Origin of the sequence: Paenibacillus violae (genome assembly GCF_032461945.1) — a bacterium.
GTDB lineage: Bacteria > Bacillota > Bacilli > Paenibacillales > NBRC-103111 > Paenibacillus_E > Paenibacillus_E violae.
In genome coordinates, this window is record NZ_JAWCUD010000004.1 from 57,672 (window position 1) to 115,342 (window position 57,671).

Consider the following 57,671-nt stretch of genomic DNA (forward strand, 5'->3'; position numbering starts at 1 on the left):
ATCCATTAACTGCGCGGCAAGCGCCAGCCCTTCCATCGAGGTCGAGCAAGCGCCGAAGATGCCAAGATACGGCATGCCCAGCGTGCGTGCCGCGAACGTATTGGAGATGATCTGATTCATAAGATCGCCTCCAATATAGAACTGAATTTGGCCGCCCGTAAGCCCGGCATTATCAAGGGCATGCTGCGCCGCTTCCTCAAGCAGCGCTTTCTCCGCTTTCTCCCACGTCTTCTGACCTACCGTCAGATCGCCATGCACGATGTCAAAGTCTTCCGCCAGTGGACCCTCGCCTTCATCAGGTCCAACTACAGTCCCTGTGGACAGAATGACCGGACGATTCTCGAAAACCCAGCTTTGATGCCCTTTCAGCATAGCATCAGCCCCCACCCATTATGATTAGATGCAAGAGTCCCACAACGAAAGCAGCCACGGTGCCAAAAACGATGACAGAGCCCGCTAATTTGAACATGTTCCCGCCTACACCAAGGACTAATCCCTCAGCCCGGTGTTCAATCGCAGCAGAGCAAAGGGAGTTTGCGAACCCTGTAACAGGAACTGCGCTTCCGGCGCCAGCCCACTGAGCAATTTTATCGTAGATGCCGAAGCTTGTTAAAATGACCGAAATGATAATCAGAACAGCCACGGTCGGGTTGCCCGCTGTTTTCTCTGTAAACCCGAACCAATTGATAAACATTTGCATAAAGCACTCGCCAATTAAGCAAATCGTGCCGCCAACTAAAAAAGCTCTAAGGCAATTTTTCAAAACAGGCCTCTTGGGTTCAATCCTTTTCGCTAATTCCTGATACTCCTGTTGGGTCATTGTTAGATTTTTCTTCTTATTGTTGGCCATACTTTCCCTCCTGCTTGATTAGGATCTTAACAGGGTATGAAGATCCTGAATGACTTTCGTCATCACCACGGAACTATCTTGATACATTTTTTTCGCATCAGGATGCTTTGTTGTTAAGGAATACAGCTCAAGATCCGCTTCACATTTCTTCAGTGTTGCAAGAAGCGCAGGTCTTTCGCTCGGCTGAGGCACTTTCAGCTTGTCATCATAGAGATCAACGGTTAATTCGCCGTTGGTATCTACATGGCCAAGAAACACATTTTCTTTCGTTACTCCTAGCTTATCCAGTTCCGTTTGCAGCCATCCCATTCCTTTCCCTGCTGCAGCCAGCGGCTCTTTTTGGATCACACCATCCATAATGACCGTCTGGGTAGGCTTTTCTGTTCCCAGCTTCATCCCCAGATGTTTGGGTGTCAGAGGCTGCGACTCGCTTTTGAGCAAAACACTCAGATCACCGCTGGATTCGAGCATCGCAAACTCCACATCCGCCACTCGGAAAACACTTTTCGTACGCAACTGCTCAAGAAGCTCGTCCCCTGTGTACCGCTCTTTTTTCAAATTTTCCTCAAGCACTTTCCCATCTTTGATGAGCACTGTGCCTTTCCCTTCAAACCACGTACGCAGCGTCTTGCTCTTGAGTGTTAGCAGCTCCAAGATAAAAGGCACAAGACACCATACCAATATGGCAATAACCCCATGCATAAAGTTGCTTTCTACATCCGTTGAAATGACACCGGCCAAGTCACCTAGTGTAATACCTATCACATATTCGAAGAACGTTAACTGAGATATTTGTTTCTTCCCAAGGATTCGTGTCAGTACAAACAGAATAACTAGCGCGCTGAACGCTCTAATAACGATATGTACCCAATCTGCCACGGGCCCGTTCCCCTCTCTTTCATAGTGCTCCAAACAAAGTCATTATGTGCAAAATAAGCGAGTGCTATCATTGAATTGTTTTGTATTTAATTGTCAATTATGAGAACGAAGAGAAAGGGAATATTAATGAGCGCAAACAAGTGAAATCCTTATGCTCTCTTTGGTTGCAACCCAAATTCTAATGAAGAGGTGTCTACCATGACTGTAGCTGCTCAAGTAAAAACAACACTAGCCTCCCTCAAAAGCGCGCAAGCCAGCCTAGAGACCTTTGCGTTGTCAACGCAGAATCAGGAAGCTAAACAACTGTATGAAACTGCCGCGATGGCTGCACAAGACATTGTGAATCAAGTTTCCTCCAGGGTGCAGCAATTGGAAAACGAAGAGCCGCAATACAAAGGTTTCTAGTCTGAACACAAAAAAAGCCGGTATTTACGAGAAACGCTCTCGTGTACCGGCTGTTTTTGCTTTTTAATACATCATGAGGAGAATTAGCGTAAGCAATACAAAAAGCACTAAAATAAGCAGTTTGAGATGATCTTCTTTTGGCATGTGAGCCGCCCCTTGTTTCAGATCGTTTCCGTTAAATCCTTATTATTGTGTCGGTTGGCCGGAAGCTTTCCTCAATTCATTCGCTAAACGGTGAAACTCATCTCTTGCTTGCGGGTCCTCCGTTGCCATGTATGCCGCAGATAAAAAGGCAATGATTTTATTGGCATCTTCAACACTTATCACAGCTTATTCCCTCCTAGAAGCACCACTTTATTTTCCGGTCCAATAATCGAAGGTCAGCACATTGTTTTTGAAAAAGGAATAAGGCAAATAACAGTAGCCTTGGTCCCCCCAACCTTTGCCCCAAGAGTTTCGTACGATCACTACACCTTGGCCTTTCTTCTTGCCGTCCCTATACCCAACAGCCAGCATGGCGTGCCCGCCTAGCAGCATTTCTTTTTTTCGGTCTGGATAGGGGACACGTCCTGTTCGGATAACCGCCAGGCTTTCAAAAGAGCTATATAGCCATATGCCGAAGACAACAGGCTGACCGTCAGCCAAAGCCGCTTTGATTCCCGCCAGATCGTGAATGCGATGATAGCTGCCAATTCGATAATTGCCTGCCGTTTGTTCAGCCTCTTTATCCGGTTTCTCTTTATATTTGGCAATTTGATACGGCCATTCGCTTTCTGGGCAAACACCGATTTTCTGAAGCACTTTCATCCCGTCGCGTACCGTTGCACCAGAGTCCCTATTTACCGTGCCTTCTATTTGCCTCTCATGCCAATAATGAAAAAGCCGGGATAATCGAGGCGCTGAATCGCTTTCTTGACGCAGCCAATATTCACGTAATCCGCTTACAATGGCATTCGACGTGCAAGATCCTAAATTCCCTTGATTGACAATTGGAGAAAGCTTGCTCCGCAGGTCGACTTTGCCGGGCAGCTGAGATTCACGGACATAGTTGACACTTCGGTAAAAATAGTCACGAAAGTCACGTTGGTCCCTTTTTACCGTTAACTTTCTTCTCATCTGTTTTCCTCCCCATTGCCCGTTTGTGGAATTGTACTCCAGTGTATTCACCCATGGGCAGGAGCGTGCAAAAAAGCACCCCCCCCTAGGCATGCGCGCGGCAAAAATTCGATTATTTTTTCATCGCTTTCTGATAGATGGCTCGAAATAGCTGTCACGGCGGTCAGATAAGACCCTGTAGTTCCGCTCATCGAGGAAATCTGTACGATATCCTCGAAATAGAGGACTCCAGTTCCCTAATGATCTTCCCTTGCGGAATTCTCCGCTAGCCTTTCTGTGTCTGGTGAATTGGAAGGTTGCAGAATGTTGAGTAGAGAAGTTAGATCGTGGAAGGTAGGTAAAGTAGCTTGATTTGCTCATCTGTTATTGCGCAAGAGCCTCCTCTGCATAGGTTAGGGGAACTGCAGGGCGCTATTTCTCGGAAAAGGCATGTTTCCCGGTTTAATGGGAACTGTGGTCCTCTATTCCGCCAATTTCAAACGAAATAGCTGTCACCTGGGTCAGATAAGGCCCTGTAGTTCCGCTCATCGAGCAAGTCTGTACGATATCCTCGAAATAGAGGACTCCAGTTCCCTTATGAACTGCCCTAGCGGAATTCTCCGCTAGTCATTCTGTGTCTGGTGAGGTGGAAGGTTGCAGAATGGAGAGTAGAACGGTTGGATCGTGGAAGGTAGGTAAAGTAGCTTGATTACGCAGGCTTTTTGTTGTGCAAAAGCCACCGCATGACTTAGCACGAATAACAATGCGTTATTTCCCAGAAAATAACGTGTCCCGCCCAAACGAAAAAACCAGGCAAACCACATCTGTTTCAGACGGATCCACCTGGTTCTATTAGAATCTTCCTCAACGCTTATCGAAGATAGCGGCAAAGCGGCAGTATTTGCTGCTCTCGAATACACGCAACGACTAGCTCGGCGATAGCGATTCCGCCTTTTTCTTGAAAATGCGTATTATCCTCTGCTCCTTTTGGGAAGTTAGGAAACTCCCCGGGCCAGGCCCACATGAACAAGGATTTGGTTTCCTCAGGACCGAGCGTTTCGAACAATTGCTTGCTAGCTTCAGCCAAATCAATGAGAGGAACATCCGCCTCTTCGGCCAGCTGCTTCATAGCTGTGATATACTCGCCGTGGGTGTCGACGATTTTGCCAGCTTCATCAAAAAATCTCCGCTGCACTGGCGTCACTAGAATTGGAACAGCGCCCCGCGTCCGAGCCTCCTGAATATAAATCAGTAGATGCTCTTTATAAGTGGTAAAAGGGGAAGTCGCCCGCTCCTCATCCAACTTTTGATCGTTATGCCCAAATTGAATCAATAAATAATCATTTGCATTCATCGTATCAAGAATCGGTGTAAACCGACCTTCATTCAGGAAGCTCTTGGAGCTGCGGCCAGACATCGCATGATTTGCTACAGCGGCATCTGCTTTGATGAAAAGCGGCAACATTTGCCCCCAGCCGGTGTATGGATACCCATCCTGCGGCTGATCGGTTACCGTAGAGTCGCCAACCAAATATAAGGTAGATGCTTGAGGCGCCGAAATGATCTCGAGTGCATTAATGCGCGGTGCAGCGCCTGAGAAGGCGAGCCTCAATTGTCCATCTGCTACATGGACGCTAAAGCTGCTAGCCACGAACTCCCCCGCCGCCGTGCGGCATTCCGATAGAAGCAGCCTTCCCTGCCCTACCTTTAAGCACGTAACTGTTGCGGTAATCAGATCCCCCATTAGTGTGTGAATCGTATAATTGCCATTCGGCAAATCGACAATAAACACAGCGCCCACGGGAATGCAAAAGTCTTGACGGAGCGCTTCCGGTCTCCCGCGATCCCTTACATACACCTCTGAGCCAACCCTAAAACCATAGCCCACATTACTCTCATCATAGAAAGAATCATGGCTAATTTTCGTGAAGCCTTCTTTCGCTGCGTTTTGTGCCGGGCCAAAATCAAATTTCAAATGGATACTCATCATTTTGTACCTCTACCAGTCCCTGCGGTTTAGTAACGAGGATAAGAAAATCAGTCCCAATCCTTGGCCCCAGCCTTGAATCCGTTTGTAGGGAACTCCTTTGTAGCCGTCAATATCCCGCATCACCGCTGTTCCGGCAGATACGCCCGTGATTGTACCATCATCTGTTATACGTGAAAGAATCCCCTTGATCGACTTGTTTGTATATTTATTGTATAACGGACCTGCACCGATGAGCGCGGCCGCGATACCTGCGGAACCGGATGTTTCCAAATACGCATCCTTATCCGTCAGAACGGTATGCCATAGCCCACTTTCATCCTGCAACCGAACGAGTGCGCTTAATTGATCACGCAGAGAGCCTTCAATAATCATAAAAGAGGGATGCGTCACATGCACGAGCCTCAGTGCGCGTGCCATCGTAATGGCAGCCCATGAGTTGCCGCGCGCCCAATAAATGCCTGACATGTGATTTTGCGCCAGATTGTCCCAGCCGTGGTAATACAAGTTCGTCGCAGCATCCTGCAGTACATTTTCATGGCCATGATACTGCTTCAAGCCGTCCTCGAAATAATCCTCACGATTCAGCATCGAACCGATCCGCACCAGGAAATAACCCGCCATGAACATCGTGTCCACCCATGCCTGCTCAGGGAAATTATACGTTTCCGAGTTCACAGTATGCTGGAAAATGCCGTCTCCAAAACGCTCCGCCTCATGCTTCAGGAAGTCCGCCATTTGCGTAGCGATTTCCATATACCGCTCTTCCCCGGTTTCCTTATACAAGGTTAACAACGAGTGACCGATCGAGATGCCGTTGACGGACAGCTTGGGCAGCCCGTCTTCCAATTTCTCATCGACCCATTCTTTTAACAATTGAAGATACTCTTTATTTCCGGTTGCTTCATAGGCTTCCGTCACACCATAAAAAGCTACGCCTCCCGGCCAATCCCAATTAAAGTCCATGCGGAACGTTCTATGAACAACGCGGTCAATGACTTCGCGAATCTCATCCGGATCAAATTGTAAAGCTGGCATCTCTTCATTTCCTCCCTGTAGCTGGTTATTGATGAACTGAGCATTCATTCTCATTATCCTTTCAAACCGCTCGTCGAAATTCCGTCAACAATATATTTTTGAAAAATCATAAATACAACGAAGATCGGAACCAGCGACAGCGTCGACATAGCGAACATACCGCCCCAGTTATTTAAAGACTCGCTGTCCAAGAATAACTTAAGCGCTAGGGATACCGGGTACAGCTCGGCATTATTTAAGTAGAGCAACGGCGTGTAGAAATCGTCCCATCTCCAGTAGAAGGAGAAAATTGCCGATGTCACGAGAGCCGGGACGATAAGCGGGATGATAATTTTGTAGAAGATGCTGTATTTGCTGCAGCCGTCCATTTTCGCGGCTTCATCAAGCTCAGGCGGAATCGTACGGATAAACTGCATAATAAGAAAGATAAAGAACGGAATTCCGAAAAACTGCGGCACAATAATCGGTTTAAAGCTCGATAACCAGCCAATTTTGGCAAACAAAATATACTGCGAGATAATGGTTACATCTTGAGGCAGCAGCAACGTCAACATCACCATGGCGAACCAGAACTTGCTTCCCGCAAACTTGATTCGAGCGAAGCCATATCCGACAACAGCGGAAGAAGCCACAGCGCCGATCGTTGAAAGTATAACGATAATGAAGCTGTTTTTCATGAATGTCGCGAACGTAATGCCTGCAAATCCCTTCCAACCGGATACATAGTTGCTCCACTCCAGCCGGCTGGGAATCAGAGAGGTAGCGGTTGTGTAAATCTCCTCATTTGGTTTGAAGGAGCTGGCGACCAGCCAGAGAATCGGATAAATCGCAGTAAGCGCGATGAGGCAGACGAACAGATGATACAGCACCGTTTTCATATGTTTTGCTCGAAAAACCATGTCAGATCCCTCCTAGCTCTCGTAATGAACCCAATATTTTGATGTTTTGAAAATAACCAAGGTGATGAGCCCGATTAAGATGAGCATGAACCAAGCCATTGCTGAGGCATAACCCATTTCAAAGAAGACAAATGCGCGATGGAATAAATACAGCGAATACAGCAGCGTATTGTTAAGCGGACCGCCTTCACCGTTCGAAATAATATAGGCCGGCGTGAAGGTTAAGAAGCCCGAAATCGTTTGCAAAATGAGATTAAACAAAATAATTGGACTTAACAAAGGCAGTGTGATGTGAAAAAATTTGCGAACAGGTCCTGCTCCGTCCACGCTTGCCGCCTCGTAATAAGTGCCTGGGATGTTTTTGAGTCCAGCTAGAAAGATAAGCATCGAAGAACCGAACTGCCAGACTGACAAGAGCACCAACGTGCCAAGTGCCGTAGCCGGCAAACCAATCCAAGAAGTAGTGGTATGAATGCCAATGCTGCCGAGGAACGCATTAATTAACCCTTTGTCACCGAAAATTTGACGCCACATGATAGATACCGCTACGCTTCCGCCAATCAAGGAAGGCAAGTAATAAGTAGCCCGGTATAAGCCAATTCCTCTTGCCGCACGATTAAGCAGCATAGCTACTAATAAGGCAATGATCAGACGCATTGGAACGGACGTAAGAACGTAGATTAGCGTCACGCGAATTGAATCTATGATTTTGTCATCACTAGTAAACATCTTCTCGTAATTCGCAAATCCTACCCATCTCGGTGGAGACAATAAATCATACTCCGTAAATGAGAAATAGAGCGAAGAAAACATGGGAAACAGCGTGAAGATCAAAAAACCAAGAATGAAAGGTGAGACAAACACATAGCCGACTATGTGATCATTTTCACGTAGTTTCATAATTCCACTCCTTTATGCTTGTCATTTTCTGTGTATTTGGAAGGGCAGCCGGACTAGAGCCACCCTTTTATACCTGTAAACTGCGTTGTATCCATCCATGCTTACTTCTTATTTTTCGCTAAAATGGCATTGGCTTCACTCATGAATTTGGCAGCGGCCTGCACCACCGTGAGCTTGCGAAACAAAATTTGCTCTTGCATATCGCGGAGCAGCTTGCTTACTTCTGCGGACCCGATCGGATCAGGAGGATCCATGGGGCTGCTGTTCTTCTCCACCCAAGTCACATAATCGTACACTTTCAATTCTTCTTCAGAGAGCGTTGGCTTTAAACCGTCCTTGACCTTCGAGGAAATGGGAATCCCTCGGTCGCCTTTGATCAATTTATTAGCCTCCAAATCATTTAAAAACCATGAGATGAATTTGGCTGCTTCCGTCTTTTGTTTGGAGCTTTTGGCGATGGAGAACAACATCGTTGGCTTTAAGTAAAGCCCTTGTTTCCCGTTCGGTCCTGGCAATCCGGTTAAGCTGAGAGGTTTCTTGGCGGCTTCCTGCAGCGACGTGAATTGATTCGACCAGGCCATCGTCATGAAGCCATCCCCCAGCGCAATCGGATTCTCCTCAGGCGTCAGTTTGGACAATGACTCTTTGTCCCAATCGCGCATATAGCCCGCTTCATACCACTCTAGGTACATGGTGAAGTAATCTATAAAATAGCGTGGATCGCTAAATCCAAGACTCGTACCATCCGGGCTAAAATAGTGCTGATCTTGCGTGCGCAGATAGTATGGGAAAAACTGATCAAAGCGCATATGGTCGAGCACTTTCCCTTTTGCCTTCATTCGCTTGGCGATTTGCTCCAAATCGGACCATGTCCAGTTCTTCGGGATGGCAGAGATCCCCGCCTCCTTCAACATGGCGGCATCATAGGTGGTGCCCATCGCATTAACACCTAACGGGATGCCGTACAGCTTCCCGTCCACTCGTCCGGAATCAATCGTCTCGGGTGATGCTGATCGCACATCGATCGTTCCGTTACTCGTCAGTTCAGTCAAATCTTCCAATTGTTCCTTCGTTGCATATTGGGTTAGATACGAGATATCCATCTGGATAATATCGGGCAATTGATTGGCCGCAGCTTGCGGTGCCAGCTTTTTCCAAAAATCATCAAAGCCGGCATATTCCGTATCAATTTTCACGTTCGGGTTCAGCTCCTGGTACATGGCAATCAGTTTCAACGTGTAGTCATGTCTGGATTGACCGCCCCACCAGGCAATTCGCAGCTTAACTTCTTGTTTGGAACTGCTTCTGTCAGACTCCATGGTCTTCGGATTTCCATCCGCAGATGGCTGTTTCGCGCTGCATCCGATGATGGCGAACATCAATGGTATGAGAAGCATGGCCGGTAATCGTCTGCGTATCATTGTTAGCGTCCTCCTGTGTACCCTGCGCCACATCTCTTATTATGGGCTCGCAGGAGCGAAAGTTGAATCTAATTTACCGCGTTAAATGTTCAAAAAACAGTGAATACGGGCCTACGTCGTCAGCTTTTTATATTCGGAAGGCGCGCAGCCGGCAATCTTCTTGAACACCTGTGAAAAATACTGCGGATTATCGCCGAAGCCCAATTGTTCCGCTAACTCGAACATTTTGACATCATCATTCATTTTGATCATTTCCATCGCTTTCCGGATTCTCACCGTGACAACGTAGTTAGAGAAGCGCTCACCCGTCTCTTTTTTGAACAATTTGCCCAAATAATCGGGGTTCATATACAGCATTTTGTGCGCTACCCAGTTGAGTGACAGCTCGGCGTTCGAGAGCTCGGCATTCACAATATCGATCACTTTCTGAATGACCTGGGAATGCTTATTTCTGTTCTGTTCAAAAATGGCGTGAGTAATTTCTGAAGCGGTTTGCTTTAGCAGCTGGATGCTTGCCTGCAGTGTTTCCAACTGCGAGATATGGCCAATAAGCCCCATATACTGGTGCATTTGCGGTTCTGCACATAACCTTGTCATGGAAATAAAGCTTTGAATGACATACGATTTTGTCGTCTGAATGTCCAATCGGGAGTTCACAAGAAGCTCTTGAAACGCTTCAATACTAGCTTCAGCTTCTTCCCAATTTCCTGCGCGGATCGGAAATAGAATGCGATCTTCATCAAAAACGAACTGGGCTTTACTCGGCTGCGCAGAACCCAAAATGTCGCGCATCGTGATAAGGCCGCCTTCAGCTAGATAAAAACGATGGCTCAAGCAATCTATCGCTTGCAGATAAAGTTTTCTGGCTTCCCCGATTTCCCCAGACTCGCTTAAAGCGGCGGTAGTATCGATTTTGTAATACAGCATGAAAATGCGCCGGATTTCTTCAATTTGCTCCTGCAGCCGCGCCATATCGTCCTGATCCTCGATCATGACCAAAATTTGCTCCGCAATGGTAGAGCTTAGAAGCGGTTCATCGAGAATATCTTCGGCAATATTTTTCACGGCAAATAAATGCTCGTATTCGAACTTGTCTTCGAGCCGGAATAACAATAATCGAACTTTCCTTCCGCTGACATGCAGTCCGAATAAATCCTGATAATATTCCCAGTCGCGGCTGCCATACGATTTATTCGTCACGAATTCCTTCAGGAATTGCTCTTTGACATGCGGAAGTACTTTCTGCAAATTGGCTTTCATCGACTGAATGAAGCCTTCTTTGCTCTCCTCCTGTTTGTACTCGGCAGCTATTTCACTAAGCGCTTTCAAAATGCTGTTTTCGTTGCATGGCTTCAACAAGTAGTGTTTGACGCCATGCTGCATCGCAATTTGCGCATATTCGAATTCATCAAAACCCGAAAGCATAATGAAGCGCGTATGGGGATGTGTTTCTTTGACTTTAGCGACTAACTGCAAGCCGTCCATGCCAGGCATCCGAATATCACTGATGACAATATCCGGCTCGTGTTCACAGACAAAGGCGTAAGCTTCAATCCCGTTACGGGCGGTTCCTATGAGCTCGGTATCGACCGATTGCCAATCCACAATGGATGAAATCCCTTCCAGAATCATCCGTTCATCATCAACCAATAACACTTTGTACATCGTCGTTACCCTCTTTTCGTCATCGGAATTCGAATGGTAATACATGCGCCGCCATCCGTGCGATTCTCTACTTGAATACCGAATTCTTCGCCAAACGACAGCTTGATCCGTTCGTCAATATTTTTCAGGCCGATGCCTGTGCCTTTGGATTGGCGCTCCCCTGTCAGGATTTTTTCTAAATAAGCCTCATCAATACCCGGGCCATTATCTTCAACGATTAGAAAAACAGAATCGCCTTCCTCCCGCCCCCAAATGTGGATGATACAAGGTTCCAGCATGACCTCGACTGCATACTTAATCGCATTTTCGAGCAAAGGCTGCAATGTCAATTTCGGAATGCAATGACCTCGCAAAGCTTCCGGAACGTCGAGCCGGAAATCCAAACGCTCCTCGAAACGGACCTTTTGAATCGTAATATAATGCTGCACAAGCTTCAGTTCGTCTTCAATCGGAATCATATCCTGCTTTAAACTAATCGACGAACGAAGCAGATAACCCAGCGATTCCACCATTTGTGAAACTTGCTGCTGCCCATTCATCTTGGAAATCCAGTTGATCGACTCCAACGTGTTATACAGAAAATGCGGATTGATCTGCGCTTGTAACGAGCGAAACTCCGTCTCTTTGATAATGAGCTGCTTCGTGTAATTCTCTTTGATCAATTCCTGTATCCGCACAATCATCATGCGGTACGTCCGCTGAAGCAGTCCCACTTCATCCATCTGCTGCGAAATCGGGGCAATCGGCGGAAGCTCCGAATTTTCCAGATCGCCGATTTGCAGCCCCCGCATATTGCTTATTAAGCCTTCAATAGGACGAGTGACGCTGCGCGCAACCGCCATCCCGAATCCAACAAGCAGAAAAAAAGAAATAAGGAATGCGGCGATCATCCAATTTTTCATCAAAGTCAGATTATAAAAAATGGTTTGGAACGGCAGTGTATTGTAATAGGTCCAGCCCAAATAATCGGAATGGATGTGCGACACAAAATATTTCTCGCCATCCTGTTCAATAATGCGAAATCCCCTCGCAGAAGCTCCTACCGGGCTGTTTTCGCTAATCAATGACTTCATGCTCACAGACCTCGGATATACTAAAGTCCCTTTGGAGACAATAATGAGCTCGCCGTCGCGGGTCACAGCTTCTCTCGCATATTGATTCACCATCTTGTCCAAATTGACATGCAGCACCAGGCTGCCAAGCTTCTTCAGCTCCAAATTGTCGGAGGATCGGATTTGCCTCGTTGCAATAAGGCTGTAATCCTGCTCATCCGGATTTACCCAGCCCAAGCTGCCCGCTCCGCGATCCGATGTTTCTTGGATCAGAGCTTTCCGCTCGGGAGAAAGCGTTGTCAAATTTCCGCTGGAGTAGCTGTTTCCCATCACGTCGGTAATATCCGCGGCTGAAATATACGTCTCCGAGTTAATGTACTGGACCAGCCTGTCTACAAGCTTGGCGCGGGATTGGATGCGGATATAATCCGATTCATTCGAATTCATCACAATCAAGTGCTGCTGAATTTGCTCATCCGACATGATGCTGAACGTCAGCCGCTCCACTTTGTTCAACTCATTCTCAATCAATGTGGAGGAAAGATTCAGAACTTGCGACGATTTCTCGTAAATTTGCTGATCATACATCGAAAAAGCGATCTGTAAGCCTACCAGTGAAATGCTGGAGCTGACAGCCATTGTAATGGTAATAAGCAGAAACAGCTTCGCTTTAATCCGCATATTCCGAATTTCATCGAACCAGAGGCGGAAGCCCGTTTTCATGTAAAGTCACCACTTTTCTTTCTGTGTAAGGTCTTGTAGCACTGATTCTTCGCGGTGGAGAGCGCCATTCCCTTTAACTTCATAAAAAAAGGATGCTGGAATTAACTCCCAACACCCCTTTTACCGTCCTACGACCTGCTTCGCTTCAGAACTCGCACCCCGTATGGTTGAAGCACTAAGCTTGAATTGACTGGGCCTGAACCCGTTGTCTCATCGGAATTAAACATATCGGAATAAGTTTGTTCATCGAGCAAAACCGTCTGATCTTGGTCGCTGAAATTCATCAGGAAAATGAAATCATGCTTCCCATCTGTACGGATTTGTGCTGTCACCTGGTGAGGCAGTTCCGTTTGTAAAGCTGGCTTGATATGGGCCTCTTTTATAATCTGCTTATAGAAACTATTCTGGAACGATTGCTCCGCACGAGCTGCTATGTAGTAAGCTTTCCCTTGTCCAAACCGATTAACCGTCAGGGCTGGCCTGCCTGCATAGAAATCTTCACCATAAACAGCAAGGGCCTGAGCCCCTTCCAAGTGGATCAACTCGCACAGCTCACGAACCTTAAAAGCCCCTGTTAGTTCAAGCGAGTTCCCCTCTGTGCAGATGATTTGATTTTCATCCTGATCGTAAAGCCCGTCGATCTCTTCCGACCAGATGCCAAGCGTTTGACGAAGCGGCCCCGGGAATCCACCAAGGAAGCACAAATCGTTCTCATCGACGATGCCCGACCAGTAGGTGGCTACGAAAGTGCCTCCACCAGCAACGAATTGCTCAATCCGCTCTCCGACCCCTGGACGAACCATATAAAGCATTGGAGCGACAACGAGCTTATATTTGCTAAAATCCCCTGTCATATCAATGACATCAACCGGGATGCCTTGATCCCAGAAAGCTTGATAATGACTTAGAACCGTCTGCTCATAGTTGATTCCCATGTTGCGTGGACCTTGCGAATCTTTCACCGCCCAACGGTTCTCCCAGTCGAAAATGACGGCTGTTTCCGCCGGCACTGTCGTACCCAAAATGTCCGTCAGCTGCTCAAGATGGCCTCCTAGCTCTGCAACATCACGGAATACTCGCGTATGTTCATGACCGACATGATCGACAACGGCGCCATGAAGCTTCTCGCTCGCGCCCCGGCTTTTGCGCCACTGGAAATATTGAACTGAATCCGAACCGTGTGCGACAGCCTGCAAAGAGGATAGCAGATGCATGCCCGGCCTCTTCAGCTTGGAAACGGGCTGCCAATTCGTAGTGCTCGGTGTGCTCTCCATCAGCAGAAACGGTTGTCCGCCTCGCAGGGAGCGGAACATGTCATGATTGAGTGAAAACCACGCAGCTAAGCTGCTTTGATCCTTGGCATGATGCCAAGTTGGATAGGCATCCCATGAGATCACGTCCAGCACATCCGTGAACTTCCAGTAGTTCAATCCTTCGTATGCGTCCATGAGATTGGCTGTCACCGGAAGTTCTGCGTTGATGGCTTTCAGTGGAGCGATCTCATGACGGCAGAAGTCAACGGTCTGGTCTGTCACGAAGCGCTTCCAATCCAGATTCATGGCATGCACAAGTTTCTCGCCGTGTGGAGCCGGGGATTCGATTTGCGACCAGCTTGTATACGTGTGGCTCCAGAAGCTTGTCCACCATGCCTGGTTCAGCGCATCAAGTGTTCCATATTTGCTTTGCAGCCATCCACGAAACGCCTCTTGGCAATAATGGCAATGACAGTCATCGCTATATTCATTGGAGATATGCCAACCTACAACGGCTGGATGCTGAGAGTAGCGTTCAGCCAATCTTCGATTCATCTCCGTTACTTTCTCACGATAGACGGGGGATGTGTAGCAATGATTATGGCGTGCCCCGAAGAGATTACGCACACGATTAGCGCCGACGCGCAGCACTTCCGGATACTTCTCCGCCATCCATGCCGGTCTTGCCCCGCTCGGAGTAGCCAACCAGGCGTAGATGCCGTTTTCGGCAAAGGTATCCAGCACGCGGTCCAACCATTCGAAGGTAAACACCCCTTCTTCCGGTTCAAGTGCAGACCAACCAAAAATGCCGACAGCCATTACATTGCATTTAGCAAGCTTCATCAGACGAATATCTTCTTCAAGCACCTGTGGATCATGCTGCCATTGATCGGGATTATAATCGGCGCCATGCATGAAAACAGGAAGCTTAGGACTAACAGGCGGAAATTTGTATGGCAAGTTGTTCACCTCTTGGATATTTTTGGCGTTGATCGAAGTGTCGATTTCATACCATAAGTATCCATGACATCGCTTACTAGTGCAACCTCATTTTCATTTAGAAAAGCCGAAGCATGGCTTAACCATGCCCCGGCTTATGTTGTTCATGCTTGCACGCTTTTACTTTGAATCACTTTAAGTAAGCAATCGCAGGTTGCAAGATGCATCCCTTCATGGACAACTCCGAAATTGAGTAGCTCTCCTACTTTATAAAATGTGAGCGGCCCAAATGGCAATGGACTTTCGAATGTTGCCTCCAGACTCTCTGGGGATAACTCGCTAATTTGGTTTAATTGGGCGGATAACTGCACAATGAGTTCTTCTTTTGATGGTGGAATGTGGGTCCAGCTTGCCGGCGATGTTCCGGAGTTGAAGTATGTGGCATAGCTTTCGGGAATCATCGAATCCTTCGCGAACCCAATCTTCATATAAGCATCCATCCAATAAATCATGTGGCCAACGTTCCAACGTATCGTGTTATTGTAGGAATCTGCTTGAACATCAAATAGTTCCTCCGGGATGCTCTGCACCTTGTGAAGTACCACCTGACGTACTGTTTTTGCCGTGCCGATAATGGTTTCTGACATTTGAATTTCCTCCTTTGGATGAGAAGCATTTGGTATGCTTTTAGTATAGGTTCCATGGGAGGTACCATCAATACAGTGCAAATTACCGGAACGTTAAGTATAAGTTAATGATCATGCATTGACATAAAAACAAGATGAAGCAACAATAAAGATTGAAAATGCCTTCAATTTTCAGCCATGCATTTGAAAGCGAGTGTGAGCTATGGAATTAAAGCAGCTGCAGTATTTTATGGCGATTTGTGAAGAACTTCATTTCACGAGAGCCGCCGATAAAATGGGAGTGAGCGCTCCCAATATCAGCCAACAGATTAGAAGATTAGAAGAAGAACTAGGCGTTCTCCTTTTCGATCGAGTAGGCAAAACAATTGTCCTCACAGAAGCAGGAGCCATTCTGCAAGAACATGGTGCAGCCGTGTTCGGGCATCTGAAGCAAGCGAGCGATGCCATTGCCGATCTGAAGCAAATGCAGGGAGGATCGTTATCCATCGGTGTCTTGCCCGGTGATGCGGACCTCATGTTTAATGCCTTGTTGCTGAGCTTCCATCAGTCCTATCCCACTATTACGCTCTCACTTTTGGAAACCACGAGAGTTACGGAACAAGTGCTGGATCGAAGCATCGATGTTGGCGTCACAATCGGACCTGTCAGCGATGAGAGGCTCACCGCCATCCCTCTATTTCACGAAGAATTTTCGCTGGCTGTAAGTAGGAATGATCCCCTTGCCGATGAGAATTTCATCCCACTGAGCAAGCTGAATGACTTAAAAATGGTCATGTTTCCTCCCGACCATCAATGCCGTAAGCTGATTGACCTCTTCTGCATGGAGAAAGGGTTTACTCTGCAGCCGCATATGGTGACTACAACGTTATCCTCCCTCCTCCAAATGGTGCAGAGCGGAATTGGCGCCTGCGTGCTGCCACGCCTGCTGCTCGATACCCTTCCAAACAAAGAGATAAAGGTTGTTAGCCTGCGGCAGCCCACTCCTTCCCAGGACATTTGTCTCATCTACCGCAGCGATAGGTATGTCGGATATGCGATGCGTACTTTTATAAAAACGCTTAGAGCCTACGTCGAAGCCGCCATTCAACAAGCGAAAACTTCTTAGTGTGATAAGGGAAGACGCCTGCTGCATAGGTGAGTGCGCGGTCCTCCACCGGCTTACCTCTTGCGAGAAGTATCTGACAGCTAACGGACTGAGATGACTCTATTCGCTGCTTTTAAGAGAATTTTAGCGTCTAATGAACTCCAGAGCCGCTATCGGCCTTGAATTAGCCCACAACGGAGACAAATTCTAATAATAACGTTGCCTCAGTCCGTTAGCACTTCAAATCCGCTGGATTTGGCAAAATAACGGCTGCTGGGTCCGTAAAAAAGGCTATCCCTCCGCCATTTTCATGACTTCTGGGACAGCCTTTTCGCAATTTATGTACTATTCTAAATAGAAAACTTCGCGCATCGGTTGAATCGGTACGGCTTCACGGAAGTCGAAGGAGCCTACGACCATTTTGCTCGTAATCGCGTTCCATCGATTGCAAGCCTCACTCTCAGCCAAGTAGGCAAAAGCGGCTTCCAAGTCATCACATAAAAAGCAATAGAAGAATTGATTGCCATTTTGGAAGATCGAGTAATCCCTGATTCCTGCTTTGCTGTGTTCTTCCATAATTTCTGGCCAAGGCGCCAAATGCATTCGGACGTATTCCTCCAGATCTTCCTCCCGAATCGTCCATGTCCATGCGAACTTCCCGCTAGTGGTCATGCGTTACACCCTCTCCCCATTTATTGGATAACCGATTACTTTTACTTTACAGCGCTAAGTCTGTCCCGTCAATGCTCATCCCCCTCAAAATAAAAATAAACAAAAAAAAGAAGTCACAAGGACTTCCGTTTTTTCGCTTTTACATTTGTTTTATGCGACGAGACGCACAAACAAACCAAACAAAAGAAGCAAAACAAAGCAGAGCAATAAACCCATATCCGCCAAATACATCATAGCGCGCTGCGAAATAGCCAAAACCAAGACCTGCGAACGTGCTCAGCACATTCTCCCCTAACGACTGAAAGGAATCGATGGTTGCCCTCATGTTCGAATCTATGCGGTGATGCAAATAACCGGAGGCAAGCGGCTGCATGACGCCAGAGAACAGGCAGATGAGGAGCATGGCTGCCAATCCGATGTCATCATGGCGAATAGAAACACAGAGGAATCCGATCGTGATGATCGCCGTAATAAAGACAATCAGCCTCTTGTAACTGATTCGCCGCAAAAGCGCATAGGCCAGCAGATTGCCAGGCAGCTGCAAAAGCATGATAACCGAAGACAGTACCCCGAAAAAATAGACAGGCGTCCCTAACCGGCTCGCATACAACTGCCAAAATTCCTCAACATAGCTCATCGAAGCACCAGTGACCATACCGGAAAGCATAACCAGCGAGACATTGGAATTTTTTCTGAAAAATCGCAACGATGCCGTGACATACGTTTTAAAAGGAATAGCTTCCTCAGCATCCATGCCGTCTGCACACCTCAGCGGCTCGATCAACAGGAACGCTAGCATCAGGGCAATACCCGAACTGACAAGCGATAACCAGTAGTTCAGCTCAAGACCGAATTTACCAGCGAGCAAGCTACCGCAGAGTGCCGCAAGGATAGCCGAGAGCAAATCACAGGCGTTCAATCGTCCCAGCAGCTTTTCGAAATGGGATACTTTTCCCTGCTGCATTAACGTGTCATACAACAAAGCATTCTCCGATCCGCTGCTTGCCGAACGAGAGATGCCTGCCAAGAAAACGACGAGCGCGAAATGCCAGAACTCTGTCGCAACGATCAGAATCAGAAACTCGCAACAGCCCAGCAGGGCGCTTAGAACGAGCATTTTTTTCCTGCCCCATTTGTCCGCTATTACACCTGTCGGAACTTCTAGCAGCACGATGGTCAGTGCAAAAATAATTTCCGTATATACGACCATCTGAATGGACATGCCCCGCTCCTCCCAGTACAATCTCTCGATGACATAAGCCGGGATGAGACTGGAAAAAAAGCGAAGCGCAAACAGTATGCGTATGTTCCTTATGTTGCTCATATGGAGCTCCTCTCCGAAATCTGATTGGGTACATAGACTCAACCGGATCGGGGGTGCTCGTGAACAACGAAACGTTACGTCTTAGCAGGGAGGCCTTGCGAACTTGTTGAACCTCATCACTTGAGGATCTCCTCCATTCGTCAAAATCTCATTTCAATGGTTCATTTATTGGGATAATAATACCTTGTAAATTTTTATGACACTAAAATGCATGCCTTCATGATATAAATTAAAGCTGAGGAACTGCTCTAAGGATTCGAGCTTCATCCCTGCGGAAGTTGTATAAGGCGTCACGTTGTCTTGCAGTCGGTCTCCCAGTTCACTCTGTATTCTCTCAATCTGTCTTTTTAGCAGCATTTTCAGCTCTGAGAGGGTCGGAACGACAATGTCTGCCGGCGTAGTTAATGGGGAAGTTTTGTATTCAAATTGCTCCTTGAACCCCTCCGGTAGTTGTTGAGGAAGCCCCATGTATTGAAAAGCGTACCTTTCCATGACGACATAAATGTGTCCCAACTGCCACCGGATTGAATTGCGGAATCCATTCGGAATCTGGTCCGCCGTTTCTTCCGAAATCCCTTCAACTGCTTGAAGGACTTGATTTCTAACGAATGCCAACTGCCTGAATAAGAAATGTTCCAAAAATCCTCACTCCTTTAGCGACTCTTTTGGCCTATTGTAGCACACATCCCCATTAGGGAGTATATGGAAAAAACGAGTATAGCGGCTTAATCTATACATGACTACTTAACCAACGCGCGCTGTTAAGCACGAGACGTCGATAGGCTTCGGGTTGGAAAGAAGGAGCATGATGTCCAGGCTGCAAGTACACAACCTTCCCTAAACCATAAGCGTGCTCCCATGCCGCGGGATACCGTTTCCCTTCAAATTCAAACTCCATAAATACCGTTTTTTTCGTAAAAGGATCAAATTCGAACAAGTACGGCTCTTCGTCCAAATTGAAGTTCTCGACACCTTCCAGTAAAGGATGCTCGGCTGCTGACCTATAATAAGCTAGAGGCTGATAAGGAGGATGTCCCGTAAACTTGGCGCCGATCATCTGCAGCAGCTCGTAGCTGCGCTGGAGAGAAATACCATTATGGATGACTAGCAGACTGCCTCCTCCTGCGACATATCGCAGCAATCCCGCGGTTTGATGCGGCGTCAGGTCTCGCTTCCAACAATCCGTGTAGGAAATGCACAGTGGAAACTGGTTGTGGTCCAATTCCGAGAAGACTTGATAGTCTTCCGTAGCGGTTAGCGCAAACTCGTCGCCAAGAATAGCCGCAAGCTGCTGTCTGGCAGGCTCCAGTGGATGCCAAGGAGCATCCGTGTTATCACCGATCAGCATGACTTTTATCTCGCTCATAGGTCCTTCTCCTCCCCCATTTACCATGGCAGCTCTTTTCCGCTGTCGGCTTCGATATAAAGCGGCAGTGCCGTAAGCTTGTCCTTGTGCTCTTCAATCCGATTCAAAATATTCGCGGCGGCTTCTTCCGATGTATAGGTGCCAGCCGGATTCCATTCGCCGCTCATAAATGATTTGACCCAGCCTGGGTGAATCAGCAGGACACGCCCGCCTTCTTTGCGAATTTTGTTATGAATGACCGTGGAGCCCATGTTCAGAGCCGACTTGGCCATACAGTACCCGAACCACGCATCCCGATGGCTGTTCGCAATGCTGCCCGCTTCGGAGGATATGTTAACAATCAGCTTGCCGCCATTCATGATCGGCTCAAGTAAGCTATTCGCCATACGAATAGCGCCAAGCGCTGACACATTATACACTCGCTGAATCTCTTCGAAATCAAGGTCATCTTCAATCGTCTTCACCGTATCGCCGAGGATGGCGGCATTGTTGATCAAAAACTCCAATTGATTGGACCTACTTTTGATATAACGAACTGCTTCCTTGACACTCTCATCAGAGCCCACATCCAATTTGAAAACGTGCAGTTGATCCGGAAATTGAGCCCCGAGCTTGGTCAGCTCCTCGTTATTGCCCATAATGCCGCCAGCATAGACGGTGTATCCTTGATGCAATAAAGCTTCCGTAATTGCAAGTCCAATCCCTCTGTCTGTTCCGGTTACACAAACTGCCTTGTTCGACAACATCTCCTAGCTCCCACCATTCCTAGGTATTAGACAAGCTTCAGCTCTTTCACAGATCCGTCTTGATAACCAACGATAACTCTTGCAGCCATCTTAATGAATAATCCATTATCGACGACACCCGGAATATGATTGATGGCATCATGGCATTCACTTGGTCTTGTAATCTGCTTAAAATCACAATCCAGAATGTAATTGCCATTATCCGTCGTAAAAGGCTGCTGATCCATCATTCTCAGCTTTGGTTCGCATCCCAGCGCGCTAAGCTTGTTGCGTGTAAGCTCATAAGCAAACTTCACAACTTCAACCGGCAAGTGGAATTTCCCCAACTGGTCGACAACCTTGCTTTCATCAACAACAATAATAAGTTGTTTGCTGGATGAAGCGATGATTTTCTCACGGAGCAGCGCACCGCCTCCGCCTTTGACCAGATTCCACGCACCGTCTACTTCGTCAGCGCCATCAATCGTTACATCTATTTCCTCTACTTCAGAAAAAGGAATCAATGGAATGCCAAGCTCTTTAGCCAAGTTCTCAGATTGTACGGAAGTTGCTACTGCCTTTATTTGCAGCCCGCTCAGAACTCGCTTTCCAATTTGTTGAATTGCCCAATAGGCTGTGGAGCCTGTACCTAAGCCTACTGTCATACCATCCTGAATATACTCCACTGCTTTTTCGGCGGCAGTTCGCTTGGGATTACTACTTTCAAGATTCATCTGCAAATGTCAGTCCCTTCTCGGCAAGTGCACGGCGAAGAGGGTCCAGCGACTTGGGTCCCATGCCATGCAGCTTCATGATCTCTTTCTCGGTTGTTTTGCTAAGCTGTTCAAGCCGGTGATATCCGGCACCTGCGAGTGCACGAAGGGCAGGATTTGAAAGCTTAGGCAGATCTGATTGCTCGTCTTCCTTATTCATCCGCGTGTCATTCGTTGACATACCTCGCTCACCTTTCCAATCTTTTTTTCCCAACCAAATCTCGAATTAAAATTGCTACTCGCTCAAGTCCCCATTCCAGCTCATGCAGCTTGGCATAGGCGTACGAGATGCGTAAATAGTTACCTGTATGTCGATTATAAATCGAACCCGGATTTAACAAAACACCCTCTTTGAAAGCTCGCTCGAATAGGATTTGCATCGGAACATCGACTGTTAGCTGTATCCAAATGTAGAAACCTCCCTTTGGCACAGACCAAGTGGCGATCCCCGTGAAAAAAGTTTGGAGCAGCTCCACTGTTCTATCTCTTCTTGACTTCAGCTGCACTCGAATTGAAACAAGATGCTCCTGATACAACCCTCTTCCAAGCCACTCCGCTGCAGCCCATTGGGATACAGAGCTCGAACCGTAGTCATTCTGCATTTTGATATCCGCTAATCGTTCGATAACAGGTTCAGGAGCTACCACCCAACCAATGCGAAGGCCTGGACTTAACGTCTTAGACAGCGTCCCGAGATACAGGACCAGTGCATGCGGGTCCCTCGCTTTAAGAGGTAAAGGAGGCGGTTCATCAAACCAAAGCTCCCTATACGCGTCATCCTCAATAATCGGGAGACCTTCATCCGCGCAAGCATTCATCAGCGACTGGCGCCTCCCCTCGGGCATCAAAATGCCGGTTGGATTTTGAAAAGTAGGAATTGTGTAGAGCAGCGAAGCGTTATACCCCTTTTTGTAACGTCCAATCTGGTTAGTAAGCAGGCCATCCTCATCCATAGGCAACCCTACAAGCTTAATATGGTTTGACTGAAAAACATGGACAGAATACAAGTAGGACGGCTTTTCTAAAAGAATCGAAGAACCTCGCGGCAGCAGCCCGATTGAAATGAGCTGTAGAGCTTGAAGAGCGCCAGAGACGATCAGAATATTCGATGGCGAAGTATTGACGCCAATGCCTTGCAGGTAAGCTGCCAGCTGTTTGCGCAAATACAGATTTCCCTTCGGTTCTTCATATCCTAAGAGGAACGAATTCGTCGAGCTTTCGGCGAAAATCTCCTTCATCCGCTCCGATGGCAGCAAATCTGGCGAAAGCTCCCCTGTCCCAAGCCGAATGATACCTTCTTGAAATTCCGCCCGATTGATGTGTTGGATCGTCGGCTGGTTGGGATAGTGTGCTCCAGCTTGTACATAAGAGCTCCAGTCAGGGGGAGGAGAAGCCGTTAACAGATTCCAAGAGTTATTAATAACTCTTGTTCCGCCTTTGGTGTTGCCCTCCAATAACCCATCAGCAATCAAATCGCTGATCGCCGTGACAACCGTGCTGCGGTTCACGCCAAAATGCTCAGCCAAAGCCCGCTGCGATGGAATTTTGGTCCCAACCGCCCATTCACCCAGCGATATTTTATGGATAATAAACTCTTTAATCTGTTGATATAACGGAGTTTCAGATGATAAATCAGGTCGCCAATCCATCGTTTCCTCCTTCCTTACAGCTCCACTATATCATTTGGTTGGGGTCAGTGCCATCCATTTGGACGGAGACAAATAGCAAAATCCCTCTATACTAAGTAAGAATTCGACAGCTAGATTGGAGTGATGATTTTGTTTCAAACGATCTTACATGCGGTTGTTTTGGGCTTTGGACTTATTTTACCGGTTGGGGTGCAAAATGTATTTGTGTTTAATCAAGGCGCCAGCCAGCGCACTTTCCTTGGGGCATTGCCCGTTATTCTCACAGCTTCCCTCTGTGATACCATCCTTATTCTCGCAGCGGTATTCGGGGTTTCCCTTATCGTGCTAACCTTTTCGTGGCTGCAAGCGGCATTGTATGGAATTGGCTGCGTCTTCCTGCTCTACATGGGCTGGGTGCTTTGGCGCAGTAAGCCGAGTACTGCTTCTTCTACCCAGCAAGCGGAGGAGGTGCGCCAGCCGAAAAAGCAAATTCTATTTGCGGCTTCCGTCTCCTTACTGAATCCTCACGCTATTTTAGATACGATTGGCGTTATTGGCACAAATTCATTGAACTATGCCAGCGGGGAAAAATGGGTGTTCATGATCAGCATCGTGTGCGTGTCTTGGCTGTGGTTTTTTGGATTAGCATTTGCAGGGCGGCTCATTGGTAAACATGATACAAGCGGGCGTTTTATTGCGAGATTAAATAAAGTGTCGGCTTGCATGATATGGGGCGTAGCCGTATATATGGGGTTGCAGTTCGTGTGAGATGCGGGGCAAAAAGATGATATGAGGGCACTTTAGTTGCTGGATGCTGATGGAATCAGCAGTTCGCTGGATGAAATCCAACGAACACTGCAAATTCACCACATAATGCGGTGGTTGATTGGATGAAATCCAATAGAGCTCGTGAAATTCACCTCAAATAGCGCTGAAATCAGCCCTCTCATTGGAATACGTCCAATGTAGAGTAGGATTTACGCTTTTTGAGGTTGCTTTCATTGGAATTTGTCCAATGAGATTATGAGGGGAGATGGAGTAGTTAGGGTTTATGAGAGTAGGAGAGTTGGAAGTAAGAGTGCAAGAGCGTAGGAGTAAAGGTGAGTAGACGTGTAGGAGTGCAGGAGTGGAGGAGTGCAGGAGCGCAGAGGTGTAGGAGTAAAGGTCAGTAGGCGTGTTGGGGCGCATAAGAGTAGGAGTAAAGGTCAGTAGCTGAATGAATTTTAACGAATGAGTAATGAGCCGTGCGTCTACTTCAAAAAACGGTGCAGCTTCACCTCCGCCCCGATGAACACATTAAAGCCCACTCCTCGTTGTATTTTATACAACATAAAGACGCTTTTTTCGCTGCAATCTCATCTTCATTGCACAAAATACAATCATTTGAACCCTAAATGACAAAGAAGTGCCCATTTCACGGGAAATGGTTGTATAAACTACAACATAGAGGAGTAAAAAGCCACAAAGACTCCCATTTGGTTGTACAAACTACAATATAGTACAGTGCGGCACCAAGGACCGTTGCCTAAATTCCGCTGCTTGACCACCTCACCTCCTCACTACTCTACTCTACTCTACTCATTCCCCTCTTCATACTGCGCCACTACGACTCTACTCACTCTACTACTCAACACTCTTCTTGCTACTCCACATATTCCGCTCCTCACTCTGCTCCACTACGGCTCTATTACTCTACTCTTCAACACTCCTATCACTACTCTACTTATTCCCGCGCTACAACTACTTTACTCACTCTACTCCTCAACCTGCTTCTCGCTACTCTACACATGCCTCTACTCACTCTGCGCCACTACGACTCTATTCACTCTACTCCTCAACACTCTTTTAGCTACTCTACTCATTACCATACTCTGCTCCACTTCGGCTCTATTCACTCTTCTCTTCAACACCCCTATCACTTCTCTACGCATTCCCCTCCTTACTCTGCTCCACTACGGCTCTACTCACTCTACTCCTCAACCCGCTTCTCGCTACACTTCTCACTCCCCACTCCACCTTATCTCTCCTCCACCCCCACACTCCTCACACCACTCCATAACTCCTCCCCTCCGTCCTTTCCACACCCCTAACCTAATCTCCTAAAAAAACTACAAAAAAACCTAAAAGCAATGGCGTACCAGCCCAAACGCCGGAACGCTATACTTAAGTCAACCCAAATGAAAGCACTTACAAAAATAAAAGAAGGGAGGTCGCTTGACGATGCGGTTACTTCGCAAAATAGCGCTTGGCATCGATACTTTCATCGAATCAGCCGCACTGATCGGCTTGCTCAGCATGATTATCATCGTGACTGTCCAGGTGATGACGCGCAAGCTGTTCGATTTCGTATTCTTCTGGTCCGAAGAAGTGACCATGCTGCTGCTCATTTGGTTCTCCTTCATGGGCATTGCAATTGGCTTTCGAGAAAAGCTTCATCTCGGCATTGATTCCTTCACGCATAAGCTTCCAGCATCCATCAACAAAGCACTGGATAAAGTGATCGAGTTAGTCATCCTCGCTTTCGGAATCTATCTGGTGTTCTATGGCTGGGATTTCACCGTCATGATGAATGAATCCGAACTGCCGGCCACAGGCCTGCCGAACAGCACACTCTATGTCATCATGCCGATCACCGGCGTTATGACTTGTGCATATGCGCTGCTGCAGTTGTTCGGGATCGAGACGAAGCGACATGTCAATCTTCAAGAAGGAGGCAACCATTAATGGATCCGACCATTGCCATACTTATTCTTTGCATCGTCTTCGTTGGTCTGATCATCCTGCGCTTTCCGATCTCGCTAGCTTTAGCCGGTTCATCGCTGCTTACTCTGCTTTATTTGAAAGTGCCGCTGGCTACCGTTGGCCAGACGATGATTCAAGGGATGAATTCCTATTCGCTTCTGACCATCCCGTTCTTCATCCTGGCCGGCCAAATCATGAGCGAAGGCCAGATGGCCTTGCGCCTCATCAATCTGGCTCAAGTTCTCGTAGGTGGTATTCGCGGGGGCCTGGCCATGGTCAACTGCGTTGCCTGCATGTTCTTCGGGAACATTTCCGGCTCTGCCATTGCGGATGTTTCCTCGATCGGCTCCGTCATGATTCCCATGATGAAGAAAAAAGGCTACGACACCGACTATGCCGTAGGTGTCACCGTTTCCGCCGCCATCCAAGGCGTCGTCGTTCCGCCAAGCCACAATCTCGTGCTGTATTCTTTGGCAGCTGGAGGAGGGATCTCGATTGCTTCGCTTTTTCTCGCGGGCATCGTTCCCGGCTTGATTCTATGCGTATCGCTTATGATTACAAGCTATTTCATTGCCATTAAACGCGGCTATACCAAAAGCGAAGCCGTTCCCCTGCGGGACATTCCCAAAATTGTGCGCGACGGTCTGCTTTCACTTTTAACAGCGGTCATCATTCTTGGCGGTATTTTCACCGGCTGGTTCACGGCTACAGAAAGCGGCGCGCTTGCGTGTTTGTACGCTTTTATCCTCACCTTTTTCGTATACCGGGATATTCCGATCAGCCGCATGTGGGTCATCCTGAAACGCACGTTCCGAACTGTCGCGATGGTGCTTTTCCTTATTGCCGCTTCCGCTACCTTCAGTTATGTGCTCGCCTTCCTCAAAGTTCCCGGCATGCTGACGGATTGGATGCTTGGCATTACCGACAGTCCCATTATCATTCTGCTGATCATCAACGTGTTGCTGCTCTTGCTTGGCGCACCTATGGATATGGCTCCGCTCATCCTGATCATGACGCCGATTCTGCTGCCTGTCGTCACCGCGCTTGGGATGGACCCTGTTCACTTCGGCATCATTATGATGTTAAACTTAGGCATCGGATTGCTGACGCCTCCTGTTGGAACCGTTTTATTCGTCGGCTCCGCCATCGGCAATATCTCCATTTCGGAAGGCACCAAAGCCATGATGCCCTTCTTCTATGTCATGTGCGTCGTTCTCATGATTCTGACTTATATCCCGGGCCTTGTGATGTGGCTGCCAAATCTTATGAAATGACCAACTAAATTTATGAAAAAGGGGCTCACCACTATGAAAATGAAAAAATCATACATAACCGCACTTAGCACGATGCTCGGTGCAAGTCTATTGCTAGTCGCTTGCGGCGGGGGAAGCACTCCGACAACCAGCAGCTCGACAGCGGCACCTGGAGCAGCCAGCCCTGCAGCAATCAAGAAAGCTGACGGTCCTAAGCTGACTTTTCGTTTGGCTGAAACACATCCCGCCGACTATCCGACAACACTTGGCGATAAAAAATTCGCCGAACTCGTAAATCAAGCCTCCGATGGCCGCATCAAAATCGACGTCTTCCCAGCTTCCCAGCTCGGTGAAGAGAAAGCCGTTATCGAACAGGTGCAATTGGGTGCGATTGAGTTCACCCGCGTCAGCACCGGAGCGCTTGGCGGCTTCAACAAACAATATGAAGTGTTCAGTTTGCCTTATATTTTCGACAATGACAATCACCAATGGAAGTTTCTTGAGAGTGAACAAGGCACAAAGCTGCTGGACAGTTTGGAATCCTCGCGTATGAAAGGTCTTGCTTACTACAGCTCAGGAGCGCGTCACTTCTACTCCAAGAAGCCGATTAAAAGTATTGCGGATCTGAAAGGACTTAAAATTCGCGTGATTCAAAACAAAGTGAACATCGATCTCATGAATGCACTCGGAGCGAATGCAACACCTATGCCGTACGGAGATGTGTTCAACGCCCTGCAAACAGGTGTTATCGATGCAGCAGAAAACAACTATCCGAGCTACTTCTCGTCCAATCATTTTCAACAGGCGAAAAATCTCATTCTTGACCAACATCAACGTGTGCCGGAAGTGCTTTTAATCTCCAAAGTAGCTTGGGATAAACTGAGCAATGACGATAAGGCGCTGATCAAAAAAGCAGCCCTCGAATCCGTCAAGACACAAAAAGCCGAATGGGATAAATTCGAAAAAGACTCCGAGGCCAAAGTCAAAGCGGCTGGGGTCACGATCACCGATGTCTCTGACCTCAAGCCATGGCAGGACGCAGTAAAACCAGTTATAGAGAAGTACCGCGCAGAGTACAAAGAAACGTTGGAAGCTATTGAAAAGGCGAGAAAGTAATGAAAAACCAAAAGGAACCTGAGATCAGCTCAGGTTCCTTTTGGCTCTTGCAGCTTCCCTCCACTTTTCCGATATTCCAGTGGAGTGCTCCCCGTCAGCTTTTTAAACGTATTGCTAAAATAGGCAATATCGCCATACCCCAGCCTTTCGGCGATTTCAGATACGCGCAGAGCGGTTTTGATAAGCAGCCGCTTCGCCTCTTCCATTCTCATGAGGATGACATAGTCAACAAACTTGCCGCCCGTTTGCTGCTTAAACAACTGACTTAAGTAGCTGGGATTCAGATGAACCAAAGCTGCCGCATCGGTTAACGTAATATCCTTCGCTAAATTAGCAGCTACAAACTGCTGTACTTGCTCGATGACTGACATTTCGGCGGTTTCGAGCGAACCGTTCATGCTTCCCTCCGCCTCTTTTAACATCGCTCTGCTTTGTATCCATCGCTCCAAACAATCCGCCATCGCCTCCGTTTCCACCGGCTTCAGCAAGTAATCTTTGACGCCATAGCGAATCGCTTTCTGAGCGAATTGAAAATCGTCATAACCGCTCACAAGTACCAGATTGGCTGTCATCGCCGCCATCTGCTCAGCCAAACCGATGCCGTCCATAATCGGCATTTTCACATCCGAAATAACCAGATCCGCCGCATGCTTCTGCACCGCATCCAAAGCTTCAAGGCCGTTGGCGCATTCCTGCACAATCGTAACGGGAAGCTTCGTTTGTTCCACAGCCTTGCGCAGCACAACCCGAACCCATTTTTCATCGTCGGCGAGAATGATTTTATACATAGTCTCTACGCCCCTTCCCGCAGCCCAAGTCCAATCGGCAATTTCAAGCTAACAGTCGTTCCTGTGCCTGCACGGCTTTCCAGCTCTAATCCGTAAGCTTCTCCGAATAAATAGGCAATGCGCCGATGCACATTCACGATTCCTATTTGTGAAACGGCTGCCACCATGTCCTTTTGCAGCAAATCGAGCTGTAAAGCACGCAGCCTTTCTGCCGGAATCCCCATCCCGGTATCTTGGATCTCGATGACGAATTGCTGCTCATCCAGCTTTTTAGCGGAAATAGTAATATGAACCTGACGGTCGCTCGTCTCGATGCCGTGGATCACGCAATTTTCCACTAAGGGCTGCAGCGCAAACTTCGCAATCAACTGATTTTCCGCCCAATGCGGGATTTGAAACTCGTAACTAAGCTTCTCTTCAAAACGGTACTGCTGTATCCGCAAATACATCTCACAAATGTGAATCTCCTGCTGCACAGAGCTCGTTGCACCCGCATGATTCAAATTGTAGCGCAGCAGCCTCGCCAAGGAGGCAACTAGCACCGAAATGTCGGTCATATCTTTTTCCAGCGCCATCCCCCGCACCGTCTCCAAAGCATTCATAAGAAAGTGAGGATTAACTTGGGATTGGAGCACCTTAAGCTCGGTTTCCTTCTGGCGAAGCTGAAGATCCTTTTCCCGCAGCTGGGAGTAATAAATCTCGTCGAGCAAGATTTGCAGCTTTTCCACCATTTTATTAAAATCGTTCGTCAGCTGCCCGATCTCATCTTTCGATTCGATATCCACCCGAGCTTGAAAATCTCCTTCTTTTACCCGTTTCATAAAATATTGCAGAGCCCGCACCGGCCGAACGATGCTTGTCGCGAAGCCGATCCCGATTAAATAAGCGATGACAAGTGTCGCAGCTACCGTCCACCAAATGGTTTGCCGGATATATTGTGTTCCGTGCGTCAACTCGTGTTCAGGGATGGTCGTTACCAGACGCCAATTCAAATAAGTCGACCGGCTAAACGTATAAAAAGGCTTATCGCCGGTTAACGCCTGATAGGAGCCGCTCTCCTGCTGCAAAATATAATCCAGCTGATCCCACGCCGCCAAATGGCCAATATCCGCATACTCCGGGGAATAAATATACCGACCGTTCGGGTCTAGAATGGATAAATATCCTGTCCTGCCAATCGTAACACGTTCGGCAATTTCTTGAATGCGTTTAAAATTTACTTCCATAATGAGCGTGGCCACGGGTTCCAATGTATTGGGACTGACCAACCGCTTTACAATGGAGAGGACCGGCACATCCTCCAGCTCATAGCGCTCCGAAGGCGGACGGATAATGAGCATAATGTCGCTGTTGGACGGCACACTGGCAAACCATGGCTCCTCGATAAGTTGCAGGGCCGGTGTCACATTTTTATCCATACTCGTATCGAGCACCGTTTGATTTTCCATAATAAGCATGATCCGGGAAATGTCCGAGCGGGAGTAGGCCGTATCTTTCAGAAGCTGCATCATCGGCTCGCGAATGCCCGAATCCCTTACTTCCTGCTCACTCGTCATACGAAGAAACTGCTGCATCGAGGGATGATTTTGCATCCGTATAGAGTCGATTTCGAAATCCCGAATGTAATATTCGATGTGCAGCTTCACTTGCTCAATGATTTGTTCGTTGCTTAAACTCGCTTCTTCGCGCAGCACTTCCGACGACTTCTGATACGAAATGAGCCCGACGATAACCAGCGGAATAACGACCAACATAGCGGAATATACAAGCAGTTTGACGGTCAACGGTCGATCGCGTAAGAACAGACTTCGATAAAACCACGTCCAAGCCCGGCGGCTTTTTCTACTCATAAATGCCTCCTCCCGTACATCGATGTAAACGCATTCATATCGTTAAGAAAGAAAACCAGTTGCAAGAGCAACTGGTTAACGTTTCACAAGATCTTCACGAATCGGTGTAAATACATCCAGCAAAGCAGATGCTTCCAAAGCTGTTACGCCATGCTGCGCCCCGCTAGGTATGTAAACCGTTTGCCCTTGTTCGATGACCGTCACAACACCATCTATCGTAAACTCAATTTTGCCTTTTAGGCAATAGGACATTTGTTCATGCACGTGGCTGTGCTGATATCCTACGGCTCCTGGCTCAAAGTGAACCTCCATCATCATTAGCCCGACTTCAGCTTTCAAAATGCAGCGTTTCACGCCCGGCTCAGCCGGTTCCCATACGCCAATATTCGACATCTAACTTTCCCCTCTCCCATTTGAACGATCCTAGAAAAATAAAAAAGGGCCGCAAGCGGCCCTTCACTTACAAAATTAATTATAACCCAAAAGAACCAAAATGAACATACTTGAAAATAAACGAACATTACGTTTCCTATTAGGATGAAACAGCCGCACGGTCTTTCCCTTTGTCTGCTTCGCCCGCATTTTTGTTAGCGGCTTCCCGGTCCTGCTTCATTTCTTCCACCGTTTTCACTTTCAAGCGCGCTGCGCCTTCATAGTCACGGGTAGGAATGAGATTGCCTGCGGCAAGGCGGTTTTTAGCCTCTTCAATGGCAGTTCCGTACTGAGGCAGCCACTTCTCCTGGGCAACCAGCATCTCATCCACCATTTGCCAGATTTCTTTCGGATTGCAGACAGCCCCAACAAGAGGATCCATCATGAACGCTTGACGAAGCAATTTATCGTCCCCATGTACAGCCGCTTCCACAGCAAGACGCTGCACAGAAATACTGACATTGCATACAGCAGCAGGTCCTAATGGCAGATTTCCTACATGCGGCATCGAAATCCCGTTGCCATCCACATAACCCGGTGCTTCAATGATGGCATCGTTTGGCAGATTTGAAATGACGCCGTTATTCACCAGGTTGAAATGCCCGCGATACACACGGCCGGTTTCAAGTCCCTCGATGATATAGGAACCATGCTCTTCACTGCGCTTTTCTGCCGTGTAAACCATTGCCTTATCCTTCATCCAGTTCGGGAAATCCGTCTCAAACCAGTTCCGTCCTTCCGTACATACGCGCAGGTAACCGCCCGTTTCACCGTTAATCCAGCTCCCCAGATCGATCCAATCCTGGATTTCACTAGCGCGTTTCCGGTACCAGGGCACATACTCGCTAAGATGCCCGTTGGATTCTGTGCTGTAGTAGCCAAAGCGACGAAGCATGTCGATGCGCACTTTCTCCGTGCGAGCATATTCCGGATGATTCTCGAACGCTTCCAGCAGACCTTGCGTCAGATCCTTGCCTTGGTGGCGGGCCTGTATATACCAAGTTTGATGATTAATTCCTGCACAGATAATATCGACTTCTTCTTTCTTCAAACCATATACATCAGCAATTTGACGATGGCCGTGCTGCACGCCGTGACATAACCCGATCGTCCGTACGCCGCCGTACGTATTGCAAGCCCATGTCAGCATCGCCATCGGATTCGCATAATTTAACAGCAGCACATCCGGCGAAGCTACATCGCGAATGTCTCCGCAAATACGCAGCATTTCTGAGATCCCGCGCTGGCCGTACATAATGCCTCCGGCGCATAACGTATCCCCGACACACTGGTCAACGCCATATTTAAGCGGGATATCTACATCCGTTGCAAAAGCCTCCAGACCCCCGACGCGAATCGTACATAAGACATATTTGGCGTCTTTCAAGGCTTCCCTGCGATCCGTGCTTGCTTGAATTTTAATGTTCAGACCATTCTCCACAATATCCCTTTGGCACAGCTCAGTCACCATATCCAAATTATGTTGGTTAATGTCAGTAAAAGCGACCTGAATATCTTTAAACTCAGGAACTGATAATAAATCCCTTAGTAATCCGCGTGTAAAACCAATACTTCCTGCTCCAATAAAAGCCACTTTAAATGACATGTTTATCGCCCTCTCTATCGTGTTCTCTACCTTTCACATTGTATCAAGCACGAAAGAGAAACCGTTATCAAATTTCTAACTTCCTCGTCTCACTTTTGTCAAAAATCCTCACTTCTTTCGGATAGTTTCGTTTCTCCGCATACATGGATTTACGAAAATCGGTGGGGGTCAGACCCGTATAATCTTTGAAAAGCATATGAAAATACTGCCGGCTTCCAACACCGATGTACTCACAAATATCGGAAATCGGCACATCGGTTTCGAGGAGCAGCATCTTGGCTTTTTCCATCCGAATGCCCGTTAAATAAGCCATTAAGGTCTGTCCAGTCAGGGATTTGAAAATTCGCTGCAAATACCCTGGATGCAAATTAACAGCCCCGGCAATATCCTTCACTTGAATATCACGGTCATAGTTCTGATGCAAATACTCCATCGAAATCTTGACATATCTTTCACTCTGCGCCTCACCGCTATTAACCGTTTCACGCCAAAGCCGTGCAATACGAATCAGCAGTTGTGTGATCAGGAGCTGGACCATCAAGTCGCTTTTATTCGCTGCTTTATCCAGCTCAAGCACCAAGCTTTTCATAATATGGTAGACTTCATCCCCATCCCGCAGCACCAAATAGGGAGCTTCTGATGCCAATAAGGCGATCAGCAGATCATCTTCGGCAGCCAATTGCTGAATCGAGGGGAATATCCCTTTATTCGGAGTAAAACGGAATTCTACATTCAGCATTCTGCATGGATTAGCTGCATCGACGAGCAAACGATGGGAGACGTTGGCATTTATAATGATAAACTCGCCTTTTTTGAGCGCGACCTTCTCGGTATGTGCCAGCTGAGATTGAATCTCGATTTCGCAAAACCCTTGAATCGTATACATAATTTCCGTGGCATCATGACGGTGAAAGGGCATTTCAAAGCCTTGCCATTGTTTAAAATAGTACGCCATCACATGCGGGTGACCGTTCGATTCCATTAAGAGCGCTGGAAATAACGATTCGTTATCAGGCATAAACGTCATCTTTCCCTTCCACCAAGCGTTGTCTTTCCTATCGTCATTGTAACCCCCTATTCATAAAAAGAAAATCGTCAGGCAGCCAATTGCGTACAACCTTGATAAGGCCTTCCTCGACCAAATAAAAATGGGACAATCCTGCTAATTATTGAATTGAATAAAAATACGTATATGTGTATAATTATTCATTATTTCTTATTTTTTTATAAAGGATGTGTCTATGTGAACAAGGAAAATTCATGCACAGATGAATTATTGGCTGAGGCGAATACCTCCATTCTATTCGTTGCAAACCGACCTCAGGTCGTTATGGAACGTGGCGAAGGGATGTATCTGTGGGATACGAACGAGAAAAAATATTTGGATTTTATAGGAGGGTGGGCGGTTACCAGCTTAGGCCATTCTCCAAAAGTCATCAGCGATGCGCTGCTGGAGCAGTCAAGCAAGCTTGTTAATGCCAGTCCTGGCTTTTTTAATAAGCCGATGGTTGAATTTGCCCGCCTGCTGACAGGATTAACGGGATTGGAGCGCGTATTTTTTGGCAGCACAGGTGCAGAAGCAAATGAGAGTGCAATTAAACTTGCTCGTAAATATGGTACTGTCCGCAAAAATGGCGCTTACGAAATTATTACAGCGAAGCGAAGCTTCCACGGGCGTTCGTTGGCGACTACGGCAGCAACAGGAAAAGCCGGCTGGGAGCACATGTTTGCTCCGCAACTGCCCGGCTTTGTGAAAGTGCCTTTTAATGATATTGAAGCCATGAAGCAAGCGATTACTCCCCATACCTGTGCCATATTCGTTGAGCTCATCCAAGGCGAAGGCGGTGTTTATGAAGCTGATCCCGCTTACATCCAAGCTCTTCGCACCCTATGCGATGAGCAGGGGATTTTGCTCATGTTCGATGAAGTACAAACCGGAATTGGCCGGACTGGAACCATGTTTGCCTACGAACATTACGGTGTAATGCCCGATGTGCTTACACTTGCCAAAGGGATCGGCGGCGGATTTCCGTTATCGGCTATGCTTACGAAAGAAGCGTATAACCTTTTTGAAGCAGGCGATCAAGGCGGCACCTATACCGGACAACCGCTTGCTATGGCCGTGGGCCTTGCTGTCGTAGGCGAAGTGCTTCAGCGCAAGCTTCCACAGCAAGCTGCTGAACAAGGAGCTTATTTGTTGCAAAAGCTGCATGCTATTAAGGAGCAATATGGCGTGACCGATATCCGCGGCAAAGGATTATTGCTAGCCTTTGATCTTCCAGAGCCGCGCGGTGCCGAACTGGCAGCCGCTTGCCTGCATGCCGGCTTGCTGATTAACTCGTCTGGTCCGAGTACCATCCGGTTGATGCCCGCTTTGATTGTGTCGAAAGCGGAAATCGACGAGATGATGACTCTTTTGTGCAGCGTGATGGATCAAATTTTTGTTAGCCCAGCTGTACGGTGATTACCGCTGGAACAAAACCGGAAAATAGTCGTTCACAAAAAGCTGCCCCTGCTGCGGACGCGGCCCCAACAGCCGGATATTGTCATGCCGCTGAACGCCTGCTCGATAGCTTGTGCCTCCCGGCATCAAGTGGGCTACGATTGACATACGAGGCATCATCGTTGTATTCGCACCGGACCCATGGAACGTAAGTCCGTGATGAAAACTGGCCTGCCCTGCCTTCAAAATGCAGGGCTCTTCCACCCAGTCGCGGCCAGCCGCGTATTTGTCCCTGAGCTCTTCCATGTTGGGATTGAAGAACGTGTCGCTATCTGGAATCAGTCCCCATTTGTGCGAACCGACGATTGTCTTCATCCCGCCATTTGTCAGATCCGTGTCCTGAAGCGCAATCCAGACAGTCACCATGTTGGGATTGCTGGAACACTGCCAATAGCCATAATCTTGGTGCCAACCCACATTGCCTACCGCCGTCACTTTGTCACCGACACCCGGTTTATAGATGACCTGATCATGCCACAGTCGAACTTCATCTGTTTGCAGCAAATCTGCCGTCAGCTCCCCGATCAACGGATCCGTGACTGTGCGGCGAACCTCGTCATTAATCCACCAGCCGTTGTCCAGCTTGCGGAGGGCGTCCGGATTGGAAGTTGGCCGATAATGGTTCATCGGCAGCCCGTCCCCATCATAATCACCGCTCCAAATGCGTTCGTGCGCCTCACGAAGTCGTTCAATCTGGCCATCATCCAGCAGTTTCGGTGAAATCCAATAGCCATCCCGATCGAAAACTTCCTTATCCTGCGTTGTAATTTTGTAAGTTCTTTCTGCTTGCATGGTCATTGTAACAGCCTCCTTCTTCGTCTTGCTTTCATCATACGGGTTCTGCCGGTTATTGACGTTCATAGACCTGCTGAGTAGTATGAGAAACATAGAAGATAAATAAGAACATGTTCGAAAAAGGAGGTTTTCTTTTGGCTGCCAAACAAAGTCCCCGCTGGACCTATGACGTCGCTTTACAAGAATCGATTCCTGATGTTCCGGAGTTGATTCTTTTCGGCTTCGATGAAATCAAATCGGCGCTTCCCCTTTCCTATCATCAGCATGACGGCTATGAATTTGTGTTAGTAGAACGGGGAAAAGCAAGCTGGGAGCTGGATGGGCAAGTCTATGAGACCAAAGCAGGCGATGTCTTTCACACTTGCCCTGGCGAGCTGCATCGCGGTGGTTTCAACGTCATAGAACCGAGCCGGTTTTGGTGGTTCATCGTCACACCTCCCCGGACGGAAGAGTGGCTCCGACTCCCATTGGGAGAAAGCGAGTGCATCGCTAACGCTTTGCAGATGCTCCCGCGAGTTCGCCATATCGGCCTGCAAGCCATTCAAGGCTTCAGGCAGCTAGGCGACGCAATAAACAGCTACAGCCCGATGCGTTCAACCGCCGTACGTCAGGCGGTTATGGGGCTGCTGCTTGCCATCGTACAGCCGAATGAGCGTATGTTTTCGCTTGCGGACGATCTAACCAGTCAATTCGACCTGCTGCTTCGCCGCATTGAGGATGAGCCTGATTGGCGGCCGGATGTTGAAGAATTGGCCGGCATGGTCCGTGTCAGTCCCTCCCACTTCTTTCGGACTTTTCAGGCGTATACGGGACTGCCCCCAATGAGTTATATCGAACGGATGCGCATCAAAAAAGCTTGCAGCTTGCTCTCGGAGAGCACCGCTACCATTACTGAGATCGCAAATAAGCTTGGATACGCCTCTTCCCAGCATTTCGCCACTGTGTTTAAGCGCATCATTGGGATGACGCCTGTGCAGTGGCGGATGTCCCGATGAGGATGATGATATCGCGAACAGGGCTAAGGTGGCTGAGCCAGCCTTAGCGGAGCTACAGGCCGCTATTTCCCAGAAAAGCGGCGATAGTGCTGGTGCAGGAACTACAGGGCGCTATTTCACAGTTTTAGGCGGATTTTCCGCCAAATACTGTAAAATAGCGGACCCTAGTACCCCCTCCTTATATAAAAGGCGTATTTCGCAGAAATAGCGCCCTGTAGTTCCGTTCAGCGGCCAGCCCCAGCCTCCCCATAGCGAACACAACGAAAAGAACGAAGCAGCAACCTGCTTCGTTCTTTTGCTTAATCCCGCTCGTTAGTCGAGAAGGCGCTTTTGATATTGTCCATAATTTCCTCGACCGCGTCACTGACCAAATCGGTTGGCGTCGTGCTTTCTTCCTCTGGCTTGGTCGGGATCGTATCGTTGCAGACGTGGTCGAAATAATGACTTTTATCCATAGACATAACCTCCTGTAGGGTTGTTTTTTCCTTAATCTTGCTCCATTATTCACTTCGATGGAACGATTTGTAACCTCCTCCGAAAACACTTGCTTAATCTGGCTGATTGGAGTAAATTAAACCTATATGAACCCATATCAACACAAATAAACCAAACCAAGGAGCGATTATCACATGGATATCCGTTACGCATCACACCCGAATGAAGTTAAACAATTTGACACAGAGCGGTTGCAATCCGAGTTTCAAATCAACGCTTTGTTTGTTCCTAACGAGATTAAACTAGTTTACTCCCACGTTGACCGTTTTATCATTGGCGGCGTTCTTCCGATTACAGGTTCCCTGCAGCTGCAAGCTGATAAGAAAGAAATGGCGGCTGATTATTTCTTGGAGCGTCGCGAAATCGGTATCATTAACGTTGGCGGCCGCGGGACGATTACGGTTGACGGTACCGTTTACAACATGGATTCCAAAGATTGCATCTACATCGGACTAGGCTCCAAAGACATTACTTTTGCCAGCGAAAATGCAGCTGATCCTGCTAAATATTACTTCAACTCAACGCCTGCTCACAAAACATACCCAACTGTAAAAGCAGCAATTAGCGAAGCGACTCCAGCTCATCTGGGCAGCATCAATACATCCAATGAACGTACGATCTACAAATATATCCACTTGGATGGCATTCAAAGCTGTCAACTGGTTATGGGGATGACCCTTCTGAAACCAGGTAACATGTGGAACACAATGCCTTCACACACACATAACCGCCGTTCCGAAGTTTACTTCTACTTCGACATGCCGGAAGATGCAGTTGTTTTCCACATGATGGGCGAGCCGCAACAAACGCGTCACGTAGTTATGCGCAATGAGCAAGCGATCATTTCCCCAAGCTGGTCCATTCACAGTGGCGTAGGCACTAATAACTATACATTCATCTGGGGCATGGCCGGCGAAAATCAAATGTTCGACGATATGGACGCCGTGGCTATGAAAGATTTAAAATAATCGGTAATCTCTCTTTTGGAAAGTGATGATCATCGATGAACCCTTTACGCAGATATGAAACTATCATGGAAATACTCCTGGCACAGAAAGAAGTAACGGTCAACGAACTTAGTGAACGACTGGACGTAACAGGTAAAACAATTCGCGAAGACTTGGCCAAGCTGGAGGAAAAAGGGCTGCTCGTCCGCATTCATGGCGGCGCTATGCTCGCTCAAAGCGATCAGCTTGGCATTCTTTCGGCGAAAGAGCCGATCGTCAAGCATGCCGATCAAAAATCGGAAATCGCGACGATCGCCCTTCGCTACATTCAGCCTCGAGACATCATTGCCCTCGACGGCGGCAGCACTACTCTTGAGATTGCTAGGCGGCTGGACAATCAGCCGCTTACTGTCGTGACCAATGATTTATACATTATTTCCGAGCTTGTTCATAAGGAAGAAATCCGGCTTGTTGTTCCTGGCGGGTACCGAACGCGGAATATGCTTGCCGGTCCTGAAGCTGTTGCCTATGTGAGCTCGCTGAACATTCAGAAATCGTTCATTTCTGCGACCGGCGTTCATCTGCAGCACGGCTTTACGATTTATACGAGCGATCACGCGGACTACAAACGTGCATTGATTGCATCCAGCGCAGCAGTCTATGGTGTTGCCGATCACTACAAGTTCGGCCAATGCGCCCTGCGCACTTTTGCCTCTTTGTCAGAGGTTGCCCTGATTATCACTGACAGTAATCTGCCCGCAGAAACGGCCAAGCAATACCGTGATGCCGGCATCCAAATCGTCACTCATTAGTGAAAAGGAGTATGTTTCATGACACTTTTTAACTTAGCAGGAAAAACAGCTTTCGTAACCGGAGCTTCCGGCGGTCTGGGACAAGCAATGGCCATCGGGCTTGCTGAAGCAGGCGCTAACATTATTGCTGTCTCTTCTTCCGAAAGCGTACAAACCGTTGAAGCGATTCGCGCATTAGGCGGTAAAGCGGAGCTGATCGCAGCTGATTTAAGCAACGAAGACATTCTTGAGGATGTCGTGAACCGAGCTGTCGGCATTTATGGCGGCATCGATATTCTTGTGAACAACGCGGGAATCATTCGTCGTACACCGGCTGTTGACCACTCCCGTGAAGATTGGCACGATGTCATCGACCTGAACTTGAACTCCGCTTTCTTCCTGTGCCAGCTGATCGGCCGTCACATGATCGAGCGCGGCAGCGGGAAAATCGTCAACATTGCTTCTATGCTGACTTACCAAGGCGGCATTAACGTGCCTGGCTACACAGCTAGTAAACATGCGATTGCAGGTGTTACGAAAGCATTAGCGAACGAATGGGCTGGCAAAGGCATTCAAGTCAATGCCATCGCACCTGGTTATATGACAACAAACAATACTGCGCCAATCCTGAAAGATGAGAAGCGCACACAATCAATTACAGAGCGTATCCCGGCTGGCCGTTGGGGCTCACCTGAAGATCTCAAAGGACCTGTCGTTTTCTTGTCCTCTAACGCTTCGGATTATATGAACGGACACGTATTATGCGTGGACGGCGGATGGATGGCGAGATAGATGGGCCTCGGGACGCTAGCTCACACTGTCGGTCATCTTCCACTGAATCAATTAACAGAGAAACTGCGCGGACGAGGCGTTGACTTCGTGCAGTTGGCTCTAAGCAAAGCCATCAGCGATATCGACACAAGTTTGGGCAAGCTCAGCCCTGGACTTGCCAATCATATTGGCGAACAGTTCCAGCGCGCTGGCATCAATATCGGCGTACTCGGTTGCTACATCAATCCGATTCATCCAGATCCGCAGCAGCGTCGCCATGAGATCAACAGATTCAAGGAGCATCTGCGTTATGCCAGAGATCTCGGAACGTCCATCGTAGCAACGGAAACGGCGGATTTGACGACTTATCTCACGCAGGATCCTGAGCGTTATGAAGCCATCGGTTGGGAACTGCTTAAACAAACCGTTGAGGAATTAGCGGAAGAAGCGGAGCGTTGGGGTGTTCATATCGGTCTTGAGCCCGTATTCACGCACACATTATCCAGTACGGAGAAAATGGTGCGTATTCTGGAAGAAGTCCCATCGAGCAATTTAGGGGTGGTCTTTGATCCCGTAAATTTGCTTCCTCCAACGGCCATTCAGGCACAAGAGGCATTCCTGGATGAAGCATTTGCAGCTTTCGGTGATCGCATTGTTCTGGCACATCTGAAGGATGTTATCGTACAAGACGGTAGTCTGAAATCTGTCCGTTCGGGCGAAGGCATTTTCCAAACCAAATCATTTCTGGAAAAGCTTCATCGTGCAAAGCCGGGCGTTGATATTTCATTAGAGCAGCTTACCGATGAAACGATGAACGAAGCTTTCCATTATGTTAGAAGTCTTATGCCTTAAAACCAAAAAACCTATTCAGATCTTCACAGGATCGAATAGGTTTTTTATTTATGTTTTAGGTTGTTCCCGTACGACGCGAACAGGCCGTTCAACCCAATTGTCGCGTTTCATTGGCCGCACTTGATTAATCGGATTATTGTAGTCAATCTCCGGATTTTTGCCTTCTGCTCTAGCAGCTTCGGCCAGCTTCTCTTTATAACCCGTTCCAGGTGCCGGCCCGCCACCACCATTGCGTTTACCTTTATTCCAAACTCTGTTCTTGCTCATCTCACCACTCCATTTTTGGTTTAAGTGTAAGGGCAAGAGCAGAAAAACGCAAATTTTTATTGCGGATTACGCCAAGAGGTACTTAACAAGATCAGCCCTGCATGTCAAATACTTCAGCTAATAGCCGGTAGGAATGGATTCTGGCAGCCACATCATGAATGGGTGACACCACCATTAATTCATCAGCTTGATAAGCTTCGTTAAGCTTGATCATTTGCTCTTTAACTTGCTCCGGTGTACCTACGATCCGCTTATGCTGGCGGTCTTGGATCAACGCCAGATCCCCCGGTGTATAAGGATAATTCGTCGCTGTCTCAGCCGAAGGAAACGATGGCAGCAGCGCGCCGCGTCCTAGTGACAGGAAAAACAAATCCGAACTCGAAGCCAGACGTTTTGCCTCATCTTCCGTATCCGCGCAAATCACCATAATCGCTGCAAGCGAGTGTGCTTTCTCATTCAGAATCGACGGCTTAAAGTTCTCACGATAAATCCGCAAAGCCTGCTCGCAATCTGCATTGCCAAAAAATTGCGCAAAACCAAAAGCAGCCCCTTGATCAGCGGCTATTCGGGCGCTGTCATAGGAAGAACCCAACAGCCAAATTTCCGGTGCAGTCTCAATGATTGGAGAGGCATGCAATGCCGCAAAACGGTGGCTCGGCGGCAGCGAGTCATATAAATATCCCGTTAGATCAGCAACCTGCTGCGGGTATTGATCTACGCTAGTATATTTTCCCTCTTGCAGAGCGCGCGTGGATATCGGCATACCGCCTGGTGCGCGGCCAAGACCAACGTCAATCCGCCCCGGATGAAGTGCCTCCAGCAGCCGGAAGTTCTCCGCTACCTTATAAGCACTGTAATGAGGCAGCATGATGCCGCCTGATCCTAATCGGATTCGATTCGTTTTGGCTGCCAAATGTGCGATAAGCACCTCTGGACTTGAGTGCGCAAGTGCTTGTGAAGCATGGTGTTCGGAAACCCAATACCGCGAATACCCTAATTTATCCGCTTCTTGCGCCAGCTCCGTCGTTTCGGCCAGCGCGCTTGCCGCAGTGCGGCCTTCCCCTATTTGTGATTGGTCCAAAATACCCAATTTAAACATCGTTGATCACCTCACTTCTAACTGTAACATAGGAAAGCACAGAATAGCAAAAAACAGTCAAGCACCAAGCTTTGACTGGCTCCAAAATGATATGAAAAATCTGTGCCATTGAGTTCTGATTGGACGAAATCCAAGATGAACACCCTTTCCAGGCGAAATACCGCCTTCTCGTTGGATGAATTCCAATGGCTTCGAGAAAAAACGTGCTATTTGACTTAAATATCGGACTACCATTGGATTTACTCCAACGAAAATGACTCAAGGACCTCAAATCTTCTCTTCTCGTTGGATTTCATCCAATGACAGCCCGCATCTCTTTGAACTGTGCAGCCTGCGCAGAGCGAAAACTAACGGTTACCATCTACTTATCCCTTCAATGACCCCGCCATCACGCCAGCTACAAAATAACGCTGCAGAAATAAAAACAAAACAACCATCGGCGCCGCGGTGATCACTACGCCTGTTAATAACATCGGGTAATCCGTCACATATTCCCCTCGAAACTGCAGCATGGCAAGCGGAAGCGTGAGCTTCGACTTACTGTTGATGAGCAGCATCGGGATGAGCAGGTCATTCCATACCATGACGAACAAAAAGGTTGCTGTAGCGGCCAGTGAAGGCGCCGACAAAGGCAGGGCAATGCGCGAGTACAATGTCCACTCACCTGCCCCATCGATGCTGCCGGCTTCCAGAATCTCTTTGCTCAATACCTGCATGAAACCTTTCAGCATGAAGACTGTTAAAGGCATCAGCATGGCGACAGATACAAGAATTAAGCCATATAGACGGTCCGACCAGCCAAGTTTATGCGTTAGCGAATAGATGGGCAGCATGTTCACCTGAGACGGGACGATAAGTCCTGCAAGGAACAAAGCAAATAAAACTGTTGCGAGTCTGCCACCCAATCGAAAGATCGCATAGGCGATCAAGCTGCCCAGCAGCAGCTCAATCAATACCGTGCCTAACGTCACTTCTACGCTGTTCCAAAAATACTTGACGATCGTCTGGCCTTTGAACATGGAGCTAAAGTTAGACAATGTGAACGGCTTCGGCCAACCCAGCGGCGAAGCGAAAAAATGCTGCGTCGACTTAAACGACGAAATAAAAACAAAATATAAAGGCGCTGCTATAATGACTGCATACAGCAGCAGCACAACGCGACCAAACCATTTCATTCCCATATTGGTTAACCTCTTTTGGATTAATACGAAACACGATCTGCACGCAGCGCTTTGAACTGCAGGACCGTCAAAATAGACAACAAAATAAGGAACAAAACAGAACCGGCAGAAGCCATACCAAACGAATAGTTAGCAAAAGCCGTGTGATAAATGTAAGTGGTCAAAATTTCGGTCGCATAATTGGGGCCGCCGTCCGTCATCGTAAAGATTAAATCGAAAGCTTTAAACGACTGAATCGTCGTATAAGCAACAACGATCGTCGCTGACGGAGCCAAAAGCGGCCAGGTAACTTTGCGGAACACTTGCCACCTGGTGCCCCCATCCATTTTCGCCGCCTCATACAACTCTTCCGGGATCGCGTGCAGACCAGCAATAAATACGATCATCATTTGTCCGGCGTGCGCCCAGACTTGAACACCGGCTATGGCGTAGAGCGCGATTTTAACGCCGCCAATCCAATTTTGGCCCCATGCCCCAAGCCCTGTTTGGTGGAGCAATGTGTTGATTAGTCCGAGTGAAGGATCGTACATAAACGACCAAATCAACCCCACCGCCACCGACGAGAGGATGGTCGGGAAAAAGTAAAGCGCGCGCAGGAGCACGTGAATTTTACTATTTTTTACGAGCAGCATGGCCAGTGCCAAGGACACCAATGTTTGCGCGATTACAACCGTCAGCATGAATTTCGTATTGTTCCAGAGCGCTTTCTGGAAGACGATGTTATGCAGCGTTTTGGCGTAATTGTTCAGTCCGACAAGCTGATAGGACGGCGATACGCCGTCCCAATCTGTAAATGAGTAAAACAATCCGGTTAATGTCGGCCCTACGAATAAGAACAAGTACAGCAGCGTTCCCGGCAGAAGGAACAGCCATAACACACGGCGATTATGAGTCATCTTATTTAACTAGATGCTGATCGATAATAGCCTGCGCTTCTTTCGCAGCATCCTGAGGCGATTTACCGCTGAGCACAGCCTGAATCGAATTCGTTACCGCCTTCTGATTATCAGCATTCGTGATGCTGAAGCGCGGCTGGAAGAGTGTTTTCTTTCCTGCCCACTCTGTCGCTACCTGAAGCTCAGGCGATGAGTACTGAACGTCTTTGACCGTTACATTTTGCCCCGTCTCATTCGCATACGTGCTCGCAATCTCCTTGCGGCTCAAAAATTCAATAAATTTCTTAGCCTCAGCCGGATGCTTGGATTTGCTATTTACGGCTAGCATAAACGTACTTGTGTGGACACCTTCGAATTTCGCCTGGTCAGCAGCAACCGTGATAGGTGCGAGTAGTTTTTGCTCCAGATTCGGATTTTGCTTTTTATTTTGCGCTAATTGATAGGATCCGCTGGCCAGAATGGCTGCTTTTTCCTGGATAAAAAGAGCCCCTGCTGCCGCGTCTTTTGTGCCCAGCGCATCAGGCTGAAGATAACCTTTATCGTTAAGCTCCTTGAATTGCGTTAAGGTTTTGACCCAGAACTCGTCGGTTAATTTCGCTTGACCCGCTTCAACTTTGGTGAAAATATCGGTGCTTGGTTCATTGTTCATCACCATCGTATTCATAAATTGCCCAGGGCCAATATCCGCGCCTGCAAAAGCAATTGGAATGATGCCGTTCTTTTTCAGCGTTTCGCATAAAGCCAGAAAGCCTTCCCAATCCTTGGGCGGAGTCAGATTAAACTTTTGGAACAGTTTGACGTTATAAATCGGATCGTTGTAAACCAGCTGGTAGGGCACCGCCACTTGTTTACCGTCTTTTTTGCCTACTTGAATGAGGGTATCATTAAAATTGCTAAGAAATTTTTCTGAAGATAAATCCGTGAAAATGCCTGCTTTGGATAACGCTTCGAACTGCGCGCCAGGGAAAGACGTGAACACATCACCTACAGAACCGTCCGCCAGCTTGGCTTGTGCAGTGGATTGGTACTGCTCCGACGGCATCGTTTGCATCTCAACCTTAATGGTCGGATTCTCGGCTTGGAATTTGGTAATAATGCCGTTCAGGGAGTTCACGTCTTCTCCACGCCAATGCAAGAAGCTAATGGTTACAGGTTTGCCTGAAGCAGCAGCGGTCGCGCTAGCTCCGGTAGATGCGCCTGGTGTTGATGCGGTGTCGGTAGCCGATCCGCATGCTGCCGTAAGGATGGACAGCAATGTGACCGTTACAACGAGGAACCCGCTCTTTTTTTTATTTTTTTTCATGGAAAGACCTCCTGATTGATTGTTTCGATACGATGTTGCTAGATTTATGCGTTGGATGGCACTCCGGCCTCTTGCAGCTTCAATTGCCATTTTTCACGGAATAACGGCAGTGCGGCTTGACCAAATGTTTCTGCCTCTTCCAGATGAGGATACCCGGAAAGGATGAACGAAGAGATGCCTAATTCGGCGTATTCAACCAATCGATCCGCGACCTGATCGGCTGTACCTACCAGGAGGATTGCACCGCCGGAGCGAACAAGGGATAAACCCGTCCACAAGTTGGGTCCTACGACGAATTGTTGGTCCTTGGAAAGCTCTCTTAAATCGTTCTGACGCTGCTGATTGGTCGCATCTGTTTTGGCAAACGCTTCTTGCGCTTTCGCAATCGCTTCTGGCGATACCTTGGAGATGCTCTCCCAAGCTGCTGCCCAAGCCTCTTCTTCCGTATCACGAACGAGCACTTGCGCTCTCAGTCCGTAACGAAGAGGACGGTCCACTCCTGTTTCTGCCGTATACTCGGCCCGAACTGTTTCGATCTCACTGATCTGTTCACGAATCCAATCATGCGGCTCTCCCCACATGAGATAGGTGTCAGCAGTCTCAACAGCCAATCGCTTGGCAGCAGGCGAGCTTCCTCCCAGGTAAAAAGGCGGATGCGGCTTTTGAACCGTTAACGGGGAAGAAACGGGACGATTGAATTGATAATACTTCCCTTGGTAAAGCTGGCTTTCTTTCGCCTTTTCATTCTTCGATGCATCCGCAAACTCCGAAGCCGCGAGGACATCCGTTTGCGTCCAAGCTTGCTGCATCACTTCTACATACTCTCTAGCCCGCTCGTATCTTTCATCATGAGCATGTGCTAATGGATCCCCTAATTCTTCTAAATCCTGCACGGACGAGCCGGTTACGACGTTAATCATAGCCCGCCCTCCGGAAAGCACATCCAATGCCGCTCCCATCCGCGCTGCCAGTACAGGGGCGACCAGTCCGGGACGTACGGCAACTAACGGCCGCAAAGTCGTCGTGTGGCTCATCACCGCAGAGCCCACCACCCAAGCGTCCAAGCAAGCTCCTCCGGTTGGAATCAGGACAAATTCAAATCCGGATCGTTCTGCCGTTTGGGCGACATCGATTAAATAATCTAACGTAGCTTCTCGCTCCGGGGCTACCCCAACATACTTACCATCACCGGATGTCGGCAAAAACCAACCAAACTCAATCTCTTTATGAAGTGTCATCTCAGGCTCTCCTGTCGACTTGATGTTATTTTTATTTTTGTTATTTCCAGTTGTCTGGTCAAAATCCTACAAAAAAGGTAGGAATAGAATGTATTTGTATCATAACAACGAACCACGGCCGGGGTCAATGTCATTTCGTGTTATTTTCAACTTGTCAATTTGTGGTTTTTGGTCTTATGATGGAGTTGTCATTCTGCTTGCTTCATGAAAACCCATTGTACTGGGCATGTGAAAAAGAGGTGTAGTTGATGAGGAAGAATATGCGTGAAGATCATCATGAGTATTTGGAGATTTACTATTTTACCCCTTCCGAATTTGAAAAAGCAGGCAATGTGTGGCCCATCCGCATCGGCCATAATATTGCAAAATCCAATTATCATATCGGGCCCAGGACAACGCCTTATTATTATTTGATTTTCGTACTGGAAGGCCAAGGGACATTTTATCAAAACAATCGGACCTTCTCATTGGGCAAAGGAGATATGTTTTGCTTATTTCCACAGGTGACGCATGAGTATGTGACTGTCGCGAGCCATCCGCTGCATAAAATCTTCGTGGCTTTTGACGGGAAGCAGTCGCTTCATTTGTTGGAACGAATCGGGCTGAGCCCTCACTCGCCTCATCTCTCGGGCGCAGCAACTGAGCAAGCTCTGAGTCTAATGTGGGACTTCATAAGCGCAGTCAGCGAAGGAGAACGCCAAGCAACGGATCTGTCGAGGCTGAATCATCTATATCGTGTTTTTGATTCATTATCCGGCATGCACAAGCCCGCAGCCAATCACGAAAATCGTGCCGTTACCTGGCTGCAAATGGGCCTCTCCTATATGCAAATCCACTACGCCGAAGGAATCACGGTACAGCGAGTATCGGATCATGTTGGCGTGGAAAGAACGCATTTTACCAAACAATTCGGCAAAACGTACGGGGTTACCCCGATGGAGTACCTCCAAAGTTTGAAAATGAATGAAGCCAAGCTGCTTTTGGAGCAAACAGCGTATACGCTTTCCGAAATTGCCAATTCCGTTGGCTATCCTGATTTATTCAGCTTTTCAAAAGCGTTTAAGAAGCATATCGGGATGCCCCCAACCCTTTATAGGCAGCAAAATAAAAGCAATTAATCATTTTTACATGAAATAAGCCAAGAATTGACAATATCTATCAATTTACACCTCTACCAAAAATCTGCGTTTGATGATAGTTTAAGATATACATCAAAGTGAGGGAGAGATCAGAATGAGAACCATTTATGAGAATTACCGAGGCTTTAAGATTAGTAAAGAAGAAAGCACCTATAATGCTATCTCTTCGGACCATGTTATTTTTAGCCGCTGGCAGCTGAGTCAGGTCCTGGACACGGTCGATCAATATGTGGATATTACTGATCCCACTACATCAACGAATAGCGAGTTTGGTTTACCGCAAAACTAAACTTAAACATAGCCTCATGTCATGCGAAAGAACCTAGTGGTATTTTTATACCGCTAGGTTCTTTTGATTATTAAATTCCAGAAAACCTCGCGTTAATTTCCGCTTAGTTTTCAGTCAGAGGGAACTGGAGTCCGCTATTCTCGTGAAAATCGAGCTATTTCCTCCCGAGCGGAACTACAGGTCCTTATTTCGCATCCATGCCACGTTTTCCGGGTGAAAATGGCCAAATAGCGGACGCTAGTTCCCATCACAGTCGGAAGCCTGCCTTTTCCGGGAAATAGAGGCCTGTAGTTCCCTCACGCGAGATGGTTGGACGACTGCATCACCTACTTCCCAAGCCTCAGGCCGGAGGCTGCTTCCATTCATTCTCGTCAAGGATCGCCGGAATCTCAATCAAGGCACGTACGCCTTGATCCTCTCTGTGGCTGTAACGCAGACCGTAGCTGCTGCCAAAATGCAGCTGAATCCGTTTCTGAACGTTAATAATGCCAAACCCGCGATTGTTTTCTTTGCCTTTTATAATCGCATTCAACATCTCGATATCCGCCTGCCGGTAACCGTTATCTTCCACGCTGATCCTCACGAGACCACCCCGCACGCGCACCGTGATCCACAGCTCCCCGTCTTGGCTCATATGCTTAATGCCGTGCAGGATGGCGTTCTCAATGATTGGCTGCAGGATGACCTTCGGCACGAGATACTTTTTGGCCTCTTCCTCAATGTCCCAATGCACCTGAAAAGCGTACTCGTAGCGGAACAATTGCAAGCGGACGTATGCCTCCGCATGATTCATTTCCTCCGTGACCGGAATCAGCAGCTTTCCTTTACTTAGCCCAATTCGCATAATAAGCGATAAGTCCTTGATCATTTCAGCAGATTCCGTCGCGCCTTCCATAAAAGTATGCCAGTACACAGACTCCAGCGTGTTGTACAGGAGATGCGGATTAATTTGCGTATGAAGAATCGATAATTCGATTTCCTTATGCTTTAACTCCAGCTCATATTGATCATAAATCGTCTGATTCAAACGGTCCGTCATCCGGATAAAATGGTTGCTGAGCAGCACGATCTCATTTTTACTCTCCGAATGCATAGAGATTGCCAGCGGCCTGCCTGGATGATAGGAATTGGTAATACGCGCCAGCCTCGAAATTGGCTTCAAGATGGATTGAATAAAGTAGATGCTGGCCAAAAATAAAATGAGGAAGTAAATAAACATAATCCAATCCACGAGACGCTGCACACTAATATGATCGATAATGATGGATTGAACCGGCACCCTCATGAGCAGTTTCGTGTTCGTAGCTTCACTTGTATGAAGCACATGCATGTACTCCACACCGGCTTCCTTCAGCTTATAAACACCCTCCACTTTATCCGCAGCCGCAGGCACTGTTGAGCCGATCTGAAATTTCTCCGTGTTGGTGGCAAGCACCGTATTTTCTTGATCCAGCAGCATCACTTCCCCATCCGCATATTTATCAAAAGGCGAAAAATCCTGCTGTAAAGGCGTCTCAATGCCCGACACGAGCAAGTAACCGATGACCGTTTCTCCGTTATAAATGCTGTTGAGCTGCCGCAAATAAGCAACGGTTTTCACGTTATTCGGATTATAGCCGAACTTATCTATGACGCGAAGAACCCCTTTCCCCTTTGCTTGACTCACCGATTTATACCAAGAGAGCGCATTCAAATCCGTGGCATAAAAGATCCCGTTGTTTAAAATATCCGAATTCGGCACGAACGAATACTGCTTATCCGTATCTGAAAAGAACATGGAATAACGAATCGCATTCGTTGAATAATTGCTCAAATATTTATCCAGCGTCTTGAAGATTTCAAATCGCTCATATTCCGATGAGGAAGGGATGCTCGCGAGCTGTTGAATCTCCTGAGAGATCATGATTTTCTCCGTCTTTTCCTCGAAATCGCTGCTTTCCCGATCCAACGTTAAGTGGCTGCCCCGTACTAATTGCAGCAAGGCATTGCCCACCTGCTCTTCTGTAATCGACTCCAGCTTTTTGGCGACAACCAGATCCAAGACCAATATCGGGATGACAACGAATAAGATGAGCAGGACGATCAGCTTTTTCATCAGATTCATATTACGCAGCATTTTCCGCATAAGGATTACCTTTCCTTTCCAGCCATTTCATCAGGTCATACTCCCGATATCCTTTGCTTTCACCTAGTTTCGCGATCCTGGAGACATTCTCCTTTAAGCAAAAGAAAACGCCACCAGAAATAGTTTCTGATGGACGTTATTCGCTTAACCTTTAACACCGGAAACTGAAATGCCGCGAATAATAAACTTTTGAAAAACGAGGAAGAACACCACCGGCGGCAGCATCGCCATCGTCAGTACCGCAAAGCGGACACTCCACGGTATCACCGATGTCGAGTAAACGACATACAGATAAATCCCGGTAGCCAGGGGATACATCCCTCTCTCCGTCATCACCAGACTAGGCCAGTAGAAATCGTTCCACGTCGCCGAAAAGGATAACATCAGAAGTGTACCGATAATGGGTGTAGATAACGGAACGGCAATCCGGATGAAGGAGCTGAATTCGGTTGCGCCATCTATCCTCGCCGCTTCCAGAATCTCTTTGTGAATGCCGTCAAAAAAGTTTTTGAGCAGCAGCATGAAATACGCATTCGCTGCAGCCGGCAGCCAGAACGCCCAGTAGGTATTCAGCATACCGAAGCTTTTCAAATTGAGTAAGTTAGGCACAACATACGTGGCTGGCGGGATCAGGAGCGTGGAAAAGAAAAACAGCGTCACCCATCGTTTAAAAGGAACTTTTAAGTGCGACAGCGCATATGCCGCTAAGCCGATCAGCAGCAGGGAAACGATCACATTGCCGACATAGATGAACACGGTATTTTTGAGAAATGTTAACAAAGGCAGATCGAATCCGGTAAAAGCATCCTTATAGTTGGTCCAAACCCAGCTCTCCGGGAAAAAGGTCGGAGGGAAAGCGAAAAATTCCTCCCGCGTTTTTAATGACCCAAAAAACGTATTGAAAAACGGGTACAGCATCGTTACACCCATCACAAGCATCAACACCACCATGATGGTGTAGCCCGTGCGTACCGTGCCTTTTTTCATATCAAATCTGGAAATAATGCCGCGTTCTTCTTGCTTCATGCCTTCTCACCTCTACGCTGCAGCAAATTGTATAACACAGACAACAGGATTAAAACAAAAAACATTAAGCTGCCCATCGCGCTTGCTTTCCCAAAATCAAGGTCCCGGAATGCCGTATGATTGAGCCACAGCAGGTACGTTAACGTAGCATTGTTCGGCCCGCCATCGGTCATGGATAACTGCGCTTGGAAACCTTGTGACGTTGTAATCACCTGAAGAAGCAGCAGAAGCAGCATCAAGGTTCGGATACTCGGCAAGGTGATGTAGCGGATTCGCTGCCACACGCTCGCCCCGTCAATCTCCGCTGCTTCGTAGATGTCCCTCGGAATTCCTACGATAGCCGCGATATAGATGAGTGTAGCCGCCCCAAAGCTTTGCCACGTTTCCAGCAGAACGATGGAACCCATAGCGAGCTTAGGGCTGAAGAATTGCAGCTGAGGAAGCCCCAAGGTTTGCAAAAAGGAGTTGATCGGACCTACTGCATCATAAAACCACTGCCACATGCCGTATAGAACAATAGCGGGAATCGCACTGGGCAAGTATCCGATAATGCGCGCTCCCCCCTGAAACCACTTTAATTCCGAGACAGCGATAGCAACGAGCGGAGGGACCCAGAAGCCGATCACGATACCCAGCGCCATATAATACAAGGTATTTTTGACAGATATCAGCAGAAGCTCATCCTGAAAAATACGAAGATAGTTTGCAAGGCCAATAAAATGATTGCCATCCACAAAATCAATATTGTAAAAGCTGTAGAAAATCCCTTTAATAATCGGCACCCACAAGAAAATAATAAACAACACAATCTCCGGGATAATGAATAACGTTCCCCACAAATACCAATTGATCTTCTTCTTAACGGTGCTAGCCGCTGCGACAGGCTGTACACTTATTTCTGCATCCATCTCCAACACTCCTTATGAAATCGGACCTAAACCGCAAAGGCAGCTTAGATCCGATTGTTCCGGTCGCTATTCGACTTTCACTTTATCAAAGACTTCCGTTTGCACTTTATTCGACGCATCTGTTAGAGCCTTTTTCAAATCTACATCTTTGGTTGTGAACACTTTTTGGATCACATTGGCCATCTCTGTGTAATACTTTTGCGCTTCATATTGTGCTTCCGGCTTGCCGTCCCAGAGGCTGAGCAGCTGCGGATCGTATTTGAAGACGTTGTCATATTTAGCTAATAAGTCCGTGTATTTCTTGCCGAAATCGGAGGAATCTTTCCAGTAGTTGATCGGCTGCGGAATGTAGACACGGTTTTTCGTTTTACGGTCCTCGATCTCTTTTTTCGTGGAGTTCAAGAAATCGTCCGTGAAGTACTCATCCGTAATCCATTTAAAAGCCACAGTCTGCTGATCTTTGTCGCTCTTTGGATTGATCACTCGGTAGTTGCCGCCGAGAACGCCCGTATGCTTGCCGCCCTTGGTCAAGGCTGGCATCGGATATACAACCATATCCTCTTTTGAAATACCGCCTTCATTAATCGCTGCATCTGCTGCATTTCCGCTTCCACACATGACCATCGCGCCGCGTCCTTGAGAGAATGCGCTTAATGCATCCCCGTAACCGAGTGCCCAGTTTTGCGGAATCAAGTTTTCATCTTTCAGCTTTTTATAAAATTCAAGCGCTTTCAAACCCGCGTCGGAATTGAATATGCCTACGACTTTGCCGCCGTCGAGCTTCTGCACATCTCCACCCGCTGCATAGAGGAAATTCGTCCAGTTCCACCCCGCTTCCGGACCTTTCCCCATAGGGATAAATCCTGCGATCCCTTTGGCCGGGTCGTTGATTTTTCTCGCAGCTGCAAGAAGGTCATCCCACGTCCAATCCATAGGCGGAAGATCGACGCCTTTCTCTTTGAACAATTTCTTGTTCAATGTAATCGTCATAACGTAGCCATCGATCGGCACCCCATACGTTTTGCCATTCACAACGAACGGTTTGGAGAGGAGATCATTCATGTCTTTCGAGTGCTCCCAGGCGTTCATGGAATCGGTAATGTCCGCTACCCATTTCTTATCAACGAGCACCTTGCCTTCCGTTGCATAGGTGGTGTATTCGGTCGGAGCACTGTTCGAAGCCATTTTGATCCCGATTTCAAGCGGATTGTACTGCCAGTCGTCTTTCTTAAATTCAACGTTCGGATTTTTCGCTTTAAAACGGGCGATCCGCTGATCCAGTTGATCGTTTTTCTCTTTTTGGTCCGGCTTGAAGCCTTGGGCGGTGATAGTCACCTTTTTGGCAGCAGGAGTTGCTGTGGAAGCGTTGGTTGCCCCTGTTGCGGCAGGGCTCGCGCTTGGCGCGTTAGTTGTTGCGGATGGTGCACCACATCCTGCCAAAAAGACCGTCAGGGCAATCGCCGTAATTGCGGATGTCTTCTTACCTCTCATCGTTGGTTCCCCTTTCAAAATCATATTAATTACGTTTGCTGCTACAATTCCGATTATAAGGGGTACCCCGGCCGCCTAGCGATGTGCCTTGTTACGCTAATCATGTCGCATATTACGGTCCCGCCACTTTGATCTCCGAAATATTCACCCCAAAATGTTTTTTAAATATTTTACTAAAATGCTCCGGCGATTCGTACCCGATCTCCTCCGATATCTCGTATCGGCGTTTATCTGTCGTGAGAATCAGCTGCTTCCCTTTTTCCATACGCAGCTGGGTCACATAGTCCCAAATCCCCTGGCCCATCACTCTTTTAAACAAATAACTCAAGTAATTGGGGCTCAAATGCACACTGTCTGCGATGTCCTGCAGCTTCAGCCCTTTATCGCAGAAATGATGTTCAATATACGTTTTCGTCTCAAAAACAATGCGATTATTCGCCTCGTCCACTTGCGTGTTCGTTAAATTCTGCTCATTCGTCGTTTTCCCGATATCCTCTATGTAAAACATATAATGGTCTTTCTGCGTCTCTCCCCACGTCAAGCTCTCCATCGCTTCTTTGTAGATGACGGGCCACTTGATGATGCCTTCCTGAATGCGGCTGATGCCGATTTGACATTTGACATTCACATATTTTTGCAAATTCGCATGTATCATTTGAGCTACCATCAGCATCTGATTAATACTGAGCGTTCCTTGTTTCTCTTCCTCAGGGATTTGCATCAACAAAGAAAACGTGGAATTGTGCGTATTGAACACAAGGTGGCTCCACTGGCTTGCCGTCTCTTCAATAATATTCAAAGCGGCGTACTTCAGAAGACTACGGTCCTTCAGCGTTGCTATCTCCTCATCTCTAATGCCGCCCCTGTTTAAAAATAACTTGATCACCAGCATGCTGTAATGGGTGCCGGACGCACGACTCCCGAGCTTCTCCCTAATGTCGGGCACTTCGGATTCATGGACGGTTCCCGTGACAATCTCGCTCAAATAATAGTTCATTTCCAGCGTCGTAATGTCCGCCAACGTCCGGTTGCCTTCCCAATTGGAAAAATGCTGCTGTCGTTCTTCCTTCTCCTTAAGCAGCTTCGCTGTAACCGCAATCAGATGCGGCGGCGTAATCGGCTTAACCAAATATTCCTTGGCTCCGAAACGAATCGCCTTTTGGGCATATTCAAACTCGCCATGAGCGGATAAAATGACAATCGGAATCGATGGGTCTTCCATGAATATATTTTCAATTAATTCAATACCGTTCATCTTTTCCATCTGAATGTCGGTAAACACGAGATCAATTTTCTCCAAATGGATGAAATCGAGCGCCTCAAACCCGTTATATGCAATAAAAACCTCGCCAATATCCAGCTTGGATTGCTTCAAAATGGTTGCAACACCTTTACAGATCATAGGTTCATCATCGACAACTAAAATATTTACCATAGGTCACCTCGGTATTCTTTTCATGCATCCTCTTCATTTTATAGTACAACAATTGGCTTTCCTATGGTTTTTATTACGTTTATTGTGTCGGATGTAACTATGAACAACTTGCCATAAACCCATACGTTTGAGCACGGGGAGGGAATTGGATATGGGATTCCAACCGTTTCTTGAAATCGTGTTCTTTTGAATGGATGCTTATGGTTTGAACAGGATTTCAAATACTGGCGCTACGTTTTTCCACCCCATATCCATTCCCTTTTTGTTCTACTTGGAGTTGACTGCTGCTTCTAAGTCTTCATGCTTATACACTGCTTTAGTTTCCATAAGATGAGCTCCAATGAATTGGGCATGCAGCCGTCGCGCTAGTATAACCATTACATTACATTACATTGCTTCGCTTCACTTCACATCGAATCACCAATGCAGCACTAGCACTAGCAATCTACAATTAAACACTATTTATCCACGACACATCACTAGAACGCTGATTTCACCAGCGCTCACACTCAACCCCTCCGAAAGTCGCGCATAGCTCGCTCTTAAACTAGCATAAACAATTGAGAGGGCGATTGCTCCCCTCTAATATCTCTGCCGGCTCGGCCCAGCCGCAGATGGGAACTACAGGGCGCTATTTCTGCGAAATGCGCTTTTTCATAAGGAAGGGGAACTGTGGGGCGCTATTTCAAGGTTTTCGGCGGATATTCCGCCCAAGACCTTGAAATAGTGCCCTGTAGTTCCCCAGCAACGGCTCTATCGCCGCTTTTCTGCGAAATAGCGGCTCATTGTTCCTCTAAGGTGGCTTCGAAGCCACCTTAGCTTTTCTTGAGGCTGCACACCTCAAGATGCACCGTTAGAACGCTGATGCAATCAGCATTCCATGCTCTCCCCCAAACACCAAAAAACCCGCCCCCATCAAATAACGATGAGAACGGGTTTTCTGCTGCAATAAATTCACGCGGTAAGCTTCGCTTTCCAAGCCTTGAATTTCTTACCTTAATACACGTTTCCTCTTACTTGTATAAAGGACCAAAAGAGCTGCAAGCTCTGAAATCCGCACCTTCCGGATCGGACGTTCCGAAATTGCTCCAAACACGCGGACGGAAAACTTGCTCTTTGGCCACGTTATGCATGGAAACCGGAATTCTCAAAATCGCTGCTAGTGTGATCAAGTCTGCACCAATGTGGCCGTAGCTGATGGAACCATGGTTCGAACCCCAGTTATCCATAACCGAGTATACATCCGTGAATGACCCTTCACCTGTCAAAATCGGAGCAAACCAAGTTGTCGGCCACGTTGGATCCGTACGATCGTCCAATGTCTTATGAACATCTTCAGGTAGATCCACAGTGTAACCTTCGGCTAATTGCAGGACAGGTCCTAAGCCCTTCACAAGGTTGATTCGGGACATCGTTACAGGCATTCCACCTTTGGTAAGGAAGTCTGACGAGTATCCGCCCCCACGGAAATATTCGAGGGAAGCCGGGCGCCAAGATGTCGCTTTCAGACATTTGTTCATTTCTTCATCGGTAATTTCCCAATAAGGTTTCATGGCAGGCTGACCGTCACGCGACTGCTCACCTGTACCGTCGAGTGCTGCTGGACCCGAGTTGATTAAGTGGAGAATGCCGTCTTTTGCCGCACCGCTTAAAATGTGCCCTGTTACCCGTTTAACGGCATCAGGACTCCAGTATGTTCTTACATCTGCAAAAATTTGCGCCGTGTTCGTCAAAAGATTGCCGAATAGCATCGCTACCCCGTTAAGGCTGTCGTTTTCCGTAGCAACCAAATAAGGCGCACGTTTGCCATTCCAGTCAAAGGATGTGTTCAAAATCGCTTCCATAAAGTCGCCGTTCGGGAAGTGATCTGTCCAGTGACGTTGGCCTTGGAAGCCGGAAAGGATCGCGTTGTGACCAAGCGCTTCTTCTCCAAATTCAAGATCAGCCAGACGTGGATTGCCTATCATTAAGTCCCTGACAATCAAGGACATTTTCACTACGGTTTCCCAGTCT

General features: G+C 47.7%; 55 protein-coding genes (2 of these 55 cut by a window edge). 14 read left to right on the top strand and 41 right to left on the bottom strand.

All coding sequences use genetic code 11. The features are described 5' to 3' along the window. The 3 genes in view from spoVAD to RQP52_RS14235 are tightly spaced (at most 18 nt apart) and all read right to left on the bottom strand, a layout consistent with a single transcriptional unit that may run on beyond the window. A protein-coding gene (gene spoVAD, locus RQP52_RS14225; protein ID WP_315952317.1) for a stage V sporulation protein AD crosses the window boundary here: on the bottom strand, window positions 1-372 show its start. Its footprint begins 648 nt before the window's first position; only the first 372 of its 1,020 coding nucleotides appear in the window; its start codon is at window positions 370-372; its stop codon lies off the left edge, out of view. Window positions 373-376: 4 nt separating this feature from the next. Next, window positions 377-850 (bottom strand): stage V sporulation protein AC, encoded by a 474-nt coding sequence (spoVAC, locus tag RQP52_RS14230; RefSeq protein ID WP_315952319.1) that lies wholly within the window; start codon window positions 848-850, stop codon window positions 377-379. 18 nt (window positions 851-868) lie between these two features. Beyond that, the gene (locus RQP52_RS14235) at window positions 869-1,729 is read right to left on the bottom strand and encodes a DUF421 domain-containing protein (RefSeq protein WP_315952321.1); all 861 of its coding nucleotides are present in this window, start codon (window positions 1,727-1,729) and stop codon (window positions 869-871) included. Window positions 1,730-1,927: 198 nt separating this feature from the next. On the opposite strand from RQP52_RS14235, the gene RQP52_RS14240 reads away from it, so the two are divergent. Beyond that, window positions 1,928-2,134 carry a DUF1657 domain-containing protein gene (locus RQP52_RS14240; RefSeq protein WP_127449940.1) on the top strand — a complete coding sequence of 69 codons (207 nt, stop codon included), beginning with the start codon at window positions 1,928-1,930 and terminating at the stop codon, window positions 2,132-2,134. 186 nt (window positions 2,135-2,320) lie between these two features. Here RQP52_RS14240 and RQP52_RS14245 read toward each other — a convergent pair whose 3' ends face one another. The 11 genes from RQP52_RS14245 to RQP52_RS14295 all read right to left on the bottom strand — a co-directional run bounded on the left by RQP52_RS14245 (window position 2,321) and on the right by RQP52_RS14295 (window position 15,753). Continuing rightward, the gene (locus RQP52_RS14245; protein ID WP_127449942.1) at window positions 2,321-2,461 is read right to left on the bottom strand and encodes an N-acetylmuramoyl-L-alanine amidase; all 141 of its coding nucleotides are present in this window, start codon (window positions 2,459-2,461) and stop codon (window positions 2,321-2,323) included. A 27-nt stretch (window positions 2,462-2,488) separates the two neighbouring features. Then, window positions 2,489-3,250: a C1 family peptidase gene (locus tag RQP52_RS14250; RefSeq protein WP_315952324.1), complete on the bottom strand. Its 762-nt coding sequence runs from the start codon at window positions 3,248-3,250 to the stop codon at window positions 2,489-2,491. Between the two features lie 850 nt (window positions 3,251-4,100). Continuing rightward, window positions 4,101-5,216, bottom strand: a complete 1,116-nt coding sequence (locus RQP52_RS14255; protein ID WP_315952325.1) for a rhamnogalacturonan acetylesterase — start codon at window positions 5,214-5,216, stop codon at window positions 4,101-4,103. Between the two features lie 12 nt (window positions 5,217-5,228). After that, complete coding sequence (locus RQP52_RS14260; RefSeq protein WP_157321814.1) at window positions 5,229-6,254, bottom strand: glycoside hydrolase family 88/105 protein; 1,026 nt, start codon at window positions 6,252-6,254, stop codon at window positions 5,229-5,231. Window positions 6,255-6,307: 53 nt separating this feature from the next. Next, the gene (locus RQP52_RS14265; RefSeq protein WP_379173285.1) at window positions 6,308-7,132 is read right to left on the bottom strand and encodes a carbohydrate ABC transporter permease; all 825 of its coding nucleotides are present in this window, start codon (window positions 7,130-7,132) and stop codon (window positions 6,308-6,310) included. Window positions 7,133-7,165: 33 nt separating this feature from the next. Next, the gene (locus tag RQP52_RS14270; RefSeq protein WP_127449952.1) at window positions 7,166-8,053 is read right to left on the bottom strand and encodes a carbohydrate ABC transporter permease; all 888 of its coding nucleotides are present in this window, start codon (window positions 8,051-8,053) and stop codon (window positions 7,166-7,168) included. 101 nt (window positions 8,054-8,154) lie between these two features. Beyond that, window positions 8,155-9,474, bottom strand: coding sequence for an ABC transporter substrate-binding protein (locus tag RQP52_RS14275; protein WP_315952328.1), 1,320 nt, complete (start codon window positions 9,472-9,474; stop codon window positions 8,155-8,157). 111 nt (window positions 9,475-9,585) lie between these two features. Beyond that, a complete protein-coding gene (locus RQP52_RS14280) occupies window positions 9,586-11,139 on the bottom strand; it encodes a response regulator transcription factor (RefSeq protein ID WP_315952329.1) in 1,554 nt (517 codons plus the stop codon). A gap of 5 nt (window positions 11,140-11,144) precedes the next feature. Further along, window positions 11,145-12,914, bottom strand: a complete 1,770-nt coding sequence (locus tag RQP52_RS14285) for a cache domain-containing sensor histidine kinase (RefSeq protein WP_315952331.1) — start codon at window positions 12,912-12,914, stop codon at window positions 11,145-11,147. 128 nt (window positions 12,915-13,042) lie between these two features. Beyond that, window positions 13,043-15,082, bottom strand: a complete 2,040-nt coding sequence (locus RQP52_RS14290) for a beta-galactosidase (protein ID WP_315952767.1) — start codon at window positions 15,080-15,082, stop codon at window positions 13,043-13,045. A gap of 188 nt (window positions 15,083-15,270) precedes the next feature. Further along, on the bottom strand, window positions 15,271-15,753 hold the full coding sequence (locus RQP52_RS14295; RefSeq protein ID WP_315952332.1) for a DinB family protein: 483 nt from the start codon (window positions 15,751-15,753) through the stop codon (window positions 15,271-15,273). A 202-nt stretch (window positions 15,754-15,955) separates the two neighbouring features. Here RQP52_RS14295 and RQP52_RS14300 point away from each other — a divergent pair, with 202 nt between their 5' ends. Then, window positions 15,956-16,858 carry a LysR family transcriptional regulator gene (locus tag RQP52_RS14300; RefSeq protein ID WP_315952333.1) on the top strand — a complete coding sequence of 301 codons (903 nt, stop codon included), beginning with the start codon at window positions 15,956-15,958 and terminating at the stop codon, window positions 16,856-16,858. A gap of 324 nt (window positions 16,859-17,182) precedes the next feature. Here the strand turns inward: RQP52_RS14300 and RQP52_RS14305 are convergent, their stop codons facing one another. The 8 genes from RQP52_RS14305 to RQP52_RS14340 form a co-directional block, all read right to left on the bottom strand. Next, window positions 17,183-17,509, bottom strand: coding sequence for an L-rhamnose mutarotase (locus RQP52_RS14305; protein ID WP_315952335.1), 327 nt, complete (start codon window positions 17,507-17,509; stop codon window positions 17,183-17,185). Between the two features lie 139 nt (window positions 17,510-17,648). Beyond that, the gene (locus tag RQP52_RS14310; protein ID WP_315952336.1) at window positions 17,649-18,833 is read right to left on the bottom strand and encodes an MFS transporter; all 1,185 of its coding nucleotides are present in this window, start codon (window positions 18,831-18,833) and stop codon (window positions 17,649-17,651) included. 165 nt (window positions 18,834-18,998) lie between these two features. After that, window positions 18,999-19,472, bottom strand: a complete 474-nt coding sequence (locus RQP52_RS14315; RefSeq protein ID WP_315952338.1) for a DinB family protein — start codon at window positions 19,470-19,472, stop codon at window positions 18,999-19,001. 91 nt (window positions 19,473-19,563) lie between these two features. After that, window positions 19,564-20,199 carry a ThuA domain-containing protein gene (locus RQP52_RS14320; RefSeq protein WP_315952340.1) on the bottom strand — a complete coding sequence of 212 codons (636 nt, stop codon included), beginning with the start codon at window positions 20,197-20,199 and terminating at the stop codon, window positions 19,564-19,566. 20 nt (window positions 20,200-20,219) lie between these two features. Then, on the bottom strand, window positions 20,220-20,945 hold the full coding sequence (locus RQP52_RS14325; RefSeq protein ID WP_315952342.1) for an SDR family NAD(P)-dependent oxidoreductase: 726 nt from the start codon (window positions 20,943-20,945) through the stop codon (window positions 20,220-20,222). A gap of 26 nt (window positions 20,946-20,971) precedes the next feature. Then, the gene (rpiA, locus tag RQP52_RS14330; protein ID WP_315952768.1) at window positions 20,972-21,658 is read right to left on the bottom strand and encodes a ribose-5-phosphate isomerase RpiA; all 687 of its coding nucleotides are present in this window, start codon (window positions 21,656-21,658) and stop codon (window positions 20,972-20,974) included. Next, complete coding sequence (locus RQP52_RS14335; RefSeq protein WP_315952343.1) at window positions 21,648-21,878, bottom strand: DNA-directed RNA polymerase subunit alpha C-terminal domain-containing protein; 231 nt, start codon at window positions 21,876-21,878, stop codon at window positions 21,648-21,650. The genes rpiA and RQP52_RS14335 overlap by 11 nt, the downstream gene beginning before the upstream one ends. A 7-nt stretch (window positions 21,879-21,885) precedes the next feature. Further along, window positions 21,886-23,346, bottom strand: coding sequence for an aminotransferase-like domain-containing protein (locus RQP52_RS14340; RefSeq protein ID WP_315952344.1), 1,461 nt, complete (start codon window positions 23,344-23,346; stop codon window positions 21,886-21,888). A 129-nt stretch (window positions 23,347-23,475) separates the two neighbouring features. Here RQP52_RS14340 and RQP52_RS14345 point away from each other — a divergent pair, with 129 nt between their 5' ends. The 4 genes from RQP52_RS14345 (at window position 23,476) to RQP52_RS14360 (ending at window position 28,436) form a co-directional block, all read left to right on the top strand. Then, window positions 23,476-24,093 carry a LysE/ArgO family amino acid transporter gene (locus RQP52_RS14345; RefSeq protein ID WP_315952346.1) on the top strand — a complete coding sequence of 206 codons (618 nt, stop codon included), beginning with the start codon at window positions 23,476-23,478 and terminating at the stop codon, window positions 24,091-24,093. 1,452 nt (window positions 24,094-25,545) lie between these two features. After that, the gene (locus RQP52_RS14350; RefSeq protein ID WP_127449977.1) at window positions 25,546-26,049 is read left to right on the top strand and encodes a TRAP transporter small permease; all 504 of its coding nucleotides are present in this window, start codon (window positions 25,546-25,548) and stop codon (window positions 26,047-26,049) included. Next, the gene (locus RQP52_RS14355) at window positions 26,049-27,341 is read left to right on the top strand and encodes a TRAP transporter large permease (protein ID WP_315952348.1); all 1,293 of its coding nucleotides are present in this window, start codon (window positions 26,049-26,051) and stop codon (window positions 27,339-27,341) included. The genes RQP52_RS14350 and RQP52_RS14355 overlap by 1 nt, the downstream gene beginning before the upstream one ends. Before the next feature lie 33 nt (window positions 27,342-27,374). After that, window positions 27,375-28,436: a TRAP transporter substrate-binding protein gene (locus RQP52_RS14360; protein ID WP_315952349.1), complete on the top strand. Its 1,062-nt coding sequence runs from the start codon at window positions 27,375-27,377 to the stop codon at window positions 28,434-28,436. Window positions 28,437-28,465: 29 nt separating this feature from the next. On the opposite strand, the gene RQP52_RS14365 is transcribed toward RQP52_RS14360, so the two are convergent. The 5 genes from RQP52_RS14365 to RQP52_RS14385 all read right to left on the bottom strand — a co-directional run bounded on the left by RQP52_RS14365 (window position 28,466) and on the right by RQP52_RS14385 (window position 34,139). Beyond that, window positions 28,466-29,224: a response regulator transcription factor gene (locus tag RQP52_RS14365; RefSeq protein WP_315952350.1), complete on the bottom strand. Its 759-nt coding sequence runs from the start codon at window positions 29,222-29,224 to the stop codon at window positions 28,466-28,468. A gap of 5 nt (window positions 29,225-29,229) precedes the next feature. Then, window positions 29,230-31,074, bottom strand: coding sequence for a sensor histidine kinase (locus RQP52_RS14370; protein WP_315952351.1), 1,845 nt, complete (start codon window positions 31,072-31,074; stop codon window positions 29,230-29,232). A 75-nt stretch (window positions 31,075-31,149) separates the two neighbouring features. Beyond that, window positions 31,150-31,467 carry a cupin domain-containing protein gene (locus tag RQP52_RS14375; protein ID WP_145657127.1) on the bottom strand — a complete coding sequence of 106 codons (318 nt, stop codon included), beginning with the start codon at window positions 31,465-31,467 and terminating at the stop codon, window positions 31,150-31,152. 139 nt (window positions 31,468-31,606) lie between these two features. Beyond that, a complete protein-coding gene (gene melA, locus RQP52_RS14380) occupies window positions 31,607-33,112 on the bottom strand; it encodes an alpha-glucosidase/alpha-galactosidase (protein WP_315952353.1) in 1,506 nt (501 codons plus the stop codon). Between the two features lie 67 nt (window positions 33,113-33,179). Beyond that, the gene (locus RQP52_RS14385; RefSeq protein ID WP_379173214.1) at window positions 33,180-34,139 is read right to left on the bottom strand and encodes an AraC family transcriptional regulator; all 960 of its coding nucleotides are present in this window, start codon (window positions 34,137-34,139) and stop codon (window positions 33,180-33,182) included. A gap of 216 nt (window positions 34,140-34,355) precedes the next feature. Here RQP52_RS14385 and RQP52_RS14390 point away from each other — a divergent pair, with 216 nt between their 5' ends. Continuing rightward, entirely contained in the window at window positions 34,356-35,576 is a 1,221-nt protein-coding gene (locus RQP52_RS14390) for an aspartate aminotransferase family protein (RefSeq protein ID WP_315952355.1), read from the top strand. On the opposite strand, the gene RQP52_RS14395 is transcribed toward RQP52_RS14390, so the two are convergent. Further along, entirely contained in the window at window positions 35,577-36,413 is an 837-nt protein-coding gene (locus RQP52_RS14395) for a phytanoyl-CoA dioxygenase family protein (RefSeq protein ID WP_315952357.1), read from the bottom strand. It abuts the gene before it with no gap. A 131-nt stretch (window positions 36,414-36,544) separates the two neighbouring features. Between RQP52_RS14395 and RQP52_RS14400 the strand changes: the two genes are divergently transcribed. Further along, window positions 36,545-37,405, top strand: coding sequence for an AraC family transcriptional regulator (locus RQP52_RS14400; RefSeq protein ID WP_315952358.1), 861 nt, complete (start codon window positions 36,545-36,547; stop codon window positions 37,403-37,405). Between the two features lie 299 nt (window positions 37,406-37,704). Here the strand turns inward: RQP52_RS14400 and RQP52_RS14405 are convergent, their stop codons facing one another. Next, on the bottom strand, window positions 37,705-37,860 hold the full coding sequence (locus RQP52_RS14405) for a hypothetical protein (RefSeq protein WP_315952360.1): 156 nt from the start codon (window positions 37,858-37,860) through the stop codon (window positions 37,705-37,707). Window positions 37,861-38,034: 174 nt separating this feature from the next. Between RQP52_RS14405 and kduI the strand changes: the two genes are divergently transcribed. The 4 genes from kduI to RQP52_RS14425 are packed head-to-tail and all read left to right on the top strand — an operon-like array spanning window position 38,035 to window position 41,261. Continuing rightward, on the top strand, window positions 38,035-38,868 hold the full coding sequence (gene kduI, locus RQP52_RS14410; RefSeq protein ID WP_127449997.1) for a 5-dehydro-4-deoxy-D-glucuronate isomerase: 834 nt from the start codon (window positions 38,035-38,037) through the stop codon (window positions 38,866-38,868). A gap of 35 nt (window positions 38,869-38,903) precedes the next feature. Beyond that, window positions 38,904-39,659 (top strand): DeoR/GlpR family DNA-binding transcription regulator, encoded by a 756-nt coding sequence (locus RQP52_RS14415; protein WP_315952363.1) that lies wholly within the window; start codon window positions 38,904-38,906, stop codon window positions 39,657-39,659. A gap of 18 nt (window positions 39,660-39,677) precedes the next feature. After that, a complete protein-coding gene (kduD, locus tag RQP52_RS14420; RefSeq protein WP_315952364.1) occupies window positions 39,678-40,430 on the top strand; it encodes a 2-dehydro-3-deoxy-D-gluconate 5-dehydrogenase KduD in 753 nt (250 codons plus the stop codon). After that, window positions 40,431-41,261: a sugar phosphate isomerase/epimerase family protein gene (locus RQP52_RS14425; protein WP_315952366.1), complete on the top strand. Its 831-nt coding sequence runs from the start codon at window positions 40,431-40,433 to the stop codon at window positions 41,259-41,261. It begins immediately after the preceding gene. A 48-nt stretch (window positions 41,262-41,309) separates the two neighbouring features. On the opposite strand, the gene RQP52_RS14430 is transcribed toward RQP52_RS14425, so the two are convergent. The 6 genes from RQP52_RS14430 to RQP52_RS14455 form a co-directional block, all read right to left on the bottom strand. After that, on the bottom strand, window positions 41,310-41,528 hold the full coding sequence (locus RQP52_RS14430; RefSeq protein ID WP_315952367.1) for a hypothetical protein: 219 nt from the start codon (window positions 41,526-41,528) through the stop codon (window positions 41,310-41,312). 91 nt (window positions 41,529-41,619) lie between these two features. Next, the gene (locus RQP52_RS14435; RefSeq protein WP_315952368.1) at window positions 41,620-42,627 is read right to left on the bottom strand and encodes an LLM class flavin-dependent oxidoreductase; all 1,008 of its coding nucleotides are present in this window, start codon (window positions 42,625-42,627) and stop codon (window positions 41,620-41,622) included. A 365-nt stretch (window positions 42,628-42,992) separates the two neighbouring features. After that, window positions 42,993-43,808 carry a carbohydrate ABC transporter permease gene (locus tag RQP52_RS14440; protein ID WP_315952370.1) on the bottom strand — a complete coding sequence of 272 codons (816 nt, stop codon included), beginning with the start codon at window positions 43,806-43,808 and terminating at the stop codon, window positions 42,993-42,995. A 20-nt stretch (window positions 43,809-43,828) separates the two neighbouring features. Next, complete coding sequence (locus tag RQP52_RS14445) at window positions 43,829-44,704, bottom strand: carbohydrate ABC transporter permease (RefSeq protein ID WP_315952372.1); 876 nt, start codon at window positions 44,702-44,704, stop codon at window positions 43,829-43,831. A gap of 1 nt (window position 44,705) precedes the next feature. Further along, on the bottom strand, window positions 44,706-46,007 hold the full coding sequence (locus tag RQP52_RS14450; RefSeq protein WP_315952374.1) for an ABC transporter substrate-binding protein: 1,302 nt from the start codon (window positions 46,005-46,007) through the stop codon (window positions 44,706-44,708). A 44-nt stretch (window positions 46,008-46,051) separates the two neighbouring features. Further along, entirely contained in the window at window positions 46,052-47,245 is a 1,194-nt protein-coding gene (locus tag RQP52_RS14455; RefSeq protein WP_315952376.1) for an LLM class flavin-dependent oxidoreductase, read from the bottom strand. Between the two features lie 248 nt (window positions 47,246-47,493). Between RQP52_RS14455 and RQP52_RS14460 the strand changes: the two genes are divergently transcribed. Both RQP52_RS14460 and RQP52_RS14465 read left to right on the top strand, forming a co-directional pair. Continuing rightward, window positions 47,494-48,363 carry an AraC family transcriptional regulator gene (locus RQP52_RS14460; protein ID WP_315952377.1) on the top strand — a complete coding sequence of 290 codons (870 nt, stop codon included), beginning with the start codon at window positions 47,494-47,496 and terminating at the stop codon, window positions 48,361-48,363. A 115-nt stretch (window positions 48,364-48,478) separates the two neighbouring features. After that, entirely contained in the window at window positions 48,479-48,673 is a 195-nt protein-coding gene (locus RQP52_RS14465; RefSeq protein ID WP_157321866.1) for a hypothetical protein, read from the top strand. Window positions 48,674-49,013: 340 nt separating this feature from the next. Here the strand turns inward: RQP52_RS14465 and RQP52_RS14470 are convergent, their stop codons facing one another. The 6 genes from RQP52_RS14470 to RQP52_RS14495 all read right to left on the bottom strand — a co-directional run. Further along, entirely contained in the window at window positions 49,014-50,777 is a 1,764-nt protein-coding gene (locus RQP52_RS14470) for a sensor histidine kinase (protein WP_315952379.1), read from the bottom strand. A gap of 165 nt (window positions 50,778-50,942) precedes the next feature. After that, the gene (locus tag RQP52_RS14475; protein WP_315952380.1) at window positions 50,943-51,824 is read right to left on the bottom strand and encodes a carbohydrate ABC transporter permease; all 882 of its coding nucleotides are present in this window, start codon (window positions 51,822-51,824) and stop codon (window positions 50,943-50,945) included. Next, window positions 51,821-52,732, bottom strand: coding sequence for a carbohydrate ABC transporter permease (locus RQP52_RS14480; RefSeq protein ID WP_315952381.1), 912 nt, complete (start codon window positions 52,730-52,732; stop codon window positions 51,821-51,823). The genes RQP52_RS14475 and RQP52_RS14480 overlap by 4 nt, the downstream gene beginning before the upstream one ends. A gap of 66 nt (window positions 52,733-52,798) precedes the next feature. Continuing rightward, window positions 52,799-54,223, bottom strand: a complete 1,425-nt coding sequence (locus RQP52_RS14485) for an ABC transporter substrate-binding protein (RefSeq protein ID WP_315952383.1) — start codon at window positions 54,221-54,223, stop codon at window positions 52,799-52,801. Between the two features lie 112 nt (window positions 54,224-54,335). Continuing rightward, window positions 54,336-55,658 (bottom strand): response regulator, encoded by a 1,323-nt coding sequence (locus RQP52_RS14490; protein WP_315952385.1) that lies wholly within the window; start codon window positions 55,656-55,658, stop codon window positions 54,336-54,338. A 1,013-nt stretch (window positions 55,659-56,671) separates the two neighbouring features. Next, window positions 56,672-57,671: the 3' portion of an L-fucose isomerase gene (locus RQP52_RS14495; RefSeq protein WP_315952386.1), read on the bottom strand. 791 nt of this gene lie beyond the right edge of the window; the window shows 1,000 of its 1,791 coding nt (coding positions 792-1,791); its start codon lies beyond the right edge, outside the window; it ends in the stop codon at window positions 56,672-56,674.

Excerpts from the sequence above, each read along its gene's own strand:
- RQP52_RS14490 (WP_315952385.1), bottom strand. The coding sequence starts at position 55,658 with ATGGTAAATATTTTAGTTGTCGATGATGAACCTATGATCTGTAAAGGT.
- RQP52_RS14480 (WP_315952381.1), bottom strand. The coding sequence starts at position 52,732 with ATGGATGCAGAAATAAGTGTACAGCCTGTCGCAGCGGCTAGCACCGTT.
- RQP52_RS14450 (WP_315952374.1), bottom strand. The coding sequence starts at position 46,007 with ATGAAAAAAAATAAAAAAAAGAGCGGGTTCCTCGTTGTAACGGTCACA.
- RQP52_RS14260 (WP_157321814.1), bottom strand. The coding sequence starts at position 6,254 with ATGCCAGCTTTACAATTTGATCCGGATGAGATTCGCGAAGTCATTGAC.
- RQP52_RS14350 (WP_127449977.1), top strand. The coding sequence starts at position 25,546 with ATGCGGTTACTTCGCAAAATAGCGCTTGGCATCGATACTTTCATCGAA.
- RQP52_RS14455 (WP_315952376.1), bottom strand. The coding sequence starts at position 47,245 with ATGACACTTCATAAAGAGATTGAGTTTGGTTGGTTTTTGCCGACATCC.
- RQP52_RS14250 (WP_315952324.1), bottom strand. The coding sequence starts at position 3,250 with ATGAGAAGAAAGTTAACGGTAAAAAGGGACCAACGTGACTTTCGTGAC.
- RQP52_RS14470 (WP_315952379.1), bottom strand. The coding sequence starts at position 50,777 with ATGAATCTGATGAAAAAGCTGATCGTCCTGCTCATCTTATTCGTTGTC.
- RQP52_RS14310 (WP_315952336.1), bottom strand. The coding sequence starts at position 18,833 with ATGAGCAACATAAGGAACATACGCATACTGTTTGCGCTTCGCTTTTTT.
- melA (WP_315952353.1), bottom strand. The coding sequence starts at position 33,112 with ATGTCATTTAAAGTGGCTTTTATTGGAGCAGGAAGTATTGGTTTTACA.
- RQP52_RS14300 (WP_315952333.1), top strand. The coding sequence starts at position 15,956 with ATGGAATTAAAGCAGCTGCAGTATTTTATGGCGATTTGTGAAGAACTT.
- kduI (WP_127449997.1), top strand. The coding sequence starts at position 38,035 with ATGGATATCCGTTACGCATCACACCCGAATGAAGTTAAACAATTTGAC.
- RQP52_RS14240 (WP_127449940.1), top strand. The coding sequence starts at position 1,928 with ATGACTGTAGCTGCTCAAGTAAAAACAACACTAGCCTCCCTCAAAAGC.
- RQP52_RS14430 (WP_315952367.1), bottom strand. The coding sequence starts at position 41,528 with ATGAGCAAGAACAGAGTTTGGAATAAAGGTAAACGCAATGGTGGTGGC.
- RQP52_RS14385 (WP_379173214.1), bottom strand. The coding sequence starts at position 34,139 with ATGACGTTTATGCCTGATAACGAATCGTTATTTCCAGCGCTCTTAATG.
- RQP52_RS14305 (WP_315952335.1), bottom strand. The coding sequence starts at position 17,509 with ATGACCACTAGCGGGAAGTTCGCATGGACATGGACGATTCGGGAGGAA.
- kduD (WP_315952364.1), top strand. The coding sequence starts at position 39,678 with ATGACACTTTTTAACTTAGCAGGAAAAACAGCTTTCGTAACCGGAGCT.
- RQP52_RS14405 (WP_315952360.1), bottom strand. The coding sequence starts at position 37,860 with ATGGATAAAAGTCATTATTTCGACCACGTCTGCAACGATACGATCCCG.
- RQP52_RS14295 (WP_315952332.1), bottom strand. The coding sequence starts at position 15,753 with ATGTCAGAAACCATTATCGGCACGGCAAAAACAGTACGTCAGGTGGTA.
- RQP52_RS14255 (WP_315952325.1), bottom strand. The coding sequence starts at position 5,216 with ATGAGTATCCATTTGAAATTTGATTTTGGCCCGGCACAAAACGCAGCG.
- RQP52_RS14325 (WP_315952342.1), bottom strand. The coding sequence starts at position 20,945 with ATGTTGTCGAACAAGGCAGTTTGTGTAACCGGAACAGACAGAGGGATT.
- RQP52_RS14415 (WP_315952363.1), top strand. The coding sequence starts at position 38,904 with ATGAACCCTTTACGCAGATATGAAACTATCATGGAAATACTCCTGGCA.
- RQP52_RS14485 (WP_315952383.1), bottom strand. The coding sequence starts at position 54,223 with ATGAGAGGTAAGAAGACATCCGCAATTACGGCGATTGCCCTGACGGTC.
- RQP52_RS14285 (WP_315952331.1), bottom strand. The coding sequence starts at position 12,914 with ATGAAAACGGGCTTCCGCCTCTGGTTCGATGAAATTCGGAATATGCGG.
- RQP52_RS14275 (WP_315952328.1), bottom strand. The coding sequence starts at position 9,474 with ATGATACGCAGACGATTACCGGCCATGCTTCTCATACCATTGATGTTC.
- RQP52_RS14425 (WP_315952366.1), top strand. The coding sequence starts at position 40,431 with ATGGGCCTCGGGACGCTAGCTCACACTGTCGGTCATCTTCCACTGAAT.
- RQP52_RS14270 (WP_127449952.1), bottom strand. The coding sequence starts at position 8,053 with ATGAAACTACGTGAAAATGATCACATAGTCGGCTATGTGTTTGTCTCA.
- RQP52_RS14340 (WP_315952344.1), bottom strand. The coding sequence starts at position 23,346 with ATGGATTGGCGACCTGATTTATCATCTGAAACTCCGTTATATCAACAG.
- spoVAC (WP_315952319.1), bottom strand. The coding sequence starts at position 850 with ATGGCCAACAATAAGAAGAAAAATCTAACAATGACCCAACAGGAGTAT.
- RQP52_RS14280 (WP_315952329.1), bottom strand. The coding sequence starts at position 11,139 with ATGTACAAAGTGTTATTGGTTGATGATGAACGGATGATTCTGGAAGGG.
- RQP52_RS14445 (WP_315952372.1), bottom strand. The coding sequence starts at position 44,704 with ATGACTCATAATCGCCGTGTGTTATGGCTGTTCCTTCTGCCGGGAACG.
- RQP52_RS14335 (WP_315952343.1), bottom strand. The coding sequence starts at position 21,878 with ATGTCAACGAATGACACGCGGATGAATAAGGAAGACGAGCAATCAGAT.
- RQP52_RS14435 (WP_315952368.1), bottom strand. The coding sequence starts at position 42,627 with ATGTTTAAATTGGGTATTTTGGACCAATCACAAATAGGGGAAGGCCGC.
- RQP52_RS14355 (WP_315952348.1), top strand. The coding sequence starts at position 26,049 with ATGGATCCGACCATTGCCATACTTATTCTTTGCATCGTCTTCGTTGGT.
- RQP52_RS14370 (WP_315952351.1), bottom strand. The coding sequence starts at position 31,074 with ATGAGTAGAAAAAGCCGCCGGGCTTGGACGTGGTTTTATCGAAGTCTG.
- RQP52_RS14265 (WP_379173285.1), bottom strand. The coding sequence starts at position 7,132 with ATGAAAACGGTGCTGTATCATCTGTTCGTCTGCCTCATCGCGCTTACT.
- RQP52_RS14440 (WP_315952370.1), bottom strand. The coding sequence starts at position 43,808 with ATGGGAATGAAATGGTTTGGTCGCGTTGTGCTGCTGCTGTATGCAGTC.
- RQP52_RS14395 (WP_315952357.1), bottom strand. The coding sequence starts at position 36,413 with ATGACCATGCAAGCAGAAAGAACTTACAAAATTACAACGCAGGATAAG.
- RQP52_RS14475 (WP_315952380.1), bottom strand. The coding sequence starts at position 51,824 with ATGAAGCAAGAAGAACGCGGCATTATTTCCAGATTTGATATGAAAAAA.
- RQP52_RS14365 (WP_315952350.1), bottom strand. The coding sequence starts at position 29,224 with ATGTATAAAATCATTCTCGCCGACGATGAAAAATGGGTTCGGGTTGTG.
- RQP52_RS14375 (WP_145657127.1), bottom strand. The coding sequence starts at position 31,467 with ATGTCGAATATTGGCGTATGGGAACCGGCTGAGCCGGGCGTGAAACGC.
- RQP52_RS14465 (WP_157321866.1), top strand. The coding sequence starts at position 48,479 with ATGAGAACCATTTATGAGAATTACCGAGGCTTTAAGATTAGTAAAGAA.
- RQP52_RS14360 (WP_315952349.1), top strand. The coding sequence starts at position 27,375 with ATGAAAATGAAAAAATCATACATAACCGCACTTAGCACGATGCTCGGT.
- RQP52_RS14320 (WP_315952340.1), bottom strand. The coding sequence starts at position 20,199 with ATGAGCGAGATAAAAGTCATGCTGATCGGTGATAACACGGATGCTCCT.
- rpiA (WP_315952768.1), bottom strand. The coding sequence starts at position 21,658 with ATGAATCTTGAAAGTAGTAATCCCAAGCGAACTGCCGCCGAAAAAGCA.
- RQP52_RS14460 (WP_315952377.1), top strand. The coding sequence starts at position 47,494 with ATGAGGAAGAATATGCGTGAAGATCATCATGAGTATTTGGAGATTTAC.
- RQP52_RS14290 (WP_315952767.1), bottom strand. The coding sequence starts at position 15,082 with ATGCATGGCGCCGATTATAATCCCGATCAATGGCAGCATGATCCACAG.